This window comes from Enterocloster sp. 210928-DFI.2.20 (assembly GCF_020554465.1).
In the GTDB taxonomy this organism is placed as follows: Bacteria; Bacillota; Clostridia; order Lachnospirales; family Lachnospiraceae; genus Enterocloster; species Enterocloster bolteae.
Genome location: NZ_JAJCHK010000027.1, coordinates 1 through 57,671, shown reverse-complemented (window position 1 = coordinate 57,671; position 57,671 = coordinate 1). Strand labels below are relative to the sequence as shown.

The window sequence follows — 57,671 nt, the reverse complement described above, 5'->3', positions numbered from 1 at the left end:
ATGCCGGCGACCGGTCCAGAAAGACCACGCTGGTGGACTTTGGATTCCGCCTCCCATCAGCTCTGGATAACAGGCCTCTGGCGTTTCCTGAGTTTGAGTCTAAAATCAATCAGATGATGTTTGTTTCTGCGACTCCCTCTGCCTACGAGGCAGAACATGAGCTTATGAGGGTGGAACAAATCATACGTCCCACCGGACTTCTGGATCCGGAGATATCGGTGCGGCCTGTGGAGGGCCAGATTGATGACCTGGTTTCTGAAGTGAACAAGGAGGTGGCGGCCCATCACAAAGTACTTATCACCACTCTGACCAAACGGATGGCAGAGGACCTCACCGACTACATGAGAGAGGTAGGTATCCGGGTTAAGTATCTTCATTCGGATATTGATACGTTGGAGCGGGCTGAAATCATCCGGGATATGCGAATGGATGTGTTCGATGTCCTGGTGGGCATCAACCTGCTGCGGGAAGGACTGGATATTCCTGAAATTACACTGGTGGCTATCCTGGACGCGGATAAAGAGGGATTCCTGCGTTCGGAGACATCCCTGATTCAGACCATTGGCCGTGCAGCCCGCAACAGCGAAGGTCATGTCATTATGTATGCGGACAAGGTGACGGACTCCATGGCTGTGGCAATCGAGGAGACCAACCGAAGACGCCAGATACAGCAGAAGTACAACGAGGACCATGGAATCACACCCACCACCATCAAAAAGGCTGTCAGGGATTTGATTGCCATATCCAAGGCAGTGAATGCAGATGACAAGCACTTTAAGAAGGATCCGGAGTCCATGGACGAGAAGGAATTAAAGAAGCTGTCAAAGGAACTGGAAAAGAAGATGCACCAGGCTGCTGCGGAGCTGAATTTCGAGGAAGCGGCAAGGCTGCGTGACAGAATGATAGAAATTAAGAAAATGCTGCAAGACATGTAATTTTCTGTAACTCATGGAACATTGTACCTAAAAATGTAATATTCTCTTAAGGATTATTAAATTGTACAATAGATGTCACTACTTTATAATAAAGATAGGCAATAAATAACAATTGATTGCAAATATAGACGAGGAGGATAAGTTTTATGAGGAGAAAAAGAGGGCTATGTCTGCTGCTGGCAGCATCTATGGCATTGGGCAGTAGTTTTACTGCATTGGCAGCGGATAAAAAGATTGACACGGTGAAGCTGAGTTTTTCCTATTCAAAGGCGCCGGAGAGCGGGGACGAAATAGGAGACATTACGGTTAAGGCCGGCAGCAGCGGATTTGAAGTGGACTCTGCCGAGTATACCAATATAGAGGACCAGGATACCTGGACGGTTGGAGATATACCGGAGGTAAAGGTGGAACTGTCAGCCAAGGACGGATACAAGTTCTCCTATACATCCAAAAGCCACTTCTCTCTTTCCGGATGTAATGCGGATTTCAAAAAAGCAAAGATTTATGACGATGGCCAGTACATTGAAGTGTATGCTGAGTTAAAACGTATCGGCGGCAAGCTTCAGGGTGCGTCGGAGCTGGAATGGAATGATACCACGGCTGAGTGGGAGGAGATTGAAGGCGCTAAGAGCTATGATGTAAAGCTGCTCCGCGACGACAAGACAGTCACTACGGTCAGCACTACAGGAACCTCATATAATTTTGCAGGTTATTTTAACCGGGAGGGAGACTATACCTTCCGTGTAAGGGCTATTTCCCGTTACAATAATAAGACAGGTGAATGGTCCGAGGATTCCAACTCCCTGTATATTGATGAGGATGAGCTTGGCCGCTATGGCGGAAGCGGACATTGGGAGCAGGATGGTACTGGTGTATGGTATGCGTATGATACCGGCGGATATCCGGCCTCCTGTTGGAAACAGATTAACGGCGCATGGTATTATTTCAATAACAAGGGGTATATTGTTACCGGCTGGCAGAAGCTGGATGGGACCTGGTACTATCTGAACCCTTCCAACGGTATCATGATGACCGGCTGGCAGGCTATCAACGGCAAATGGTATTATATGAACGGCAGCGGTGAGATGCAGACCGGCTGGCAGGCCATTAATGGCAGATGGTATTATCTGGACGGCAGCGGCGCCATGCAGACCGGCTGGCAGAGGCTGGGCGGACAGTGGTATTACTTAGACCCCAGCGGCGCCATGCAGACCGGCTGGCAGGCTATTAATGGCAAGTATTACTATCTGGGCACCAATGGAGCCATGTATTATAATACATGGACGCCGGACGGAAAATATGTGGATGGTTCAGGAGCCTGGGTGCAGTAAATCATAATACGAATATACAGAACGGAAACATAAAGAAATATAGAGAAAAAGCAGGAAAAGATGCAGCGGAGAGATTCGCTGTATCTTTTTTTGAATTGAGTTTGTCATAACAAACTCTTTTTATTGACATTTTTTCGCATTAAGCATACAATGAATATGGTTTAAATGTAACTACAAAAGGAGACAGGCATCAATGCAGAAAAAGCTGAATGAGTGTGAGATCGGCGGCCGGTATGTTGTATCGGGCGTGCAGGTGGATGAGAGCATTACCAGACGTCTTGAGGCCCTGGGGGTCAATGAGGGGACGCCTGTGAATATATTGAATAAGAAAGGCAGCGGAAGCGTTATCATCAAGGTGCGCGGGACGCGTCTGGCCTTGGGAAAGCGCTTGTCCGAAGGTATTACGGTCAGGGAGGAACAGGCATCATGAACGGACGCGCAAGAGCAGATGGGACGGATACGTACGGCAGTGTGATTCTGGGAGACAGCGGGGCGAAGAAGATGGATTTCCAAGATCAGCATGAGGATGACAGGACGCCGATCACAGTTGGATTTGTGGGCAATCCCAACTGCGGCAAGACCACGTTGTTTAACGCCTTTACCGGCGCTAAACTTAAGGTGGCTAACTGGCCCGGTGTTACAGTGGAGCGGGTGGAAGGCGAAACCAGCTATAAAGGGCGTCCCATCAAGGTTATCGACCTGCCGGGCATCTACAGCCTTACCTCCTATACCATAGAGGAAAAGGTCACCCGCAAATGTATTGAGGACGGCGGTGTGGATGTCATCATCAATGTGGTGGATGCGTCTTCCCTGGAGAGAAACCTGTATCTTACCATGCAGCTCATTGAGCTTAAGAAGCCGGTAATCCTGGCACTGAATATGATGGATATTGTGGAAGAGCGGGGCATGGAAATTGATATGCACCGTCTCCCGGAGCTGCTGGGTGAGATACCGGTTGTCCCTGTATCAGCCAGGAAACGGACAGGACTGGATGTGCTGATGCACGCAGTGGTCCACCACTATGAGGAGGGACCTCAGGGGGTGGTTATACGCTACAGCCAGGAGGTGGAGGAGAAAATCAGGCTGATTGAGGAAGCGCTGTATAAAAAGTACGGCGAGATGGATAATATGCGCTGGCATGCCATTAAGTTCCTGGAGTTTGACCAGGTGGTGATTGACGATCATCCTCTGGACGATATTGCCGTGATTCTTCCACGCAATTATGAAAAACAGATTATCAACGAGAAGTATGATTATATAGAAGAGGTCATAAAGGAGTGCCTTTTTAATAAGGATGAAAAGGCTGCTACCACGGATAAGGTGGACCGGCTTATGACCCATCCTGTATGGGGAATTCCTGTGTTCTTGGGGATCATGGCTCTGGTATTTTTCCTGACGTTTACAGTGGGTGATTTTTTAAAGGAGTATTTCCAGATGGGTCTGGATATGTTTTCCGGCGCAGTCCTGTCACTTCTTACCAGTGTCCACGCGGCTCAGTGGATCACCTCCCTGATCGTGGACGGCATCATTGCAGGCGTGGGAGGTATACTTACTTTCCTGCCCAATATTTTTATCCTGTTCCTTGCTCTGGCTTTCCTGGAGGACAGCGGATATATGGCAAGGGTAGCGTATGTGATGAATGAAACCATGGGTATGGTAGGGCTGTCCGGTAAGGCGTTTTTACCCATGCTTTTAGGGTTTGGCTGTACGGTTCCTGCGGTTATGGCTACCAGGGCTCTGGAGAGTGTGAAGGACAGGCGGAGGACTATTTTAATCACACCCTTTATGTCCTGTTCCGCCAGGCTGCCGATTTACGTATTATTTGCGGAAATGTTTTTTCCGGACAGGGCTCTGATAGTGGCCTACTCCCTCTATATCATCGGCCTGTGCATGGCAATCCTGGTGGCGTTTATCGTACATATCCATGGAAAGAATGACAGCGCCCAGAACGCCCTGCTGATTGAGCTGCCCGAGTATAAGACGCCTAACGGCCGCACGGTATCCATCTATGTATGGGATAAGGTGAAGGACTATCTCAGCAAGGCAGGAACCACAATTTTCATTGCCTCCATCGTGCTCTGGTTCGTGCTGAACCTTGGGCCGGAGGGATTCGTGTCTGACGTGTCCCACAGCTTTGCCGCAATCATCGGTCATGTTCTGGTGCCGGTTCTGAGGCCGGCTGGTCTGGGGCAGTGGCAGGTGGCAGTGGCCCTTATTTCCGGCCTCTCTGCAAAGGAAGTGGTTGTCTCCAGTTTCAGCGTTCTGTACGGAATCAGCAATGTAAACTCCGCTGCCGGTATGACAGCGCTTTCCACTCAGCTCGCCATGGCTGGTTTTGGAGGTGTGAACGCCTATGCCCTGATGATATTCTGTCTCCTGTATTCACCCTGTATCGCGGCAGTGGCAACCATTAAACGGGAGACAGGATCCTGGAGATGGACCATAGGAATGGTGCTGTTCCAGCTGGCCGTGGCCTGGGCAGGGGCAATGCTGGTATTTCAGCTGGGCAGTCTTATATTTGGATAAGGACCGTACAGGGGAACAGCCTGGGCTGCCCGGAATTTTAAGGTCAGCAAATGGAAGCGGGGCCGGAGGATGCCATGGTGACCTCCCCCGTTTCCCTTGAATAGAGATATACCTGATTGGACAGGCGGTCTTCCTCAGGGACCTCGGACCGGTTAATGTGAGTCACCAGCCGGCTCATCTCCTCATAGGATATATCGCCGTCGTCAGGCAGCAGCAGGACTTCGTGGATGCTGGATGGAAGGATGATTAAATTCTTTTCCACCCCGTCCGCGAAGTTTTTTAATACGTCCTCATACAGGATACAGGCAGCGCCGTTGATACCGGAACGGTTGCTGAGAACGTAAAACGGAGCAGGGGTTTCCGGCTTTGGATGGGTTTCTTGAAAATGGGGATTCAGTCCGCGGTTCATCTCCTCGATGATACAAGCCATGCTGGAGATGACAGGAGGAAACAGACGGGGAGAATTGGACAGGGCAGATGTTTTCAAATCTTCCAGGGAAATGTTCCAGATGCGCAGATGACTGTTGTGAATCATGGCGGTCATGAGGCCGGTGTCATCCTCATGTATGCAGAGATAGAATACAATGGCCAGGTCCATCCAGGGAATGTAAGGGACATCCTTCAGAATGGCTTCATTGGAGGCAGCATGTATCAGTTTGCAGGCAATATTAGAGCGTATGCCTTCATAATCGGACAGCATCTCATAATTCAGGGGAGGCGGCGTATCGTTCTGGCGGTACATGGTCAGAAGTTCTGCCACAATCTGGTCCAAAGACATTCCCTTACGGTACTGGTCATAGCAGGGATTCAGGTAGATGGCAGGAGCAATATGGGCATTCCCTCTGGTGATGCATAGTCCATCCAGAATGAGTCCGTTGTTTTTGGGAACCTTGTGCAGCTCCAGCTCATAGCTGCTTCCCAGCTCTGCCTCCATACGTTTTTTTACAGCAGCTAAAAATTGTTCGTATACCAAATGTATACCCCCTTTTTGATGATATTTATGTAAACTGAATAACAGTTCCATATCTTTACTGAACTGAATAATAAGGTTTTCTGAACTGGCTAATAAGGGAAACTTCCGATGAAATTGCCTTGGATAAATTTAAGATGGATAAAATGAATATCAAACTATAAATGAATATCAGATATTACATGAATATCAGAAAGTAAATGAATTGACACCAGCTTAATCCATAAGGCCATGATTGTCAATAGACGGGAAAGGGATTTTTTTGCTGCCGGGCTGGCAGAGACAGGCACAGGGCGGAAAAAGCCGTATTTTATCGGGATTTCCAGGGATATATTGTCATTTTATCGACTATATGGACGGGAATGGTGGGGAAATCACGGGAAAATGGCGAGAAATGAAATTGACGGATGGTCATGGTACTGATATACTCGATTATAGTTTCAGAAAGGAATGGAGACGAGTGGACGAACATCATTGGAGCGAGGACCATCTGATAGCCAGTACCGCTGTCCTGGCCGGGGAAATCATGCTGATCAGCGGAGCCGAGATTGCCAGGATAGAGGGAACCATACATTATATACTGGGGTGCTGCCATGACAGAAATGCACAGACCATGGTATTCAGCACAGGCATTTTTGTGAGTCTGGACAGCCCTGAGGGAGAGGCGCTGACCCTGGTTCGGAGAGTGGAGGCGCGCTCTACCAACCTGAACCGGATATACCGTGTGAATGAGGTGTCCAGAAGGCTGTGCGGCGGTCTTATGAGCCCTGAGGAGGCCTACCAGGAGCTGGAGGAAATAAAGGACAGCTGTCAGTATAAAAGGGAGTTAAAGGCCCTCAGTTATGCGTTTATCGCCGTATTCTTCGGCGTGGTCCTTGGCGGGAGACCTGCGGATTGCCTGGGAGCTGCGGTGATCGGCGGGATTCTGGGATTGGTGGTATACGCCATATCAGGTTTGGGATTCAATGATTTCTGCGTCAATGGTCTGGGGGCATTTACCATCGGGATAGCTGCCCTGGCCATGAACCGGTGGATTCTGACCGGGGCCAGTAATGACGTGGTTATCATCAGTGCCATCATGCCTTTGCTGCCCGGCGTTATCTTTACCACGGCGGTACGGGATACTCTGAACGGGGATTATTCCTCGGGGGCAGCCAGAATGCTGGAGGCAGTGGTAACTGCTCTCGCAGTGGCGGCCGGAGTGGGTGCGGGCATGGCACTGTTCCATCAGCTGACAGGAGGAGGCGGAATATGGTAGCTGCGATTCAGGTGGCAGGTTCGTTTATGGCAGTGCTCAGCTTTGGGCTGGTGTTGGAGATGCCGAGAAAATACCTGGGCTGGTCAGGGCTGACCGGCGGGGTGTGCTGGCTGGTATATCTGGTGGTAAAGGCAGGCACCGGCTCCATGATACTGGGAGCATTTCTTTCCAGTCTGTCCGTGGCCCTTATGGGTCATCTGTTTGCCAGGATTTTCAGGGCGCCGGTCAGTGTGTTCCTGGTGCCGGGAATTTTACCCCTGGTGCCCGGTACATCCATCTATAACAGTGTGTATTATGTTATCCGCAACAGCAGGGAGGAATCCATGTATTACCTGGTGGAAACTCTTCAGATTGCGGGTGCCATAGCCCTGGCGGTGTTTCTGATGGATTCTGTGTTTAAGCTGGTGGGAAAGAAGAAAAGGATAAAAGTGTAAAATTAGGACTTGAAGTTTTGGAAAAAATATAGTATCATAATAGGGATGCGTCTGTAGCTCAGTGGATAGAGCAGTGGCCTCCGGAGCCGCGTGCGTAGGTTCGATTCCTATCAGACGCATTTTGTATTGGTCAAAAAGGGGCAGAATGCCCTTGTGAGGATTCCGCAGATAATCTGTTTCAGTGTTGGATTATCTGCGGTATTTTTTTGGTACAGATTGCAATTTGAACCGCTTTTTGCTAGAATAGAGCGGAGATACTTGAACACTAACATACTCCGGGCTTCGCAGTCGGGACAGGAGGATTGAATCATGAGACAAAACAGAAGAAGGACAGGCAGCAGACGTTCTGCGGACGATAAGATAAAATATATGCGCATGGCGGCAATCCCGCTGGTTATTGTGCTGGTGCTGGTGGCAGTTATACTGGTGATGGACAGGAAACCGTCGGATAAGGAAGCATCCGCCCCAACGGACGTGTCACTTTCCTCGGATGAGGATATCAATATAAGCAGCGACAGCTCCGCAGCGCCGGATGATAGCGGGGTGGAGCCGGACAACAACCAGTACACCACGGATTTTTCCCAGTATGAGCTGAAAAAGGACGAGATACCCCAGGTAAACCAGCTGATTAGCGAGTATTTTCAGGCCAAGGTGGACCAGGATGCGCAGACCCTGTACCGGATATTCGGTAAGAGCGATGATACAGGGCTGGATGCGCGAAAGGAAGAACTGAAGAATGAGGCGGTATACATTGAGGATTATGTGGATATCGTCTGCTATACCAAGCCGGGACTTACAGAGGATTCCTATGTGGCTTATGTCACCTATGAGGTGAAGTTCAGACGCGTGGAGACATTGGCGCCGGGCCTTATGTGGTGCTATGTGGTCAAGGATGACAACGGCAATTACATTATCCGGGAGAATGTAGTGGGTGACGAGGCGGATTATGTGGCGAAGCAGAACCAGTCTGAGGATGTGAAGCTGCTGTCCAACCAGGTCAATGAGAGGCTGAGACAGGCCATTGATAGCGATACGGTTCTTGCGGGAATTTACAAGGATTTAAGGAACGGAGCAGTGGTCCATTCCTCCGAGGAAGAGACCGAGACAGGAGACAGCACGGTTATCCTGGAGGAGGAAGGCGGCGAGACCCAGGAAAACGGAGGTCCTCAGCCGTCCCAGGACCCGTCTGCTGACGCGGGCCAGAATTCCCAGGGAGAAGGGATACAGAATGTCCCGGCCGGACAGGAAGGTACAAATGCCCGGGAAAGCGAAGGAACACCGGCAGCCGCCCAGGAAAACCAGGGGACTGATTCCGGCACAGCAGGCGGTTCCGGTACAGAAGAAAGTGCTGGTACGGCAGGCGGTTCCAGTGTGAAGATAGAATAGGCTTGGAGGATAAGATTGACCATGGATGTAAAGGACTTTGACTATGAACTGCCGGAAGAACTGATTGCCCAGGACCCGCTGGAGGACCGCTCCGCGTCGAGGCTGATGGTTTTGGATCGGGAAACAGGGGAGATACAGCACAGAATTTTTAAAGATATCACGGAATACTTACGGCCAGGGGACTGCCTGGTGATTAACGATACAAAGGTCATACCGGCCCGGCTTTTCGGAGTGAAGAAGGACACCGGGGCGAAAATAGAGATACTGCTGCTGAAACGAAGAGAGAATGATATATGGGAGACCCTGGTGCGCCCGGGAAAGAAGGCAAAGCCGGGAACTGTCATTGAATTCGGTGAGGGCCTGCTGACAGGAACCGTGGTGGATACTGTGGATGACGGGAACCGCCTGATTCAGTTCCATTACAAGGGGATTTTTGAGGAGATCCTGGACCAGCTGGGGCAGATGCCCCTGCCTCCTTATATTACACACCAGCTGAAGGACAAGAACCGTTACCAGACCGTATATGCCAGGCATGAAGGGTCTGCGGCGGCGCCTACGGCGGGCCTGCATTTTACCCAGGAGCTTTTGGCTGAGATTGAGGGAATGGGAGTGAAGATTGCCCACGTGACCCTCCATGTGGGACTCGGCACATTCCGCCCTGTAAAGGTGGAGAATGTCCAGGACCACCATATGCATTCCGAGTTTTATATAGTGGAGGAGTCTGAGGCAAAGAAGGTGAATGACACCAGAGCGGCCGGAGGACGGGTTATCTGTGTGGGCACCACCAGCTGCAGGACCGTTGAATCAGCTTCCACAGAGGATGGTGTGCTTAAGGCCGGAACCGGCTGGACAGAGATATTCATTTATCCGGGCTACCGCTTTAAGGTATTGGACGCCCTGATTACGAATTTCCATCTGCCCCAGTCCACACTGGTGATGCTGGTCAGTGCGCTGGCAGGACGGGAGCACATACTGGATGCCTACCGGGAAGCTGTGAAGGAAGGCTACCGTTTCTTTTCCTTTGGGGACGCTATGTTTATTGCAGCCCATCCGGCTGCTGAGAAGCGGTAGGGATTGAGGAAATATCAGAAGAAAGCGGGAAAAGATGGAAGAACGTTTAAATAAATGGCTGAGCCAGATGGGAGTCTGCTCCAGGCGGGAGGCGGACCGTCTCATTGAAGCCGGCAAGGTGCTGGTGGACAACCGCCCTGCCTCCATGGGGCAGAAAGTAACGCCGGGCCAGAAGGTGGTATGCAATGGAAAAATGGTCCGGGTGGACCGGAGCCAACGGCCCAGACCGGTGCTTTTGGCAGTGAATAAGCCAAAAGGCATTGTATGTACCACCACTGATAAGGACAGAGCTGAGAATATTGTGGACTTTTTGGGGTATCCGGAGCGGATTTACCCTGTGGGAAGGCTGGATAAGGATTCAGAGGGACTGCTTCTCATGACCAACCAGGGGGATCTGGTGAATAAAATCATGAGAAGCGGAAATGCTCATGAGAAAGAGTATATTGTCACCATAGATAAGCCGGTGACGGAACGTTTTCTGGAACAGATGGCGGGAGGGATCCGGCTTCCTGAGCTGGACCAGGTGACCAGGCCCTGCAAGGTGAAGAAGGTGGAGCGGAATACATTTTCCATCATCCTCACCCAGGGCCTGAACCGGCAGATACGGCGGATGTGTGAAGCATGCGGCTGCCAGGTCAAACGTCTGGTGCGGGTGCGCATCATGAACATACGTCTGGGCAATTTGAGAACGGGCGCTTACCGCCAGATAACCAAGGAGGAGTATGAGGAGCTGACAGGGCTTCTTAAGGACTCCTCCAGTCTGTCCCTTAAGGAGAGAAAGAATCAATAATCAGGAGAACAGAATGGAAGACAGGATTCAGAGAATGAAGGAACTGGTTTCCATCCTGCGGGAAGCAGGAAAGGCTTATTATCAGGAAAGCCGGGAAATCATGAGCAATTTTGAATATGACAAGCTGTATGACGAGCTGGTATCCCTGGAAAAGGAGACCGGGGTCACCTTGTCAGGAAGTCCATCGCAGCAGGTGGGGTATGAGATATTAAGCGAGCTGCCTAAGGAGACCCACGGTTCCCCCATGCTTTCTTTGGACAAGACAAAGAGTGTGGAGGATTTGCAGGAATGGCTGGGAGACCAGAAGGGACTGCTGTCCTGGAAGATGGATGGTCTTACCATTGTGCTCACCTATGAGGAGGGAACTCTTGCAAAGGCGGTTACCAGGGGAAACGGGGAGATTGGCGAGGTCATTACGCCCAACGCCAGGGTGTTTGCCAATATCCCGTTAAATATTTCCTACCAGGGACAGCTGATTCTCAGGGGAGAGGCTGTCATTACCTATTCGGACTTTGAGCGGATTAACAGCGGAATTGAGGATGTGGATGCCAAATATAAGAATCCCAGAAACCTGTGCAGCGGTTCTGTCCGTCAGCTTAACAGCCAGATTACAGCGGAGAGGAATGTGCATTTTGAGGCATTTGCCCTGGTGAAGGCCGATGGGGTGGACTTCCATAACTCCAGGAAGGCCCAGTTTGAGTGGCTGAAAGGCCAGGGATTTGAGGTGGTCCACTATGAAGAGGTGGACGCAGCAAGCCTGCCTGCGTCCGTGGAAGGGTTTGCAAAGGCAGTGGAAGGAAACGACATTCCCTCTGACGGCCTGGTGCTGACCTATGATGATATTGCTTACGGAGAATCCCTTGGACGTACAGCCAAATTCCCGCGCAATTCCATTGCGTTTAAATGGAAGGATGAAATCAGGGAGACCACCCTTTCCTATATTGAGTGGAGCGCTTCCAGGACAGGACTAATCAATCCCGTGGCTGTGTTTGAGCCTGTGGAGTTAGAAGGAACCACGGTCAGCAGGGCCAGTGTCCACAATCTGAGCATCATGGAAGGGCTGGAGCTGGGAGTGGGAGATACCATAACCGTGTATAAGGCCAACATGATTATCCCTCAGATTGAGGAAAACCTGACACGCAGCGGGGTAAAGGATATACCGGAGGAATGTCCCGTATGTGGAGGCAGGACGGAAATCCGCAAGGTAAATGATGTAAAGAGCCTGTACTGCACCAATCCTGACTGCCAGGCCAAAAAGATAAAGAGCTTTACCCTCTTTGTCAGCCGCGATGCACTTAACATTGACGGTTTGTCTGAGGCCACCCTGGAAAAATTCATCCAGGCAGGTTTTATTCACGAATATGCGGATATATTCCATTTGGAAGAACACAGGGATGCAATCGTGGAGATGGAAGGTCTGGGACAGAAGTCTTACGATAACCTCATTGCATCCATAAAGACCGCGTCCAACACCACCCTTCCCAGGATGGTGTACGGCCTGGGAATCGCGGGAATCGGACTGGCTAACGCAAAGATGCTGTGCCGCGAGTTCAAGTATGATTTTGATAAAATGCGCCATGCCGGAGAGGAAGAACTGGTGGCAGTGGATGGTATCGGCGGTGTTCTGGCCCAGGCCTGGATGGACTACTTTGCTTTAGGGAGAAACAACCAGATGGTGGACCGTCTGCTGGCGGAGCTGAACATTGAAAAGGAACAGCCGGAGACAGCCGGGGAGGCAGTCTTTGAGGGAATGAACTTTGTGATAACCGGGTCCGTGGAGCATTTTGCAAACCGAAAGGAACTTCAGGAGCTGATTGAAAGCAAGGGCGGCAAGGTCACTGGCTCCGTTACAGCAAAGACAGCGTATCTGATTAATAACGATGCAGCGTCCAATTCGTCCAAGAATAAAAAGGCAAAGGAATTAGGGGTTCCCATAATCTCGGAGGAGGAGTTCCTGCGAATGTTGTAGCACAGTATCTGCCGGCTTTGGCAGACGCTGTGCGGTTTCCGTGTGGAATTCAGCCAACATTTGAAAGGAGAGAGCGAACATGCCTATAAAAGTACAGAGAGATCTGCCAGCAAAAGCGATTCTGGAGGAAGAAAACATATTCATTATGGATGAGGACAGGGCCATGAGCCAGGATATCCGTCCGTTGGAAATCCTGATTCTGAATCTGATGCCTCTCAAGGAAGAAACAGAGACCCAGCTTATGCGGGCATTGTCCAATACACCCCTCCAGGTGGACTGTACCTTCCTGATGCTGTCCACCCATGTGTCAAAAAACACGTCAGCCAGCCATCTCAACAAATTTTATGTTACATTCGATGATATAAAGAAGAAAAAGTTTGACGGGATGATTATAACCGGGGCTCCGGTGGAGAACCTGGAGTACGAGGAAGTGAATTACTGGCCGGAGCTGTCCATGATGATGGAGTGGAGCAAGACACATGTGACCTCCACCATACATATATGCTGGGGGGCCCAGGCGGGGCTTTATTACCACTACGGTATCCCCAAATACCCTATGGAGAAGAAACTGTCAGGTATTTATAACCACAGGGTCCTGGACCGGAAGGTTCCGCTGGTGAGAAGCCTCAATGACTTTTTCCTGGCTCCCCACTCCAGATATACGCAGGTGAGAAAGGCGGATATCTTAAAGCATCCTGAGCTGGCCATTCTGGCGGAATCCGATGAGGCAGGGGTGTTCCTGGTTATGAGCCGGGACGGAAGGCAGATATTTGTCCAGGGCCATCCCGAATATGACAGGATGACGTTAAATAATGAGTACCACAGGGACTTGAATAAGGGATTGAATCCGGAGGTCCCATATAATTATTACGAGGACAACGATCCGTTTTCAGCGCCGCCGCTGACGTGGCGGAATACATCCAATACGCTGTATACCAACTGGCTGAACTATTATGTGTACCAGGTGACGCCTTACCTGTTAGATGCAGAGGAGTAGGCGATTATGGGAAGGGTGTAAGATAGAAAACTAAATATTCGGACATCTGAATAAGTCCATGAATATGCAGCTGCATTGCATATTCACGGGCTTATTTTAGTGTGTCAAAAATCAACTGAGCGCCACAGCAAAGCATCTCAGATAATTATTTTAAAAACAAATATAAAAGGAGAATCCCTACAATGACGATTAAAACTACATTGGCATATGACTTTTTTTCATCATATTTTACAGAAACATAACCGTCATTTTTACGTTTGTTGGATACAGATGGTTGTGTATGATTCTTTTTACTCTTTGCTTTCTTTTTGGTCGGACTCATTGATTCCAGTTCTTTTTTGATTTCTTTTCGTAGGAGGAAATCATCGTCGATTATATGGCTGCATTTGACACAGAATATTTCTTTGTCATTCGGAAGATCGCTTCCGCAGTATGGGCATTGTTTCATAATTTATCCGGGTATGTGTTCAATCTATATCCCGCGCCCCCCCTTTTTATATATTTTTATACAAAACTATCTGCCGGCAAATGTAATGTCCATTGCAATAGTAAGAGCTTCATATAGTTGTAAAAGCGAATCAGCTTATAGGCTGATTATACAACGTTTGATGTTATTTCACAACATATAGGTTTGAACTTTCACTACTACTGGAAAGGCAGACGGATAACCGGATGTCAGACGAGGGACCGGAACGCTTTTCGCCGGGCGGGGGAGGGGACTATAAAATGTTCAATGGGTTGGAGCTTGCCGCGAAAGACCGTTCCTGTCCATTCTGGTACATTACAGGGACATTGCAGGATGCATGTTTTAAAAGGATAGTTTCGCCTGACAAGTATTTTAAGGGCATGGTGTATATAAAGTGTTAAAAAACTGTATATTTATTGCTAAATTTTCACACAATCTTAACGCTGAAGTGGGGATTTGGGATTGATTTTAGAGAATTTAGGGAGTATACTGTTACTAAAGTAAAACTTTTTGGTAAGTTTTCACAAAAAAGCATAAGTAAGTTTCCTGGTTAAGTAACTTGATAAGGTTTTTAGGGTATAATTTTATGAACGCCTGAAAGCCTGTCTTTGAAGATAAAGTGTAGAAAGGTGTGCACAGCCTGCTCTAAGATACACAGATTATTTTTGACTATACCGTAATAGATGCGGACAATTTGCACCATCAGGTATGCAGACGCAGTAAGACGTGCCATGGGAGCGTTCCTGTCCGGCAAAGGAATACTCCAATCCATTCAGTTCAAAGATACACAGCGCCATCAATCATATGACGTCTCAGCAAAAGGAGGATGAGAAACTAAAAAGATGGCATAAGCTTTCGGTTGGCAAGCGGTTCAGCCTATATAAAACGAATGGCTGCAAATAATAGGTTGACGGGCTGTTGGGGACTAAAACCCTACACTTTATATTTAGGAGGAGACATTATATGCTGCAGATAGTTAACACAATTAATTCATATCTTTCTGATTACATACTTGTATTTCTTTTGGTGGCTGTAGGCCTTTGGTATACAGTCAAAACAAAGTGTGTTCAGAGGTACCTTTGGAAAGGTTTAAAACAGCTGTTTGGCGGTTTTTCACTGCGAGGCGGTTCACAGGGAGGCGGAATGAGTTCATTCCAGGCGGTTGCAACAGCAATCGCGGCACAGGTTGGCACAGGGAATATTGTGGGTTCAGCCGGAGCGATTCTTGTGGGCGGGCCAGGAGCTATTTTCTGGATGTGGATAATTGCATTTCTAGGCATGGCTACCATTTATGCAGAAGCAACACTGGCGCAGAAGACACGTGTTACAGATGCAGAGGGCAATATTCAGGGCGGACCGGTGTATTATATCCAGACAGCCTTTAAAGGCAAATTTGGAACATTCCTGGCAGGCTTTTTCTCAATCGCAATTATTCTTGCTCTTGGATTCTTCGGATGCATGGTACAGTCCAACTCAATTGGCTCCACAATTCAGATGGCATTCGGGATTCCGTCCTGGATTGTAGGTATCTTCCTTGTTATTATTTGTGGATTTATCTTCATGGGAGGTGTAGATCGTCTTGCTTCCGTTACTGAAAAATTAGTTCCTGTTATGGCAGCATTTTTTCTGATCGGCGGCTTGGGAGTACTCGCAATGAGGCTTCAGTATATTCCGGAAACCTTTGGTCTGATTTTCAAATATGCATTCCAGCCCCAGGCAATTATCGGAGGCGGATTTGGTATAGCTATTAAGACGGCTGTGAGCCAGGGAGCAAAAAGAGGCCTGTTCTCCAATGAAGCTGGTATGGGTTCCACGCCTCATGCACATGCGCTTGCATTAGTGAAAAATCCCCATGAGCAGGGCTGTGTTGCAATGGTCGGCGTATTCATTGACACCTTTATCGTTCTTACACTGAATGCATTGGTTATTATTTCAACACTTTATGCGGGAAACGGCCCTCTGGCAAACGGCTATGTAGGAGAAGCAGCAAATACATTAAAGAATACAAACCTTGCACAAGTAGCTTTTGGTGTTGTATACGGCGACAAGGCCGGCGCTGTTTTTGTAGCCATTTGTTTATTCTTCTTTGCATTCTCCACAATTCTTGGCTGGAATTTATTTGCTAAAATTAATGTAACTTATTTATTTGGGAAGAAAGCACAAAGACCATTTATGCTGGTTGCTTTAGTATTTATCTTCCTTGGAACAATTGGGGAAAGTGATTTGGTATGGGCATGTTCTGATATGTTTAACCAGTTGATGGTTATTCCCAATGCCATTGCCCTGTTTGCTTTAACCGGGGTGGTTACAAAGATACTTGGGGATCGGGACAAATAAGTTTATATTCATATTATACAAATAGCTGATTGAAAATGGGCGCTGTGCCAATGCTTAGGGCGGGATTCGTTAGAATCCTGCCCTGTTCATGTTCCGGCAGAGATAAAAGTTAGGTTGTGCCAGTGCTCTTGACAAGATTCTCCGGAAAGGATAGACTGCATATAAAATGAATGCGGTGAACGGCATGCCGGGATATGCAATACGGATAGCGTAGTATGGATAGCGTAGTATGGATAGCGTAGTATGGATAGCGCAGTATGCATAGTGCAGTATGGAAAGTGCAATATGGATAGAACAGTATAGATAGCGCAATACGGATAGCGCAACAGGGTCAGGAGACAGAAAAAAACGAAAGCATAGGTGGTATACATGGAAAAACTTGATAATCAGGCACTCACGCGTTTTGAGAGATTGTGGAAAATCGAAGGTGATAAACTGCTCAGGGCTAATATCATCCCTTCTGCAGTTAAAGATGGAGAAATCTATCCCGTAGATTACTGTATATCTACCATTGCCCGGCTGATTCAGCAGCCACATGGTGCTGAAGTAGTCTGTGGTATCAGAAATGCATTATCAGAACTCTTTGAAGCGGCTGACACTCAATTTATTTATCCGGATGAGTCGCTTCATGTATCTTTGCTTGGATGTACGCAAAGAAAAAATACAAATGTATTTGAACATGCTCAGATTAATAAGATCAAACATATCTGTATAAAGGAAATAGAAAAGAAAGAGCCGGCGGAAATTATTCTGAGAGGCATCGGAATTGTGGGAAACCAAATTTTTATTCAGGGATTTCCTCAGAATAGGAACTGGGAAGAGCTCAGAGCATCACTGGGTGAAGAATTGGTAAATTCCGGTGAATTCCCTATATCATATGAAGATAAATCCCCTGTTCATATGAATATAATACGGATTGTTGACGCAGCTCCCCATGTTTTGGCATCTCTTCACAGGGCTGTTTCACGGCTGCGGGATGTGGAATTGGGAACGGTAAAATTACAGACCATAGAATTTGTGATTACGGATTTTTGTGTTACAAAGAAGAATGTTGTATGGCTCCATAAGATAGAATGCCGCAATTCGTCTGGGAACAGCTGCCGCGTATGATTCACCGGAAAATGCGCAAGATTTCTTAAGACAACCCCATTTGTTTTGATTATACTATTGTGGAATACACGGCGCTTGGGGAACCGGGACACGGTCCAAAGGTGCCGTCGGCAAGGAGGCAATTGTGTAATGAGCAGTATGGATGAGGTAATCCTGGCAATTAATTTTATTGAAGCCAATCTGACGAAAAAAATGGATTTGGACATGATTTCCGGCGCAGTCCATTATTCCAAATATCATCTTCACCGCGTGTTTTCCGATACAGTGGGTCTAACCATTCATGATTACATTCAGCGCAGGCAGCTGACAGAGGCGGCCAAGCTGCTTGTTTTTTCCGGCAAACCCATTGTGCAGATTGCATTTTTATCCGGCTACCAGAGCCAGCAGGCATTTACCAATGCTTTTACAGCCATGTATAAGATGCCTCCCAATATGTACAGGGAAAATGAACGGTTTTATCCCTTACAGCTCAAATTCAATTTTGAAGGGAGTTATGAAATGCTTGACAGAAAAGAAAAGGCTTTATGGGAGATTTCGTTTGCGTCGGATGAGGATATTCCCAGCTGGATGGAACTGGTGAGGCTTGTGATTGACGGCTTTCCCCATCTGAATGAGGAGGAGTATATCCGGGTCTTAAGACAGAAAATCAGCACAGGGCAGGCGCTTATCATGAAGGACAGAGGCTCTGCCATCGGCATCATGCTGTTTTCCTATGAAAACGGCAGCATTGATTTCATGGGAAGCCATCCGCTTTACAGGAAAAATGGGGTTCCGAAGGCCATGCTGGACAAGGTTATGAAGGAGCTGCTTAAGGGTAAGGAGATCAGCATTACAACCTACCGGGAAGGCGATAAGGCAGATACCGGATACCGGAAGGAGATAAAGGGGCTGGGCTTTGCAGAGGCAGAGCTGCTGGTAGAATACGGCTACCCCACCCAGCGTTTTATCTTACAGCAGGAGGAACGGGAGCATGAGTGATTATCCAGCCATTCCGTTTCCCGATGAATTAGTCCATCTGGAACAGGTAAGTGCCAGGCTCTCAAAAGCCCTGCAAAGGGCAGAGGCATCTGTCAGTAGGGCGGACAGGGAATATACGGATACCAAGAAATACATGGCGGACCACAGGGGAGAAATAGACCCCCATGAGATGTTCCAGAATGAACTTCTGCTAAAGCAGACAGACAGGACAGGCGCCTTTGCTGTGGAGATGCGGGATCGGATTGTGAAATTAAAGGATTCCCCCTATTTTGCCAGAATTGATTTTAAGGAGGAAGAGGAGGAGGAAGGACAGCCGTACTATATCGGGAGATTTGCCTTTCAATATGAAAATGAACCGTTGATTTTTGACTGGCGCGCCCCCATATCCAGCATGTTTTATGACTGCGAGGTTGGAGAGGCCGGATTTTTGGCGCCGGCCGGGTGGACAGCGGGAGAGCTTACCAGAAAACGCCAGTTTAAAATCAGGAACGGGATCATGGAATACGCGCTTGAAAGCTCTGCCAATGTACAGGATGATGTTTTGCAGAGAGAGCTGAGCCATACTTCCGATGAAAAAATGAAATCCATTATTTCCACCATTCAGAAAGAGCAGAACCAGATTATCAGAAATGAGAAAGAGGGAACAATGATTATCCAGGGGGTGGCCGGATCCGGCAAGACCTCCATTGCCCTTCACCGTATTGCATTTTTGCTGTACCGTTTTAAGGACAGGCTGAGCGCCAGGAACGTTACGATTCTCTCGCCCAACAAGGTATTCGGAGATTATATCTCCGGTGTGATTCCTGAGCTGGGAGAAGAACCCATTTATGAGATGAGCTTTGGGGAACTTGCTGATATCCAGCTGGAGGGAGTCATTGGTTTTGAACCGGACAGGGATCCTTTTGAGATGCAGGACAGGGCTTGGGGGGAGAGGGTGCGGTTTAAGTCCACACTGGACTTTGTTTATATGATGGACCAGTACATAGAGCAGATGCCGGAGTTTATTTTTGTTCCAACCGATTATGTGTACGAAGGGTTTAGGGTAACTGGTGAATGGATCAGGGATCGGTTCTTAGCTTATGGGACCTGTCCGGTAAAGAAGCGGCTGGCAATGGTTGCAGATGATATCCATGACCGCTTTGAGACGGATAACATAATGGAACAGGAGGTGCCCCGGCCCCGGGTGATACTGAAACAGCTGAATTCCATGCTTGCCATGAAGGATACGCTGGTTGTCTATAAGGATTTCTATAAGCGGATGGGAATTGCGGAACAATTTGTCATGGCTGCCAGGAGGACATTGGAGTGGGCGGATGTGTACCCGTTTTTATATCTTCATGCCGCCTTCCAGGGATTAAAGGAAAGCCATATCACCAGGCACCTTGTGATTGACGAGATGCAGGATTACACGCCTATCCAGTACGCCGCCTTAAACCGTATGTTTCCATGCCAGAAAACCATTTTGGGGGATTACGGACAGTATATTAATCCTAACCATCTGCACTGCCTGGAGGATTTGCGGACAATCTATGACAAGGCCCGGTTTGTGGAATTGAATAAGAGTTACCGTTCTACCTACGAAATTATGTGTTTTGCAAAGAAAATCAACCATGTATCTGCCCTGGAACCGATGGAGCGCCATGGGGAACCTCCGGAATTGGTTCCGTGCCTGGACGCAGCAGATGAAATAAGGAAGATAAGAGAAGTAATCCGCCGTTTCAGGGCAGGAGGGAATGTGTCACTGGGGATTATCTTAAAGACAGATGCGGCGGCAAGGGATATGTATGAGGTGCTGGCAGGATACGATGGGGCAAAAGGAAATGGATCGGAAGGCTGCGAAAAGGAAGGGAGTAAAAGGGAAGGAAGTAAAAGGGAGGGAAGTGAAAGAGAGGAAAGTGAAAGAGAGGGAAATGAAGGGAAAAGGGGCAAAATAGGAGAAAGCGGAGCAAAAGAAAGGGATATAAACTTGATTACCCGGGACAGTGCCAGCTTCCAGAACGGGATATCCATTACATCGGTCCGCATGTCGAAAGGCCTGGAGTTTGATGAGGTTTTGATTCCCCAGGCTGACTCAAGAACGTATGCCTCTGATTTTGACCGCAGTCTGTTATATATTGCCTGTACACGGGCCATGCACAGGCTTACGCTTACGTATAGCGGGAGAGAAACACGATTTATTTCCGGGCATTTGTTTTCTTGATAACAAATTTCTGGACAATTTTTCAGAATAAAAATAAGCTCTGCTCATGTTTTTTTGAAAGTTATAAAAAATAGTAGATTTATAACTGAAAATAATATATACTATTTTAAAACATATGATATTAAAGGAGAGCTTATGTGTAGAAAAATGTTGTATTTACTAGTACTAACCCTTGTACTCTTGACGGGGTGTACCTCAAAAATTAATTTCGATAAAAATGGAGTTAGTGAAGAAACCTATAATTCGACCTTGGCCCTTATGGAAAGATTTAATTCCAACCAATTCGGTGAGAAGATAGCCGAAATTCTTAAGGACTTTAAAAACGATGATTCTGATGCAGATGAAGGAATAGATGCTATAGAAAAAGAAATTAAAGATAGTTATTATGATTTGTACAATAAGTGTACTTTGGATAACGATAAACAGATGGTTGCTTTCGGATATAACTATTCATTCTTGTGTACGCTTAAATTTCGTTCAGATGCAATGGGGGTAAAAAATAATTATAAAGAGTCCTTGGATGAATATTATCAAAAGTTCTTAAAAGAGCCAACAGTAGAGACGTTTGATGATTTTTCCTTATATATAACAAAAAATAACATTTTTGATTATGCATTTACTATAAATAAACACAGTTTAGAAGAAATCGCTACTTTTGTTGAGTCAGAATGCATACTTTTTAACGGACGAATAGCTATAGCAAATGCATATTTAGGCCAGGGGGATATGTCTGAATTTTACAATGCATATTGTGAAGCCATGGATTCATTAAGCGCAGTTGTTGAGGATTTAAATGAGACACCTGAATTTATTGAGAAATTCACCTCTTCAGATTTAGATAAGATTGCTAAACAGGTGAAAGAGAGTACTGCTTGTTGCAAAATGTTAGTGGACAGTTATAAAAAGAATCCTAAGTCAAATGAGGTTGGTACGTATGCTATGCAAATGGTAGATTATCTAACCACATTAACAAATTTTGCAGATGAAGTATCAAAGAATGCCAATTCAATATAATCATTGAACAACTCAGATTTTATATGATAACCATAATTTATTATGACTAAGGAGCCTTGTCGGCAAAAATTGGCGTACTGTGGCGCAGACCATGTATCGTCTCTGAAACCGGGCAAAATGGTGCTGCCGGGTGGAACGGGCAGAGAAAGGCGGGAGCTCATGGAGCCATTTACGTATTGCAAATTGGAGATATTCATACCGGAAACCCATTTAAAGGCGCTGCAGAAGGCATTGCAGGAAGTGGACGCAGGGCATATAGGAAAATATGACAGCTGTATGTCATACAGTCCGGTGACAGGCTGCTGGAGGCCGCTGGAAGGCAGCAGCCCGTTTATCGGTAAATGCGGCATTATCAGCATGGAGCCGGAACTGAAGGCAGAGGTGACCTGCAGGACGGAGCGGTTAGAGGAAACCCTGGCCGCCATAAAGAAGGTCCATCCCTATGAGGAGCCGGTTATCAATGTGATTCCTCTGTACATGACCGGAATGGATATAGTGTCCTGATACCGGTCCTATTCCGGCAGCCCATGCTGTCCTATCAATTGAATATTGTCAGTGAAACAGGCGGAACGTGGATTTGTAATAATCTATGATTCCGTCTTTTTTCATGCCGGACAGCTCCCTGGATAGGGCGCTGCGATCCATGTTCAGATACTCAGCCATGGCGTTTCTGTCCAGAGGAATGGTAAAGGGAAGGCCGTTTTCCAAACCGGAAAAATTCTTCAGATAGGTCAGAATCTTATCACGGGCAGTTGGGCGGAGCAGGCAGTCCAGCCGCTCATGAAGCACCAGCCCTTTTTCTGCCACAATCCACATGAAGTTTTTGAGAAGCTGTCTGTGGCAGGGGCAGTTTCTGGTACAATTGTTTATAAGCCGGTTATAGGAGATGAACAGGACCGAGCTGCCCTGTTCCACGGTTACGGATACCGGACTCTTGCGGCCGGGACTGGCGGCCAGTATGACACCGATTTCACTTCCCTCTTTTAAAAGTGTGACTGTAAGGGTATGGCCCTGGGAATCTGTTTTGTATGATTTTCCTCTTCCTGCCAGGAGAATCCCGAATTTTTTGACCGGGCAGCCCTCCTCAACCACAACCGTCTCCCCGGCATAATTTACCGACTGCGCCTTAAGACAGGCCAGGAGGCGGCATACATCTTTTTGCGACAGGCCGGAGAACAGTTTGGCCTGAATGATATCCTGAATGTTTTCGTTCATTGTGATTTGGTTGCCTGCGCAACTTACCTCCTGACTGTATTGTATTATAATTGACGTGTACATGCAATTAAAAAACACAGATAAAGGAGGAGTCAGGGATGAACACTGGTTTTACCCTATTTTTTTACGGCCTTTCCGCAATCCTGTTGTCCTTATCTTTCCGAAAGGACAGAGAAAAGACAAATCGTGCGGTCAGAAAGGCTCTATTCATGATGCTGGGGGTGTTGCCCTATTTTCTGATCATTTTGCTGGTCACAGGAACCGCTTTTTTTATTCTGCCGCCCAAGACGGTTCAAACTCTTATGGGGACAGAGTCGGGAATAAGGGGAATGCTCCTGGCCGCAGTCACCGGGGCGGCAGCTCTTGTACCGGTTCTGGCTGTATTCCCGGTGGTTTCGGAGCTTCTTAATAATGGGGCCGGGACAGCGCAGATGGCGGTCTTTATTTCCACATTGACAACGGTAGGAATTGTCACCATTCCCCTGGAAGTGAAATATATGGGAGTCAAAGCAGCAGTATTGAGAAATCTGTTATTTTTTCTGTTGGCATTTGCCACATCCTCTCTGCTGGAGGTGTTATTATGAAGCATAAGGTGATAAAAGCAGAGATGATGGGACCCTGGAAGGCAGTAGCGGCGGCGTATCTGGCGGTATTTATTTTTATTCCGGAAAGGTCCGGGGAGATAGGAGCCTGCGCCTGCACGGGTCTGGGGCAGTTTATATGGAATCTGGTTCCTGTATTCCTCTGTGTGGGTCTGATGGATGTATGGATTGAAAGCGACAAAATGATAAAAATGATGGGAGACAGATCCGGTCTCTCCGGGATGGGGATATCGCTTTTGCTGGGAATGCTGACAGCAGTGCCTGTATATGCGCTGCTTCCCATCGCCGGCCTGCTGTTAAAAAAGGGAGGGCGCATTTCCAATGTACTGATTTTCCTGTGCTCCAGTGTGAGTATCCGAATTCCGCTGCTGCTTTTTGAGATATCATCACTGGGTATCCGGTTTGCGGCCTGCCGGTTTGTTCTCAATCTGGCAGTGGTATTCGTGATTTCCTTTCTGGTTGAAAGGCTTCTGTCCGAGCGTGACTGGCAGGATATCCGGAGGAGAAATCAGATAAATCAGGTGTGAGCTGCAAGGAGTGAGATGGCATGAAAATGACATTATGGGTCAGAACGCAAACGGGGATGCAAAGGGAAATAAGGATTAAAAGGGAAACATGGACGATAAAGCGGGTTTATGGTAGAATAGGATATCAGACTTTTTGAAGAAGGCAGGTACGGACGGGATGAAATTAAGGGTATTGGTTGATAACAACACGTACATAGACAGGTATTATCTGGGGGAACCCGCGGTCAGCTATTATATTGAATGTGACGGTATCAGGCTGCTGTTTGATGCCGGGTATTCGGATGTATTCCTTAAAAATGCAGAGGCTCTTGGAATTGACCTTGGCCTGGTTACGCATATGGTGTTCTCCCATGGCCATAATGACCACACAAGGGGACTTAAATTCATGAAGGAGCGTCTGGAGCTGTCGGGGATGGAGGTCATTGCCCATCCGTCCTGCTTTGATGAAAAGATGTTTGGTGAGGAATCCATCGGTGCGCCCTATTCTGCTGCGGACATGGCTGGTATTTGCAGATACAGGCCGTGTGGCGGGCCGTGTAACATCTCGGAGCGGCTGGTATTTCTGGGAGAGATACCGGATGCAGTGGACTTTGAAACGAGAAAAGCCATTGGCAGGACTAGGATAAGAGGTAAATGGCAGGATGACTATGTAAGGGATGATTCCGCCCTGGTTTACCGGGGGGAGGAAGGCATTTTTATTATAACAGGATGTTCCCACAGCGGTATATGCAATATAGTACAATACGCCCAAGCGGTATGCGGACAGCAGCGGGTTCTCGGCATCATAGGGGGATTCCATCTCTTTGAGGCAGATGAACGGCTGGTGCGCACAATTGACTATCTGAAATGCTGCGGTGCGGAACAAATTTATCCCTGCCACTGTGTATCACTGAGGGCAAAAGCCAGAATGATGGAGGCCTTGAACGTGAAGGAAGTGGGGGTGGGTATGGAGCTTTGCCTGGACGGACAGGCTGCACATTAAATTCTGAGTGTTGCGGCGGAGAAAGGTTTTTTGTATGAGACAGACAGAAAAGAACAGAAAGAATCCAAGGAACGGCAATTCAAAAGCAAGGGACCCCAGATATGACTGTCTGCGGGCTGTCTCGGTCATGGCAATCATCATGGTGCATGCCATGCCCGTGGAAACAGTCAGCGCCCGCCAATGGTGGTTTAACAGCATTATGACGCCCTTCCTGCTGTCGTTTGTGGGAATTTACTTTATGCTCAGCGGTATGTTTTTGCTGGAACATGGAACAGAGCGCATCGGGGAGTTTTACAGAAAGCGTTTTATTACGGTGGGAATTCCGTTTCTGGTCTATGGCCTTATTTACTATTGTTATAATGTCCATGCGGACGGAGTGGTTCTGCCTGTCTGGAAGCATGCCGGCCGGTATCTGGCACAGGTGCTGACGGCCGGGCTTCCCAGGGCAGGCCATATGTGGTTTATGTATGCCATTGTGTCTTTTTATATCTGTGCGCCCTTTCTGTCCAGGATGGTAAAAAATATGACGGACCGGGAAATGAAGGTGTTCCTGCTTCTGATGCTGGGCATCCATGTGGTGGAGGTGGCCGGAGAAATTCTTGGACTGGACGTGAAGCCATGGGCCCAGTTTGTGCTGTATACAGGGTGGGTCTACTATTTTCTTTTGGGATACGGACTTAAGCGCTTATGCAGGAAGGAACAGTTTCCCATATTTGCGGTCCTGGCAGTTTTTGGCCTGGCCATGGATGTGGCTGCGGATATCGGCCTTTCATGGTGGGTTCCCCAAACTCCCCATAAGTCGCCGGCCATGGTGTTTATTTGCGCCGGAATATTTCTTCTGTTTGAATATTATGGCGGGAAGGTGCCTGTATGGGCGGGAAAGCTGGGAATATTTGTCAGCAGGTACAGCTTTTCCATCTATCTGATTCATTTCCTTATTCTGAGCTACTATGTAAATCCGGTACTTCTAAAGGATATGGCGGCCCGCCATTATATATTGGGAACCATGGTTTCTACCGTTGTGACCTTCTGTTTATCTCTGGCATGTTCCATGGTGACGGACCACCTGGCAGTCAGGCCGTTAGAACGGCTGGCTGAGAGGATAAGATTTGAAAAGGATAAGATTTAGTCCGCGGAGGTAACTTAAAAACGGCGGCTGAATGTACATAAGAACCAGGAGGAAATATGAGCATCAGTATTGATTTTACTGCAAAAGTGCTGCACAGGAAAACCTTTATGGACCGTGTGAAGGAATTGGCTGAGGCAGAGGATTATAACATTCATATATGGGATGAGGGGCTCAGGGTGGAGCTTTGACCCATGGGGGATTTGTATATAAGCTGGGAACAGGATCCGGAAAATCCAGAACAGTGGAATGTAAGAGAAAAGGGAGACGAAATAGCATGGAGATAAAGGTGATAGAGGGAGCATTTTCAGTCTGCAGGCTTAAGGAGCTGGGACAGGCCGTGATAGAGGACGATCTGTATTTTCTGGGCAGGACAGATGAGGAGATATCCCTGGTGTGCAGGACTGAAAGCGTGCCCCAGGACACTGCTGCAAGGGAAGATGGATGGAGGGCCTTTCGGATTCAGGGAGAACTGGATTTTTCTCTGATTGGCATACTGGCCGGAATATCAGCTGTATTAGCTGAAAATAGGATTGGGATTTTCGTGGTATCCACGTATAATACAGATTATGTTTTGACAAAAGCAGATGATTTTGAACGGGCCCTGGGACTTTTGGAAAGCCGTGGGTATGGTATTGCTAAATAGATGCACTGGCAGGATGGGACAGGTCCGGCCGGAGATGGATTTACCGCCACAGGCCTGTTATGGCTATTACCGAAGAACAGGTGCGTTAATACGACGGCAGCCTGGAAAAGATGGAGCGCCTCCGGCAAAGCTGCCGCATAGTTGGCCAAGGCCGGGAAAATGGATGTGGCATTAGGGAATGTCCGAAATAAAGGAAGGATATATGACATACTGATGTCATGTTTTGTATGGTAACATGACAGAAGATCCGCAGCAGAATACTATCAGCGGAGCTTGGAAAGGAATGGGTGCCATGGCATACAGTTTAAAGGAAGTAACGATACGTACGGATAACTCAGAGGAGGGAATGGAGCATATCGGGGAGCTTTGGCGCCATATTATGGACGGCCGTCTGCCCATTCTCTTTGACAGCGGGCATCAGTTCCGGGCAGGAATATCCCCTGTATCCAGGTACAGCGGTTATGACGGTGATGAGACAGGCAGCTACGACCTGACTGTCATGGCTGTCACAAGTGACTTTTTTACTCAAATGGATGAAAAGGTGAAAATGGGGCAGTACCGGAAATATGATGCGTGGGATGAAAACGGCGACTTGGGCGCCTGTACCCGGAAGGCGTGGGAGACAGTGTGGAGCCAGCAGAAGGCAGGAATCATACACAGGTGCTTTACAGAGGATTATGAGAGCACGGTTCCGGCTGAGTATACAAAGGACGGAAAGGCACATTGTTATCTGTACATTGCAGTCAGATAAGAAGAGGCTGAGGAAATGGAGTTATATTAAGGGGTATTAAGGGCTTGCTGCCAGCAATGGCGGCCGGCCTTTTTACTTTTCCTTCCTGCCTGCAACCTCCGTACAGGTGGGGGTGAAATTGCACAATGGAAAATGCTAAAATAAGGGGAAATTTGTCGAAATAGGTTGACTATGTAAAAGGGCCTATTTATAATAAAAAAATATGGTTTTTTACAAAAATTTTATAATCATGGAAAGTTAAGGAATGGATATGGACAGTTGGGCAGAGATGGAAGAGCAGATCCTGAAAGAACTGAATCTTCACAGGATGAAGGATGATGCTGAGGTTTTCAGCAGATTGGAGCGTTACTCCGGTTCAGAGGCCGGGGAAGCAGCCGTGGATTATCTGGTTCAGGAGCTGGAAGCAGCGGGGATTGAACATGAACGGCATTATTATGAGCTTATGAGAAGCCTGCCTGTACAGGCTTCTGTTACTGTAAAGAAATCAGGAGAGCCTGATTTCACCGTGGAGGCAATAGCTGCTGTATACAGCGGTGAAGCCCATGGGCTTACAGGAGAACTGGTCTGGGATGAGATGTGTACCAAGGGCCAATTGAACGGCATGGAACAGGAGGAACGGTTCCGGACATTTAAGGGAAAGATTGTCCTGACCTATGATATCAGTTTTCCTTTCTATTATGAAGCGGCGAGGGCAGGAGCACTGGGCATTGTGGCCATATGGCCCAAGGACATTCATCACCACGACACCATGGGCGGTGTATGGGGAATGCCGGGAAGCAGGGACAGGGATTTGTACCCTTATCTGCCCTATGTGCAGATATTGGGGCAGGACGGTCTGAAGCTGATTGAGATGGTTAAGGCGGGCACTGCAGCCGTGGGAACAGAAGCAGCCAAAGGTATGGCTGTGACAGCTCAGATGGATGTGGCCATGGACAACCGCATCGTAAGGTCCAGTATGCCGGTGGCCACCATTCCGGGCAAAAGTGAGAGCTTTGTGCTCCTGAGCGGCCACTACGATTCCTGGTATGAGGGGATGACGGACAACGGGGCAGCTAACGTGCTGATGCTGGAGACAGCCAGGGCGCTGGAAAAGTTTAAGGACAGGCTGAACCGCACCGTGGTGATTGCCTGGTGGTCCGGTCATTCGGACGGGCGTTACTCCGGCTCCACCTGGTTCTGCGACCATCACTATGAGTATCTGAGAAAGCACTGCGTGGCCCACATCAACATGGATATCTGCGGATGCAAGGGAAGCAATGCAGTCCGTTTCGATATGAGCGGTATGGAGGGAGAGGCGTTTAACGATGAATTCCTTGCATCCTATAACAGCCGCAAACCCCTTGCGTACAGGGCTCTGGACCGTTCCAGCGACCAGACCTTCTGGGGAACCATGACCCCTGTATCCATTGCTCCCCAGTTTTATATGGATGACGGACAGACGCCCCAGCCCCCAAAGAGCAGCAATATCTTAAGGCCAGCGGCCATGCCGGCGGCCTTTGGGGTGGGCGGTCCCTTTTACTGGTGGCATACCAGGGAGGATACCCTGGATAAGATTGGGGACGATGTGCTGGCCCGGGACTGTGAGATAGCGGCAAGGCTGGTGCTGCGCTACGCCATGGAAAAGCCCCTTCCTATTGATATGAATGGTTTCATGGGGGAGATGCAGTCCTATTTTGAGGCCTTTGCAGAGGAACTGGACCCGGACTTCGATGTGGCTCCGGTACTGGCGTCCATTGCCCTGACCCGAAAATCCGTTGAGAAGCTCTCCGATGCCATCCGGGCATATCCAAAGCAGGATGCGGACAGCATACTCATCCGGACAGCGGGAGAACTGGTGCGCTTGAAATATACGTATTCCAGCCCTTACGGACATGACTATGCAGTGGAGCACCAGCCCTATGCAGTGTTTTCCTCCCTGTTAGGAGTGCACAGGGACAATACGCCTGAGGACCGGTATCTGATGTCGCAGACGGATTTCATCCGCCAGAGAAACAGGGTGACAGGCCAGCTCCATGAGGTATGTGAGGCCATTGAATTACAGCTGTACCGCTGGCAGGTACAATAGCAGATACAATAATCACTGAGAAAGGACACGTATCATGTTACGTTATATTATCAAACGTATTATATTTGCCATTCCGGTGTTAATCGGAGCAACCTTCCTGGTGTTTACCATCATGGACCTTGCACCGGGCGACCCGGCACGTATTATCCTGGGCAGCAATGCCACAGAAGCAGCCCTGGCCTCCCTGAGGGATTCCATGGGGCTTAATGACCCGTTTCTGGTGCGCTACGGGCGGTTCATACTTGGGCTTCTCCACGGGGATTTAGGCACATCCTACCGCAACGGACAGGCAGTGTTCTCCCTGATTATGGGACGTCTGGGCAACACCGTGGTGCTGGCTACCTCGGGAATCGTATTTTCCGTTATCATCGGCATTCCGGTGGGAATTATATCTGCAATCAAGCAGTATTCCGTCCTGGACAATATTACCATGTTTATCACCCTGTTTTTGATGGCAGTGCCCACCTTCTGGTTTGCGCTGATCCTTGTCATCATTTTTTCACTGAACCTGGGCTGGCTGCCGTCTTCCGGCATGCAGCACGGATTCCCGGACAATCTTATCAGCCTGATTCTGCCTACCCTGACCCTGGGATGCGGATATGCGGCTCTGATTGCCCGCACCACCCGTTCCTCGGTTCTGGAGGTGGTGCGTCAGGATTACATTGACATGGCCAGGGCAAAGGGGCTTACGGAAAACGCGGTTATCTGGAAGCATATGTTAAAAAATGCCCTGATTCCCATTGTAACTGTGGTGGGACTGAACTTCGGAACCCTGTTAGGCGGCTCTGTGCTGACGGAATCTATTTTTTCCTGGCCCGGCGTAGGACGTTTTGTGGTGGATTCCATTTCCTACAAGGATACGCCTGCGGTGCTGGGAAGCGTGGTGACACTGGCAATCCTGTTTACAATTGTGAACCTGATTGTTGATCTTCTGTATGCGTTTTTGGATCCGAGGATTAAATCTGAATATCAATCATCATGGAAGAGGGCAAAGAAAAAATGAGCACATTAAAGAAAACAGAGAACAATTTGGGACAGGATGAAAAGGTCCGTTCCCTGTGGAAGCAGTCGGTGATTCAGTTCAAGCACAACCGGCTGGCCGTGGTGGGCCTGGTCATCATTGTCTTATTCATCGTTACGATTCTTACGACGCTGGCTGTTGACCAGATTACAAACTATTCTTTTTATAACGAGTATATCCTAAAGCAGGACCTTTCGCTGCGTCTGGCAAAGCCCAGCCTGGCCCATCCCTTTGGATGCGACGAGTTTGGCAGGGATCTTCTTCTGCGCATTCTGTGGGGAACCAAGCTTTCATTTGCCATCGGCGTGGTGGCCATTGCACTGTCCGTGATCATGGGAGCCCCCTTCGGCATGATAGCCGCGTTTTACGGGGGCAAGACCGACAACGCCATCATGCGCGTCATGGATGTGCTGCTGGCAGTGCCCTACATGCTGTTGGCCATGGCCATTGTGGCGGCCCTGGGAACCAGCACCTTTAACCTGCTTCTGGCTCTGGCCGTGTCCGGTATTGCAAAATACGCCAGAATCGCCAGGGCAGCAGTGCTTACGGTAAAGGACAGTGAATTTGTGGAGGCGGCCCGGGCCGTGGGCGCGTCGGACGGCACCATTTTGTTCCAGTACATACTGCCCAATGCCCTTGCCCCGATTCTGGTGCAGGTATCCCTGGGAATCGGTGATTCCATTCTGGCAGTTGCGGGCCTGTCCTATCTGGGACTGGGCGTACAGCCGCCCCAGCCTGAGTGGGGGGCAATCCTCACCACTGCAAGGACTTATATGAGGGATGCATGGCATATATCCGTGTTTCCGGGACTGTTCTTAATCCTGGCTGTCATAGCCTTTAACCTGTTTGGGGACGGCCTGCGGGATGCCCTTGATCCAAAGCTGAAACGATAAGGGGGAGCAAAACGTTGAGTCATATATTAGAAATCAAAGATTTACAGGTACAATACCACACAGAGGACGGGACCGTGTACGCCCTTAACCACGTTGACCTGGAGCTGGACGATGGTGAGACCCTGGGTCTGGTAGGCGAGACAGGGGCGGGAAAAACCACGCTGGCCAAGAGCATCATGCGCCTGATTCCCGATCCCCCCGGCAAGATCGAGGGCGGGGTCATTGAATTTGAGGGCAGGGACCTTTTAAAGGCCAGCGGCGCTGAGATACGCGCGGTCAGGGGCAACCAGATATCCATGATTTTCCAGGATCCCATGTCATCCCTGAATCCTGTGGTCAGGGTAGGTGAGCAGATAGCGGAGGTAATCCGTGTCCACGAAAAATGCACCAAGAAGGAAGCCGAAGAAAAGGCCATGGAGATGTTAGAGACAGTGGGCATCCCGGCTGAGAGGGCAGGGGATTTCCCACACCAGTTTTCAGGCGGCATGAAGCAGAGGGTGGTCATAGCCATAGCCCTGGCCTGCAACCCAAAGGTGCTCATTGCGGACGAGCCCACAACGGCGCTGGACGTGACCATCCAGGCCCAGGTGCTGGAGATGATGAGGTGCCTTAAGGATAAATACCATACGGCCACGCTGCTGATCACCCACGATTTAGGGGTGGTTGCCCAGATGTGTGAGAAGGTGGCCATTATATACGCGGGGGAGGTAGTGGAGAGCGGTGCTGTCCTGGATATCTATAAGCATACCCTGCATCCCTACACCGAGGGACTGCTGGGAGCCATTCCCCAGGTACACCTGCATGTACACAGGCTCAGTCCCATTGACGGCCTGATGCCGGATCCCATGGCGCAGAGGACGGGATGTCCCTTTGCAGACCGGTGCAAATATGCATTTGAGCGGTGCCGCGTAGAGCATCCGCGGTTCATAGATGCCGGGAACGGCCACAGAGTGCGCTGTTTCAAGGTAGAGAATGAGTTGAGGAAGGGGGCTGGGGAGTGATGGAACACAAGGGACTGTTAGAAGTAAGAAATCTTAAGAAGTATTTTGATACAAACCGAGGACCCCTTCAGGCTGTGGACAACATCTCCTTTTCCATTGAAAAGGGCAGAACACTGGGCGTGGTAGGGGAGTCTGGCTGCGGCAAGTCCACCCTGGGCCGCACCATACTGAGGCTTCAGGAGCCCACATCCGGGGAAATATGGTTTAATGGGGAGGATATTGTCAAGTACGACAAGAAGCAGGTAAAGGCACTGCGGTCCAAGATGCAGATTATTTTCCAGGACCCCTATTCTTCCCTGAATCCGCGTATGACGGTGAGCCAGGCCATAGAGGCGCCCCTGGTGCTTCAGGGCATTTATAAGAAAAATGACAGGGAAGGCCTTCAGAAAAAGGTCAGGGAGATGATGGATCTGGTAGGTCTGGCATACCGTTTTGCCAATTCCTATCCCCATGAGCTGGACGGCGGGCGCAGGCAGAGAATCGGTATTGCCAGAGCCCTGGCTCTGAATCCGGAATTTGTTGTCTGCGACGAGCCGGTATCGGCCCTGGATGTGTCCATCCAGGCCCAGGTACTGAATCTGATGCAGGATCTTCAGGAGCAGATGGGGCTTACATATCTGTTCATCACACATGACCTTTCGGTGGTAAAGCATCTTTCCGACGACATTGTGGTTATGTATCTGGGACAGCTGGTGGAGAGGGCCAAGCCGGATGAACTGTTTGAACATCCGCTGCATCCCTATACCCAGGCGCTTCTGTCAGCCATTCCCATCCCGGATCCGACCATTAAGATGGAGCGGGAGATATTAAACGGGGAGCTTAGCTCGCCCATCAATATGGGGGATGGATGCAGGTTTGCAAAGCGGTGTCCAAAGGCAACCCCGGAATGCACCCGTCCCATCCGTGAGGTTGAGGCTTCGCCGGGACATTTTGTATCGTGTCATCTTCTCTGCAAAGAAAACCAGGCAGGGAGTTGAATATAATGAATAATTTCAGGAGGATATATGTATGAAAAAAGCAATTGCCATGTGTCTCATTGCCTGTATGGTGATGACAGGCTGCGGCGGCAGTAAGGGCGGCGCAGGAGAACCACAGGAAACAGTGGCCGGCAGTGACGGACAGAACGTGAAGATCAAGGATGAAATCATATTCTGCCAGGGCAATGACCTGACCACACTGGATGCCACCATCGGACAGCAGGAGAGGGCATATTCCATCTCCAACAACATCTTTGACCCGCTGTTTACCTATGATTCCGATATGAAGATGCAGCCATGCCTGGCCACGGAATATGAGTGGGCGGACGACACCACCCTGAAGCTTACCCTCAGGGAGGGCGTGAAATTCCATGACGGAACCGATATGAACGCGGAGGACGTAAAGTTTACCCTGGACCTTATCGACCAGAGAGGGGCGCTGTTTGTAGGAAACTATGACGGATGTACCATTGATGACGATTATCATGTGACGGTTAAGCTGAAAGCTCCTAACCCTGCTTTCTTAAGCATACTGACCCTGCCCCAGGCTTCCGTGGTACCGGCGGAGTATGACGAGGCGGCCTTCGGCGCCAATCCAATCGGCACAGGCCCTTACAAATTAAAAGAAGCTGTGGAGGGCGATTATTATACCCTGGAGCGGTTTGATGATTACTGGGGCGGTCCGGCCAAGACAAAGCTTCTGACCATGAAAATCGTACCGGAGGCATCCCAGCGCACCATGATGTTAGAGACAGGCGAGGTGGATGTGGCTTATGAGGTTCCGAACAATGATATCTCCCGTATCCAGGAGAACAAGGACCTTCAGATTCTCACCAGCCCATCCATGAAAATCATACTTATGGAGCTGAACTGCAGTTCGGACGGCCCTGTGGGCAACCCGGATGTACGCAAGGCAGTGGAGTGCGCCATCAACAAGCAGACCATCGTGGATTCCCTGCTCTACGGATTTGGAACGGTATCCGACAACATTATCCCTCAGTCCGCCCAGGATTACAGGGAATACGAGACCAACGGATATGACCCGGAAAAGGCTAAATCCCTTCTGGCCCAGGCTGGTTACAGCGACGGCATCCAGCTGACACTGTGGACAAACTCCAACCAGACCAACACAGAGATTGCCCAGGTGCTTCAGAGCCAGCTGGCTGAGGTGGGAATCAACCTTAACATTGTGACCCAGGATGACAACACCTCATTCTCACTGATTGAGGCGGGCGAGGACTTTGACCTGATGCTGGATTTCTGGCAGACTAATACAGGACACGCGGACTATGTATTCAACGGAATGCTGCTGTCCACTTCGGTCAACAACTTCTCCCGGTACTATAATCCGGAATTTGACGAGACATATGTAAAGTATGCATCCACCGGCGAGGGCGAGGAAAGGGAAGCTCTTTTGAAGCAGCTTTACGATGATATGGTTACGGACACCCCAATTATCGGCCTTTACAGCGAGACAAAGGTGATTGCAGCCACATCAAAGCTCCAGGGACTGATGCTGAGCCAGATTGGCGCGCATGAGTACCAGAATGCGGTGGTGACAGAAGACTAGGAACACACTCTGGTACCGGGCTTACCGGTAGTTTTGCGGCGTAGCACCGGGAGGGCCTGGAGGCCATCACATGACCGGGAGGAACTTTTATTCCTCCCGGTTTTGCATTACCAGGGAGCGTACAGGGAGGGGATCCGGGAGGAGCTGATATAGCTGTCCCATGGCTTTCAGGTGGAGACGGGAATGGCAGGACGCCGGGATTGTCCCTAAAATAAAAGGATGTTATAATAAATGAAATGGCCGTCAGGCCGGTCGGGGGGTGTCAGTTTGATGAAGAAGATGAAGGTAAATCTGCGGATTAAGATAATATACACATGTATTATCGCTGTATTTGTCAGTGTTTTCCTTATCATGCAGTATTCCTTCAACCGCAGCAGGAATCTGCTCATCACCCAGGAGGCGGGCATCATATCCCAATATATGAACCGCAACGAGCTGGCGCTTACAGAGGTGACGGATTCCATCCGTAAGCTGTCGGCCGCATCCAGCACCAACAAGCAGGTGGCGTCCTATCTGAACCAGTCATGTGATGGAAATATATATTCTTCGGAGAATGTGAGCCGTATCCGGGCAGTGGAGGAGACGCTGACCTTTTACCGGAATATATTTTTTGATTACCGTCTCCACTATATCATCCTGGGAGCGGACAGCACGGTTTACAGCGTGGCGGACGGGATTGACAACAGCAGCTATTTTGGGGAGAAGTTTGCCCAAAGCGTCAGGCAGCAGCCGTGGTACCAGGAGTTTCTGGAGGGAAAGGAGGTATCCGGGTGGATTGCCCCCTGTATTTACAATGACAAGGGGGTGTTTAAGGAGAGGATTGAGTCTGGGAAGGATGAGGATTTCATCTTATTCATCCGGCGGATTAAGGATTATAATTCCCTTAAATTCCTTGGGGTGTCCTTTGTATCCTTTCCCACGGAAAACCTGGCACAGGTGCTGATACCCTATGACGGGGCGGTGCTGGCTCTCTTTGATAAGGGAAACCATCTGATTTACGCCACGGAGCAAAGCGATATACTGGATGATATATCTGCCGGACGGCTTTCAGAGGATTTACAGGAGGACCAGGATTATTTTCATTATACAAAGGACGGCCGGGAGTATCTGGTGAACCATGTGACCATGGCCGGTACAGGATGGCGTATGGTGAACCTGGTACCCCTGTCCCATATCACCCAGGCAGTGGACAAGCTTCACAGCACTGTAACCTCCCTGACGGTCCTTATGGCCCTGGGAGCCTGCATGGTCTGCCTTGCCATGTATTTCTATGTCAACGCGCCTCTTAACCGTCTGATCCATAAGGTGAGCGAAGTCAATATCGGAGGGACTAAAATCGCTGACATGGAGGATGCAAAGGGCAGACAGATGCCTGTATTCGGAATTGTGGAGGCAGAGCTGGAGATCAGCAGGATGGTGGATTATATAGAAAAGCTCTCTGCCCAGACCATCAAGCAGAAGGAAATAGAGCAGAATCTCCGCTATGAGATGCTCCGGGCCCAGATAAATCCCCATTTTCTCTTTAACACGTTAAATGTAATCAAATGGTCTTCCATGATATCCGGGGCAGGCAATATTGCGGACATGATTACCTCCCTTGGAATCCTTCTGGAGAGCACCATGAACCGGAGGGAGGAGGAAGTGCCCCTAAAGGAAGAAATACGTGTGGTGAAGGCGTGGGTGGAAATCAAGAACTGGGGACTTAAGAACCGGATTGAACTGGTTACAGATATCCAACAGGAGCTGGAGGAATTCAAGGTGATTAAATTTTTCCTTCAGCCGTTAGTGGAAAATGCGGTGCTGCACGGTATGGGGGAGGCAACTCACGGCACCATTTGGGTCACGGCTGAACCGTATGGGGAGCGGGTATGCGTTACGGTGCAGGATAACGGAGTGGGAATGGAACAGGGAAAACTGGATGAGATACTGAAGGAAATGGATGAAAACAGTAAAAAACGCCATGTAACCGGCATCGGGCTGACCAGCATTCATGAGCTGATGAAAGCCAGGTACGGGCCGGATTACGGGCTCTATATTGAATCCAGGATAGGATACGGAACCAAGGTTTTTGCGGTATTTCCATATAGGAGAGGTAGTGAGACATGCTGAAGGTAATGATTGTGGATGATGAAATCATAGTGAGGGTGGGTTTTCAGTCCTGTATTAACTGGGAGGCCTACGGATGCCAGGTGGTGTCCACCTGCGAATCCGGAGGGGACGCAGTGGAGTATATGAACCGGGATGTGCCTGATATCGTGTTCACGGACATCATGATGCCCGGCATGGACGGAATCCAGCTGGTGAAGTATATAAGTGAGAACCACCCGGATACAAAGGTGGTGGTATTGAGCTGTGTGGATGAGATCGATTATGTGAAGAAGGCCATTAAGCTGGGGGCAGAGGATTATATACTTAAGCTGTCCTTTACCCAGGATACACTGGTGGAGCTCATTACAAGATTAAAGTCCATGATTGAGGAGGAGCGGAAGAAGGCGGGCAGAGGCAGTCTGGATATGAGGGTGCAGTCCTTTAACCGGGAGGAGGACTTAAGGACACTGCTGCTGGGAAATCAGGGACCTGGGGACAATGAAATGCTCCTGGACCGGCTGGGATATACCTACAATCCCTTTGAGACCTACCAGGCAGGCTGTTTTCTGGTGGACGACGAAAGAATGAACCGGCCCGGCAGCGGTACGGACTCCCATATCAGAAAGTATGGACTTTTGAACATTGTCCGTGAGTATCTTGAAAATCTGCCTAAATCAGATCTGGCCTTTACCGGCGAACATGAAATTGTGGTTCTGTTCAGGAGAGAAGGGGGGGAGAGCCCGGCCTGCTTTTTCCCGGACACCCTGGATTTGCTCAACCATGCCTTAAAGACCCATCTGAACCTGACCCTTTCCATGGGGATGGGACAGGAGTGCTTAAGCAGGATGGATATTCCGGCAGGATTTGCACAGGCCAGGAGGATGGCGGCACTGCGCTTTTTTGACGGTCCGGCCGCCTTTCACTGTGGCAGGGAGGCAGCAGCAGGGCGCCCCTTCATCGCAAAACGGAGCGTCCAGCGCAATATGCAGGAGGCCATATTCAGGCAGGATGCCGGGGAGGCGTTCCGGCTGATTGACAGCTGGTTTGAGGAGATGGCAGGGCTCCGGTCCTACGACCAGATTCAGGCCATACGCCGGGGCGTGGTGGAGACCTGGGTGTTTATATCAGGATATTCCATTCCTGAGGGAGCGGATATGCCTGAATATGATGAAATATACTCCACAGGCGATTTTTGGGGAGCCGAGACGCTGGCAGATTTAAAAGGATGTTTTAAGGCCGCGGTGCAGTCAGTGGTGGATTATCTGATGGCCAATAAGAACGCCAATCCGGAGATTACCAGATTCCTCCAGTATCTGGAGGACCATGTGGATGAAAATATAAGCCTGGAGGAAGCGGCCGGATGGTGTGCCCTGGGAAAGAGCCAGTTCTGCATCCTGTTTAAGAAGGCTGCCGGCGACACCTTTGTAAATTATTTTAACGGGCTTAAGATGAAAAAGGCGTTTACTCTTTTGGGCAGTTCCAATATCCAGGTACAGGAGGCAGCCAGCCGTATAGGCATACATGATATCTCCTATTTCAGCCGTCTTTTTAAAAAATATTACAATATGAGTCCAAGCGACGTTAGAAAATTGTGAAAATCATACAATAGTTAAAAAGAATCATACAATAATTCAAATAAAAAATAGGGATTATTTTGGGCGGACGATAATACCAATAATCCCTATTTTTTTAAATTCCAAATCAGGGGCGGAACATTTATACTATGCTTACAGTAAATGAAAACGTGTATAGAAGGAGGGTATTTATGAAACGTAAGTTATGTCTGGCTTTAAGCGCGGTAATGCTGGCGGGGTCGCTTTCTGGCTGTTCCGGGGGGACCAGCGGACTGCCGGGAGATACGTCCAAGGCTTCGGAGGCTCCGGCCGGTAAGGAAGCAGAGGGAACAAAAGGGGAATCGGCCGCAGGGGAGGCCGGTGAAAAGCCCTATGCCGGGACAACAATCCGTGTCCTGAGCATGACCGGACAGATATCAGATGCAATTGAAGCGTATCTGGATGATTTTGAGGAGGAAACCGGCATCAAGGTGAATCTGGAACTGTACGGGGAAGCCCAGCTTCGTGAGAAGATAACCACGGAATTTCTGGCAGGCTCCTCCACCATTGACGCATTCCTCATGAGCCCGCTGCAGGATATGGCGGCTTACAGCAATAACGGATGGATTGAACCTCTGGATGAATATCTGAAGGATCCGGATTTTGACTGGGATGATTTTTCGTCGGCGCCTATGGAGCAGATTAAAATTAAGTCTGACGGCGCTATCGGAGCACTGCCGCTGTATTCCTCTGTGCAGCTGATGTTCTACCGGAAGGATGTATTTGAGGAAAAGGGAGTGAAGGTCCCCACGAATTACGATGAGCTGCTGGATGTATGCGGCAAAATCAACGACCCGGCTAATAACTTTTACGCGATTGCCTGCCGCGGCGAGAAGATAGCCCTTACCTCCCAGTTCTCACCGTTCCTTTACGGATTTGGCGGCGCTTATTTTAAGGACGGAACATGCGCCTTTAACACACCGGAAAATCTGGAAGCAGCCAGGTTCTATGGGAAGCTGTTAGGTGATTATGCTCCGGAAGGCATACTGACAGCAGGATATTCACAGATGACCCAGCTGTTTAATGCGGGGCAGGTAGGCATGTGTGTGGATGCAATTGCCCTGTACCAGACCCTGATTGATCCCAATGAGTCTTCCTTCTACGACAAGGTGGGAGTTGCTCCTATTCCGGAAGGTCCGGCAGGACGCCAGTCCTATAAGCAGGTTGTGTGGGGCGCATCCATTTATTCAGGCTCAAAGAACAAGGAAGCTGCATGGGAATTCCTCAAATATGCGGCAGGCAAAGATATTGCCGCCGACATCACTCCAAAGGGAATGCCTACTTTCAGGGCCTCTGTATGGGAAGATGAGCGTGTGACAGCTGCCATGCCGGAAGATTACATCCAGGCTTACAATGAAGAGATTCAGGCTGATACCACCAACCAGTACGGACTTCCCCGTATGACCGCGGTATCCGAGGCCAGGGACGCCATGGGCGAGGCTATCGTGTACTCCATCGAGACTAAGGGAGAGGGAGCAGATCTGGAAAGCAAGATGAATGCAGCTGCAGAAAAGGTGGACCAGCTCCTTAAGGATGCGGGAGAGTATGGCGCGGATTATCCCTACGAGGATTAGAGTATGTCTGAAAGCAACGGAAGGAGCCTGTAACAAGGCTCCTTTCTAACAACAGAGAGGGATGTATATATGAACAATTTTGTCAACAAACATATTAAATGGGTCTTTTCCCTTCCTGCCCTTATATTTATGATGGCCATGATCGCGGTTCCCATTGCAATGACCTTCCTGTTCAGCCTGAACGACTGGAACCTGCTGATGGGAAACGGAATGCGCTTTAACTGGGGAAAGAATTATCTGGATGTGCTGGCCAGCAGGGAATTTTGGCAGTCCTTAGGAATCACATTTTACTATACGGCAATCGCCACGGTGGCGGAAATGCTTTTGGGCCTTGCCATCGCCCTTGTGCTGAATAAGGATTTTTGGGGCAAGAACGGGGTAAAGGCAGTGGTGCTGCTGCCATACATGATGGCGCCTGTGGCAGTGGGACTTATGTGGATGCTGTTTTACGAACCATCCTCCGGCCTGCTCAATTACATCTTCACAACCGTGGGACTTCCCAGGTCTGCCTTTGTGTCGGCCAAACAGACTGTTATCCCTGCTATTGCGGCAGTGGAGACGTGGCAGATGACGCCCATGGTAGTGATCGTATGTCTGGCAGGACTGTCCTCTCTGCCCACAGACCCCATGGAGGCCGCTAGGGTGGACGGGGCAACACCTATCCAGACATTTTTCCAGGTAACCCTGCCTCTGCTCACCCAGACCCTGTTCTCCATCGGTCTGCTGCGGTTCATAGACGTATTCAAGTCCTTTGACCTGATTTACGCCATGACAAAGGGAGGACCGGCCAATGCCTCCAGGACACTGAACCTGTTTGCCTATGAAACGGCATTTTCCTATTACAAATTCGGCCTTTCCTCTACAATGCTTATGATATTGTTTGTGATTGTGCTGCTGCTCAGCGTTTTGGTCATGAAGATACAGAGAAAGTTGGTGGCGTATTATGGCGGTTAAAAAATACAGGGCAAAGAAAATTATATCAAAGTTATTATTCGGAATCCTGGTGCTGGTCATTGTCATACCGATTTTGTTTCCGCTGTATTTCGTGTTGATTTCATCCTTTAAGAATATGGCCCAGGTATATATCATGCCTCCCAAGCTCTTTGGATTTAAACCGATACTGGATAACTACATTTACATATTTAAGACACAGCACTATGGAACCTATATGATGAACTCCACCATTGTGGCAGTGGCGTCAACGGCCCTGTCCCTGCTTTTGGGAGTGCCGGCAGCCTATGCCATAGCCAGATATAAAATGGGGAAGGCCAATACGGCAATCCTGACGGCACGCCTTCTGCCCAACATATCCATTCTGCTGCCATACTATTTCATATTTTCCAAGCTGCGCATGATAGATACCTACGGTGTGCTGATTCTCAGCCACATGGTGCTGTCACTTCCGCTGATTGTGTGGATTATGGTGGGGTTTTTCAGCGATTTGCCTCTGGAACTGGAGGAGGCGGCCATTGTGGACGGCTGTACCAGACAGAAATGCTTTAAAGATGTTCTGCTGCCCATCAGCGCGCCGGGGCTGGTGACCTGCTCCACCCTTTCATTCCTGGGCTCCTGGAATAACTTCCAGTTTGCCCTTATACTCAGCGGTGAAAAGACAAGGACACTTCCTGTCTCATTGCAGTATTTCGTGTCCGGCGCGGATATTCGCTGGGGACGTATGCTGGCTGCCACCATTGTGGTTATTGTTCCAACCATCATTCTGACCATGATACTCCAGAAGTACATTGTGCAGGGTATGACGGCCGGAGCAGTGAAGGGATAGATTAAGGCCAACGGTCAGGTTATGTGAGAATACAGGACGGAGGAGGAAAAGGTGGAGATACCGGTACTGGTCCATGGGAAGGGAATCTATGATTCCGATGACATGAAGATGAAATACACGGGAATGATTCTGGAAGGAAGCCGGATTAAGGAGATGGGTTCCTTTGAGGAACTGGGTCCGGCATATCCCGGGGCCAGGGTCATGGATTTTTCGGACTGCTATATCCTGCCGGGTCTGGTCAATACCCACGTACATCTGGAGTTTACGCCCTGCCGGGACACCTATGGCATCTACCGGAGGGAGGACAGGAAAACCCGTCTGGCCAGGGCCGTGGAGCACGCCGGGACCCTTCTGCGCTCAGGCGTCACAACGGTCCGGGACGCAGGAAGCTCCATGGAGCTGATAGGAGCTCTGCGGGGCGGGGATGCAGGCGCAAAACCGGGGACAGAGCTGCCGAGGATTCAGGTAGCAGGGATGCCCCTTACCCCGGACGGAGGCCATCTGGCCTTTCTGGGAAAAACGTCCAACGGTATGGAGGGATTGATACAGGCTGTAAAAGAACGGAAGTCAGCGGGCTGTGACTGCGTCAAGCTGATTGTCAGCGGAGGCCAGCTTACCCCGGGCTCGGTACCGGAGCATGACTCCTACAGCAGGGAAGAAATACGTGCAGCGGTGGAGGCAGCCCATGAGCTGGGACTTCCCACGGCAGCCCACTGCCTGACAACCAGTTCCTACGTAAACGCCATGGAGGCCGGGGTGGACAGCGTGGAACACTGCGCCTGTTTCAGGAGAAACCCCTGCCTGGGACTTTTGGAACGGTGTTATGAGCCGGATGTGATGGAAGCCTTCCGCGGGGACCATCGGTATTTTATGATTGGGATATCTAATAATTACCACCAACTGGACCAGGTCAGGGAAGGTGTGAGAAAACCGGATGAGAGAGAAGCATTCCTCCTGGAACAGGAAAAGCGGGAATGTGAAATATTCGGCCGCCTGGCGGATTTGGGGATGCGTCCCCTGGTGGGAACGGACGCAGGATGCGGATATACCTTTTTTGACGAAACCTGGCTGGAGATGGAGCTGTTATGCAGCAGGTGCGCCCTTACGCCGGAAAAGGTGATTCACGCCGCCACCCTGGAGGGCGCCGGGGCATTGGGCTGGGGGGATTTCTTGGGGCGGCTGGCCCCCGGGTATGAGGCGGATTTCATAGCTGCAGAACAGAATCCTCTCAGGGATATAAAGGCGCTGCGTCATATAAAACATGTTGTGTGCAGGGGAAAAATCATAGAGTAGGGAGAATGGATATGGAACACATGTATGAATTAAAGAACACAGATACAATCATATCACCCAGCCTCATATATTATGAGGAGATCATCAGGGAAAATATAAAGAAGGCAATACGGACAGCAGGAAGCCCCGAACGGCTGTGGCCCCATGTAAAAAGCCACAAATCCAAGGATATGGTGCGGATGCAGATGGAGTACGGCATTACAAAGTTTAAAACAGCCACAGTGGCAGAGGCGGAGATGGCCGCAGAGGCAGGGGCAGAAAAGGTAATTCTGGCCTATCCGCTGATTGGTCCCAACATGGAACGTTTCGTGAAGCTGGCAAAGGCGTATCCGGATACGGTATTCTACGGTGTGGAGGATGACCTGGCCCAGTTTGAGGCTCTGTCCGGGGTGTGCGTGGAACACAATGCTGTGCTGCCCATGCTGGTGGATGTAAATATGGGAATGAACCGTACCGGAGTGCCCATTGAACGGCTGGAGGAGCTCTACCGTTCTGCATCCTCTCTTCCGGGGCTTCGTCTGTGCGGAATGCACTGCTACGACGGAAACCACAATAATAAGGACGCAGCTGTAAGACAGGCCCAAGTGGATGACACGGATAAAAAGGTGTCGGACATCATGGAACGTCTGAACGGGGATGGAATCTGCTGCGAGCTGGCAGTGGCAGGCGGTACCCCTTCCTTTCCGTGCCATGCGGGCGCTACACGGTGGTATCTGTCCCCGGGCACTGCGTTTATAACAGATGCAGGGTATTACATGAACCTGCCGGATTTGGATTTTATTCCAGGAGCTGCCGTGATGACCAGGGTCATCAGCCATCCCGCCAAGGGCGTGTTTACCACGGACCTGGGCTATAAGGCTATTGCTTCGGACCCCGCGGGACAGCGGGGCTATATCGTAGGTCTGGAGGATGCAGTGCCCATTATACACAGCGAGGAACACTGGGCATTCCGGCTGGAGGATGAAAGCAGGATACCGGCCATAGGAACCTGCCTCTATGTGATTCCAACCCATATATGTCCCACCACTGCATTGTATCCGGAAATTCTGGTGGCAAAGGACGGGCAGGTGGCGGACAGATGGCAGGTGACTGCGAGAAACCGCAGGATTACATACTGATTGTACCGGAACAAGGAGGTATTTTGTGGACTGTATTGAACTGTTGAGAGAGCTGATAGGGTTTGACACCGTTAATCCTCCCGGAAATGAAAAGCCGGCAGCCCGGTATCTGGCCGGAATCCTGGAGCCTATGGGGTTTAAGTGCGAGGTGCAGGATTTAGGCGGCAGCCGGGCAAATCTGATTGCTGTGCTGGACGGGGGAGACGGGCCGGAGCTTATGCTGAACGGACATCTGGATGTGGTGCCGGCCGTGGGAGAGTGGGACAGCAGTCCCTTTTCCATGGAAGAAAAGGATGGAAAGCTTTACGGCAGGGGAACCTGCGACATGAAAGGCGGGATAGCTGCCATGTGCGAAGCCGCCATGCGCTGCGCCGCCAGGAAAGAGCCCATGAAGGGGAAACTGAAGCTTTTATTTGTGGCGGATGAGGAGTGCTCCAATCTGGGTACACTGAGTTATCTAAAGACCCATGAGAGAAGCGATTATGCCATCATAGGAGAACCCACCCGGCTGGAGGTGGCGGTTGCCCACCGTGGAGTATCCAGGGATTATATTGATGTAAAGGGAGCCCCCAGGCATGCAGCCCTCCCGGCCGGGGAGGAGGACGCTGTGATGAAGGCATGCAGGGCAGTCCGGGCGGTAAAGGATATGAATGAAACGCTGCGCCATATCACACACCCGGTCCTCCCGCCTCCCAGCATTGCGGTTACCATGATGGAGGGATATGAGAAGGACAATGTGGTGCCGGGAAATGTACGCCTTCTCCTGGACTTTAGGATTCACCCGGGTATGGACCATGAACAGGTGGGGCAGTTTTTGGACAAAGGCTTTGAACAGGCCGGCATTGACGGCTTCCAGAGGACGCTGCATTTTTATATGCCCGGCGGGGAGATTCCACAGGATGACCGGTTTGTGAAGCTGTGCCTTGAGGAACGGGAACGCCAGTTTGGAATCAAATCAGATCCACAGCCCTTTGACGCATCCTGTGAACAGTGTTTCCTGGCAAGGGAGGGAATCCAGACCGTTATCTGCGGTCCCGGAGATATTGCCCAGGCCCATACAGTGGGGGAATTTACCTGGGAAAAACAGGTGCGGGATGCCGTGAGCCTGTATGAGAGAATCATAGACAGGGTTTTGTATAAAGCAAATTACATATAAATAAGGAGAGATGAAGATGAGAGACGTATACGAGGTTTTAAAAGAAAAAGGAATCACTTTGCCGCAGCCGCCTGCCAAGGGAGGCGTTTATACACCGGTACAGGAGCTGGGGGAGAAATTTCTCTATTGCTCAGGCTGCGGTCCGGATCTGGGAAACGGCAATACGGTAGTGGGCAAACTGGGAAAGGACCTGACAGTGGAGGATGGCCAGAAAGCGGCATACAACTGCGTGCTGAACCTGCTGGCAAACTTAAATGAAAAGACCGGGGATTTGAACCGAATCAAGAGATTCGTGAAGGTTCTGGCTTTTGTGAACAGTGCGGATGACTTTGGGATGCAGCCCCAGGTGGTTAACGGGGGCTCCAATCTGATTGCCGGGCTGTTCGGTGAGGAAGCAGGACTTCCGGCGCGTTCTGCCATTGGAACCAATGCCCTTCCGGGGGGAATCGCTTGTGAGATTGAGGTTCTGGTGGAGCTTAAATAGAAGCGGGAACATATAAACAGGAATCAAGAGAGTGGACGGGACGGACGTAAATATAGGTTCGTACCCGTCCGTTTTTCTGTCTGTTTTTAAATTATTCTTGGTTCTGTCCATTTCTTTGATTCCTTATGTCTTGTAAAAGCCTGCCCCCTGCTATATAATGGATAGCATAAAAAGTCAGGACATCCCAAAAAGGGGAGCTGACAACAGGATACGGAGGAAAATGCAATGAAAATGGTAATCATCGAGCCGCTGGGAGTGGAAGAAGGAAAGCTTTTAGCTATGGCAAAGGAGTCCCTTGGGGACAGGGTGGAGATTGTGTATTACAACACAAAGACAACGGACACCGCAGAGCTGATAGAGAGGGGAAAGGATGCTGAAATCATTGTGGTATCCAATCTGCCTCTGAATGCCCAGGTCATAGAAGGATGCAGAAACTTAAAGCTTCTGGCTGTGGCATTTACAGGCGTGGACCACATCGCCATGGATGTGTGCAGAAAGAACGGTGTCATGGTATGCAACTGCGCCGGATATTCCACCTGCGCTGTGGCGGATCTGGTGTTCGGCATGTTAATCAGCCTGTACAGAAACGTGATTCCCTGCGACAAGGTCTGCCGGGAGGAGGGCACCAAGGACGGACTGGTAGGATTTGAACTGGAAGGCAAGACGTTTGGCGTGGTGGGAACCGGGGCCATCGGCCTTCGTGTGGCAGCCATAGCCCAGGCATTTGGATGCAGGGTATTGGCTTACAGCAGGACAGCCAAGGATGTGCCAGGCGTGCGCTATGTGGATCTGGAGACACTGCTGGCAGAAAGCGACGTGGTTTCCCTCCACACCCCTCTTACTGAAGAGACCAGGGGACTGATGAATGAGAAGCGCATCGGATTGATGAAGAAGAACGCAGTGCTCATCAACACGGCCAGAGGGCCTGTGGTGGACAGCGATGCGCTGGCCGGGGCCCTGAAGGAGGGCAGGATTGCAGGCGCCTGCATTGATGTGTTTGAAAACGAGCCTCCGGTCAGAAAGGACCACCCGCTGTTTTCGGCGCCCAACACCATTGTGACGCCACATGTGGCATTTGCCACCAAGGAAGCCCTGGTGAAACGGGCTGTTATTGTGTTTGACAATGTGGTAAACTATCTGGATGGAACTCCCCGAAATGTGATTGGGTGATATTTGTATGAAAAAAGTCAGGAAACATATTATATTTTCCGGCAGGGTACAGGGGGTGGGCTTCAGGTACACCTCCTGTTACCTGGCCCGCCCCCTGGGCCTTACCGGGTGGGTGAAGAATCTGTGGAACGGCGATGTGGAGATGGAGGTCCAGGGAGACCCGCTGGCGATTGGGCGATTCTTAAGGAATCTGGAGCAGGGAAGGTTCATACACATTGAACATATGGAAGCAGAAGACATTCCGGTGATTGAAGAGGGCAGTTTCAGGGAAATATATTAACAGCAGTGGAGGTTTTATGTTTGGGATAATTGTGGCAGGAAAACGGGTATATGATAAATTTGCTGAGGATGAGATGACGGTCTACGCGGCCCAGGTCTCATTTTTTATCATACTCTCCGTGGTGCCCTTTATCATGCTGCTGCTGACAGCGGTCCAGATGATTCCCAGCATCAGCAACGCCAGGTTCATGGAACTGATTGTGGGCCTGGTGCCGGTGGATTACAAGTCCCTGGCCTTCCGGGTGGTCAATGACCTGTCCTTAAAATCCCCGGCAACCATGATTTCCGTCACAGCCGTCACAGCCCTGTGGTCCGCGGGCCGCGGCATGTTCAGCGTGGCCAGGGGCTTAAACCGTGTGAACGGCCACGGGGAAAAGCGCTGGTATGTGATTAACAGGCTGATTTGTTCAGGATACACCATTGTGTTTATCCTGGTGTGCATTCTGTCCCTGGGCCTGCTGGTGTTCGGCAATATGATTCAGGCGTTTATGGTGAGCCGGTTTCCCATCATAGCAGACGTGACCACCCACATCATCAATTTCAGGGCTCTGTGGGCGTTAATGATACTGATTATATTTTTCCTGGGAATCTATACCTTTGTGCCGGATAAGAGTCTGAAGCTCAGGGACCAGCTTCCGGGAGCCGTGTTCTCCACCGTTGGATGGATGGCCTTCTCCTTTGCCTTTTCCCTGTATTTCAGCCATATAGGGGGGAAGAATTACTCCTATATGTACGGAAGCCTTACCGCCATTGTGCTGTTGCTTCTGTGGCTTTATTTCTGCATGTGCATCCTGTTCTTCGGCGCGGAAATCAACTATTTCTGGAAGGAACTGTTTCCCGGGGAAACGAAGGAATAACCGGATTATGCCTGCTCTTGGATAAGGGGCGGGCTGTTTTTGTTTTTTTGGTGGAACAGTGAGGTGGTTCTGTCAGGAAAGGGGAGGCTGGCCTGTAAAGTAATCCAGAAACTCCTTCATCACAGCCGACAGGGGTCCGTTTTTCCGGCAGACCAGCGTAATCCGGCTGGTGAAGTCACGGGTATCCAGAGGCTTCATGAGAATGTCCGGCCGGACGCACCTGGCGATAGAGGCCGGCACCACCGCGACGCCGCTGCCTGTCTCCGCCCATGTAAGGCTGGTCCGGGCATCGTCGTTTATGCACAGATAATCCGGGCTGTCCGGTGCAAACAGGCGGTTTAACACCCCTTCCCATCTGCGGTACACAACCAGGGGACAGGAGCACAGTTCCTTAAGGGAAATAGTATCCGCCCCGGGACGGGGAAAGAAGCAGCGTTCCCCCACAGCCATCATGATTTCCCCGGACAGATAAAAGCAGTCATAGGGTTCCTCGGGAAAAGGGCTGCGCACAATGGCAGCCTCGATGATTCCGGTATTCAGCTTGTCCAGGAGCTGATATGTATTACCCTCGTAGATGCGGAATTTCACCCTGGGATGCTCCTGGCGAAAGGCGGCAATCTTTCCTATGATGGGTTCGGTTTCCACGGAAGAAATCATACCCAGGCGCAGGGAGCCCAGAAGTCCCTGCCCCATCTGTTCCAGTTCCTCCAGCACAGCCCCTGTCATGTCCAGGATGCCCTGGGCCCGTTCGTAGAGGACCTTGCCCGCATCTGTCAGCAGGATGCTTCGTGAGCCGCGCTGGAACAGGGTCAGCCCCAGTTCCTCCTCCAAAAGCTTCATCTGGGTGCTGAGGGGAGGCTGGGAAATGTGGAGCGCCTTGGCTGCCGCCGATATGCTCCCCTCATTGACAATGGCAGTAAAATATTCCATCTGTTTCAGATTCAAGATCGGAATCCTCCTATTCGTTAAACGTATATCATATATATAAAAACAATATTTTATATATGGTTGATTCTATGTTATAATACCAGGCAGTGTGAAAAAATACAATGGATTCCGGCAGAGGAGTGAAAGACAATTATGAAACGATTGTTCAGCTATATGAAGGATTACAAGCTAGAAAGCATACTGGGACCGCTGTTTAAGATGCTGGAGGCCAGCTTTGAGCTGTTTGTGCCCCTGGTGGTGGCCCGTATGGTGGACGTGGGCATACGGGGCAGGGACAGCGGATATATTCTTAAAATGGGAGGCGTTCTGGTGCTGCTGGCCCTGATTGGCCTGGCATGCTCCCTGACAGCCCAGTATTTTGCCGCCAAGGCAGCCACGGGGGCAGCCACCTCCCTGCGCAATGATTTGTTTTCCCATATAGGAAGATTGTCCTACACAGAGATAGACACAGTGGGCACGTCCACACTGATAACAAGGATGACCAGCGACATCAACCAGGTGCAGAGCGGCATCAACATGACGCTGCGCCTTCTGCTCCGCTCACCCTTTGTAGTATTTGGGGCCATGGTTATGGCCTTTACCGTGGATGTGCGCTCGGCCTTTGTTTTCGTGGTCACCATACCGGTGCTCTGCGTGGTGGTGTTCGGCATCATGGCAGTCAGCATGCCGCTCTATAAATCCGTGCAGAGACAGCTGGACAAGGTGCTGTTAACCACCAGGGAAAACCTGATGGGAGTCCGTGTCATCCGCGCCTTTAACAGACAGAAAAGTGAGACGGAGAAATTTGACCGGGAAAACGGAAACCTGGTCAGGATGCAGGTGTTTGTGGGAAAGATATCCGCCCTGTTAAACCCTGTGACCTATGTCATTATAAACATAGCCGTGGTGGCCGTCATATGGGTGGGAGCGGAACAGGCGGACAGCGGTATCATTACCCAGGGAAAGGTGATTGCCCTGGTAAATTACATGTCCCAGATTCTGGTAGAGCTCATAAAGATGGCAAACCTGATTATCATTATATCCAAGGCAGTTGCCTGCATGAACCGGGTGGACAGCATATTTAAGGTGGAGAGCAGCATTGAGGACAAGGGGAGGCACGGCTCCCGGAAACCCGGTTCTCAGAATTCCGGTTCTCAGAATTCCGGTTCTCAGAATCCCGGCCCGCAGAATTCCGGCCCGCAGAATCCCGCATTACGGATTCCCAAGGTAGAGTTTAAAGATATGGAATTCGTGTATGCGGGGGCAAAGGAGCCGGCCTTAAAGGATATTTCCTTTTGTGCCATGGCAGGACAGACCATAGGCGTCATAGGCGGAACCGGATCCGGTAAATCCACCCTGGTGAACCTGATTCCCCGATTTTACGATGCCGCCTCAGGGCAGGTCCTGGTGGACGGGACAGATGTAAAGGAATATTCTCTGGATGAGCTGCGGGACAAAACCGGAGTGGTGCCGCAGAAATCCGTACTGTTTAAGGGAACGCTGCGGGACAATATGCGCTGGGGAAAACAGGACGCGTCGGATGAGGAAATCTACCGGGCTCTGGATACGGCCCAGGCCCGGGAGTTTGTGGATTCCAAGGGAGAGGGACTGGATCTATACATTGACCAGGGAGGCCATAACCTCTCAGGAGGACAGCGCCAGAGGCTGACCATAGCCAGGGCCCTGGTGAGGAGGCCGGAAATCCTGATTATGGACGACAGCGCTTCGGCCCTGGACTTTGCCACGGATGCCAGGCTGAGAAAGGCTATCCGGGAGAACACCGGGGATATGACCGTATTCATTGTATCACAGCGGGCCACTACCATTAAGAGCGCTGACACCATCCTGGTGCTGGACGAGGGTCGTCTGGCAGGCATGGGCACCCATAAGGAGCTTCTTAAGGACTGCCAGGTATACAGGGAGATTTGTCTGTCACAGCTTTCAAAGGAGGAGGTGGAACGGGATGAGCAGTAAGAAGAATGCATTGGACAAGAACAGGAGCAGGGAGACCCTGAAACGGATCCTTAAATATATCAGCCAATACAAGTGGAGCGTCATCCTGTCTCTGTTTCTGGCCCTTATCACAGTGGCCCTTACTCTGTATGTGCCGATTCTGACAGGCCGTGCCGTGGACCGCATTGTCTCGGCCGGACATGTGGATTTTGCAGGGTTAAAGGGAATCCTCATAACAATATTGGGAGCAGTGGCTGTTACGTCCGTATCCCAATGGCTTATGAACCATATCAACAACATCATTACCTACCGGGTTGTGAAGGATATCCGGACCAGGGCCTTCAACCAGCTGGAGGTGATGCCCCTAAGCTATATAGATGTGCACCCATCCGGAGATATCATAAGCCGGATTATCGCGGACATAGACCAGTTTTCAGAAGGCCTTCTCATGGGATTTACCCAGCTGTTTACAGGCGTTCTGACCATAGCGGGAACGCTGCTGTTCATGCTTTCCATCCAGCCCGTCATCACGGCTGTGGTGGTGGTGCTGACGCCCATATCCCTGTTTGTGGCCAGCTTTATCGCTAAAAAGACGTTTGTCATGTTCCGGAAGCAGTCAGAGACCAGGGGAGAGCTGACCTCCCTGACCGATGAGATGCTGGGCAATATGAAGGTGGTCCAGGCCTTCGGACACCAGGAAGAGGCACAGAAGCAGTTTGAGGAGATTAATGAACGTCTGGCCGGATACAGCCTGAGGGCGACCTTTTTCTCATCCATTACCAATCCGGCCACCCGCTTTGTTAACAGCCTGGTCTATGCTGCCGTGGGCATCACGGGAGCCTATGGGGCTATCCGGGGGCTCATCACCGTGGGACAGCTGACCAGTTTCCTCAGCTACGCCAACCAGTACACAAAGCCCTTTAATGAGATATCAGGGGTGGTGACAGAGCTGCAGAATGCCCTGGCGTCCGCTGCCCGGGTGTTTGAGCTGATTGATGAGAAAACCATGATAGAGGACAGGGAGGACGCAACGGTACTGCGCGGCGCAAAGGGCAGTGTGGATCTGGAGCAGGTCTGCTTCTCCTACACGCCTGAGAAAAAGCTGATTGAGGATTTTAACCTGTCGGTACAGCCCGGACAGAGGGTTGCCATCGTGGGACCTACCGGCTGCGGCAAGACTACCATCATCAACCTGCTGATGCGTTTTTACGACGTGGATTCCGGAGCTATCAAGGTGGAGGGAACCGACATCCGCGATGTGACCAGGGAGAGCCTGCGGACCAGCTACGGTATGGTGCTGCAGGACACATGGCTTAAATCAGGCACCATCCGGGACAATATAGCCTACGGCCATCCAAATGCCACTGAGGAAGAGATTATCCAGGCAGCCAAACAGGCCCATGCCCATGGATTTATCATGCGTATGCCGGATGGATACGCCACTGTTATCAGTGAGGACGGAGGGAACCTGTCCCAGGGACAGAAACAGCTTCTCTGTATTGCCAGGGTTATGCTGTGCCTTCCTCCCATGCTCATACTGGACGAGGCCACATCCTCCATTGACACCAGGACAGAGATTAAGGTGCAGAAGGCCTTTGCGCAGATGATGGAGGGCAGAACCAGCTTTATAGTGGCCCACCGATTGTCCACCATCCGGGAGGCAGACGTGATTCTGGTCATGCGGGACGGTAAAATTGTGGAAAAGGGTAAGCATGAGGAGCTTCTGGGGATGCATGGTTTTTACGCGGATATTTACAATGCGCAGTTTGCCAGAGGATAGGACGCAGGTAATTATGTAAGAGAAGGGGGCGGGCATATGGGAGACGGACAGATGATGTCTGAATTGTATCAGGAGAATATGAAGCGGCAGAACAAAAACAGGAGGAGGAAGGATGTGGCGGCCTTCCTCTGCATCCTGTTGGGAAGCCTGATTGTAGCTGTCAACATGAATACCTTTGTGGAGCAGGGAGAGCTGGTGCCGGGAGGCTTTACCGGACTGGCCAAGCTGATCCAGAGAATCGGACTCAGTTTTTATGATGTCCAGATATCATTTACATTACTGAATGTACTTTTTAATGCAGTTCCGGCCGTGTTCGCATACCGGCTGGTGGGTAAGAAATTTACAATCCTGTCCTGTATCTGCCTGCTGACCGTGTCAATCCTGGTGGATGAGCTGCCTGTGGTTCCCATCACCGGGGATATCCTGCTGATATCAGTCTTCGGAGGCATCATAAACGGCCTGGGGATGAGCCTGGTTCTCAACAGCAGGGCCTGCGGCGGCGGAACGGACTTTATCGCCATGTCTCTGTCGGCAAAATACAAGGTATCCACCTTCAACTACATGCTTTTGTTCAGTGCGGTCATCATACTGATATCGGGAACTATTTTCGGAATGGATAAGGCGCTGTACTCCATTATTTTCCAGTTCTGCAATACCCAGGTTATCAATACCTTTTATAAGAAATATAAGAAAAAGACGCTTCTTATTGTGACAGATAACCCGGCGGCCGTGTCCGCGGACCTGCTGGAGCTGACCAACCACAGCAGCACGATTTTAAAGGGCTTCGGCTCCTACTCAGCCAATAAAAAATACCTGATTTATACCGTGCTCTCGGACAGTGATGTGAGAAAAATGAAGAAGCGGATACGGGAACAGTACCCGGATACATTTGTAAACGTTATCAATTCCAGCGATGTGGTGGGGAATTTTTACATACAGCCCCTGGAGTGATCCGCCCTTTTGGGCGGGTCTGCATCTTAATGGAATCTTTAGCTGACATTTCCCCAATCTTTATGTATAATAGTCTTTGAAACAAATCAATCTATGTAATATGAAGGAGGAATCATTTACCATGGAATCTGACCCTGAAGCGGCCAATATTTTATTCCAAATCACAATCTTAGTTATTCTGACATTAATCAATGCATTCTTTGCAGGCTCCGAGATGGCAGTGGTATCTGTTAACAAGAACAAGATACACCGCCTGTCCGAGCAGGGAAACAAAAACGCAGCGCTCATAGAGCGCCTGATGAAGGACTCAACGGTGTTCCTGTCCACCATCCAGGTGGCCATCACTCTGGCAGGCTTTTTCTCCAGTGCATCGGCGGCTACCGGTATCGCCCAGGTGCTGGCGGTACGGATGGCGCAGTGGAACCTGCCCTACAGCCAGACCCTGGCAGGCGTTGTGGTGACCATCATCCTGGCTTATTTTAACCTGGTGTTTGGTGAGCTGGTACCCAAGCGGATTGCCCTGCAGAAAGCGGAGGCCTTCAGCCTGTTCTGCGTACGTCCCATTTATTATATATCACGTATCATGAATCCCTTTATAAAACTGCTCTCTCTGTCCACCAGCGGCTTTCTGAAGCTGATCGGCATGCACAATGAAAACCTGGAGACAGATGTGTCCGAGGAAGAAATCAAGTCCATGCTGGAAACCGGAAGCGAGGCAGGTGTGTTTAATGACATTGAGAAGGAGATGATAACGTCCATATTTTCCTTTGACGACAAGAAGGCCAAGGAAGTGATGGTGCCCAGACAGGATATGGTGGCGCTGGATATCAATGAGCCGCTGGAAGAATTTCTGGATGAGATTCTGGAATCCATGCACTCCAAGATTCCTGTATACGAAGGGGAGATTGACAACATCATAGGCGTTCTGTCCACAAAGGCACTGACCATTGAGGCCAGAAGGACTTCCTTTGACAAGCTGGATGTCCGCACCCTTTTAAAGCCGGCCTATTTTGTGCCGGAGAACCGCAGGACCGACGCCCTGTTCCGGGAGATGCAGGCAAATAAAATCAAACTGGCCATTCTGATCGACGAATACGGCGGCGTGTCCGGTATGGTGACTCTGGAGGATCTTATCGAGGAAATCGTAGGTGATATTCATGAGGAATACGAGGAGGAGGAGCCGGAGCTTACAGAGCTGGAGCCCCATAAGGTCTACCGGGTGTCGGGCGGCATTACCCTGTTTGATTTGAAGGAGGAGATGCACCTGCATATGGACAGCTCCTGTGATACCCTGTCCGGATACTTAATGGAACAGCTGGGGTATATACCGTCCCGGGAACAGCTGCCCCTGACAGTGGTTACACCGGAAGCTGATTATGAGATATTGGAAGTGGAAGACAGAGTGATAGAATGGGTGAAGCTGACCCTTAAGGAGACAAAGAAAGAACAGGAAGAATGACGTACAGGGCATGGTACAAAGGAGGGAAAGTAAATGAGTTTTCTGTTGGAAGGCATTACGGCGGTAACCTGGCAGCAGGCAGTCATGTATGTGGTGGGAATTATCCTGATTTGGCTGGCGGTTAAGAAGGAATATGAACCATCCCTTCTTCTGCCCCTGGGTTTTGGCGCCATACTGGTCAACCTGCCGTATTCCGGTGTGGTGGACCAGATGGTACAGGGAAAGGTACCTGCGGCCGGAATCATAGAATGGCTGTTCAAAACCGGAATTGAGGCTTCGGAGGCCATGCCAATCCTGCTTTTTATCGGAATTGGCGCTATGATTGATTTTGGACCATTGCTGAGCCAGCCGGTACTGTTCCTGTTCGGGGCAGCGGCCCAGTTTGGAATCTTTGCAGCTATCCTCATTGCGTGTCTTATGGGCTTTGATCTGAGGGATGCCGCCTCCATCGGCATCATTGGAGCTGCGGACGGACCTACCTCCATCCTGGTATCCCAGGTTCTGGGGTCCAGGTACATCGGCCCCATTGCGGTGGCCGCCTATTCCTATATGGCCCTGGTTCCCATTATCCAGCCCTTTGCCATACGTCTGGTGACCACCAGGAAGGAGCGCTGTATTCATATGGAGTACAATCCCAAGAGTGTGAATAAACAGCTGCGAATCGCGTTTCCCATTGCCGTGACCATCATAGTGGGCCTGATATCACCGCAGTCCGTGGCCCTGGTGGGCTTCCTTATGTTCGGAAACCTGCTTCGGGAATGCGGCGTCCTGGGAAGCCTGAGCCAGACGGCCCAGAACGAGTTTGCCAATATAATCACACTGCTCCTGGGCATCACCATCTCGTTCAGCATGAGAGCAGAGCAGTTCGTGAACCCGGCTACATTGATGATTATGGTTCTGGGACTGGTGGCCTTTGTATTCGACACCATCGGCGGCGTGCTTTTTGCCAAGCTGATTAATGTATTCCTCAAGATGGCGGGTAAGAAACCGGTGAACCCCATGATTGGGGGCTGCGGCATATCCGCATTCCCCATGTCTTCCAGGGTGGTGCAGAGGATGGCTGCCAGGGAGGAGCCGGGTAATATCATACTGATGCAGGCTGCCGGCACCAATGTATCGGGCCAGGTGGCATCGGTTATTGCCGGAGGACTGGTTATCAGCATCGTGTCCCAGTATCTGTAGGGCGGAAGAATCGAAGTTTCAGACAGGCTCTGGAGTCAGCAGCAAAGGAGGAAGCGTATGAATATGGAACACGTAGGGATTGCCCTGGAAATTATGGGAAAAGGTATGGGCGGAATCTTTGCGGCTATTATCATCATCATGGCTGCGGTAATGATATTGGGCCGTATTACGAAGGACCGTAAGGACCATAAGGACGGTAAAGAATAGGAGTCCATGAGATGAGAATAAACAGGAAGGGGAGCACGGCTGGTGTAAAGCGTGCTCCCCTTTCTGTTTGTTTTTTTGGTAGTGGAAGAACTCCCTGGTCCCCAATTAGGGGAATCCGGGGCCCTGTGACGGACAGACGGATGCCTGTGAAGGTCCTGCGCTGGATGAATCCGGTCCGGAAGGTGAGAAAGAGATGGGTTCCGAAGAGAGGGCCGATCATGGGAAGGCCCCAGAGGCAGTTGTTGATGCCTTCTACAATGCTGCTTACCAATTCCATAACCATACCTCGTTTCTCCGACGCCGCAGTTTTTTGTGAGGGATACGGCTCTGGTGTTAATATCAATTAATCTGCCGCAAAAAGAACTGCAAAAAGAAAAAAGCAAGAAAATACGGCTTTATGTGTTGAAATAGGTACAAAACACAAAAAAATACGGTTTTTATTGATAAAAATAAAAAATATATTGAAAAATCATAAACAGGCTGTACGCATTTACGGCGGTGGAAAAAAAGAAGTATAATAATTACATTACAGATGTGTGCAGACAGGTTCGGAATATGCAGTACGAAAATTCAGAGTGGAAACATGCCTGCATACATATATGATCTCTCGGAATCTTGAGTGATCATGCCAGCAAAACTCTGGCATTGAACT

The 57,671-nt window shown here is 49.9% G+C and carries 51 protein-coding genes, 1 tRNA gene and 1 pseudogene (1 of these 53 running past the window's edge); 49 read left to right on the top strand and 4 right to left on the bottom strand.

Annotated features, from left to right (window positions below):
- The 4 genes from uvrB to feoB all read left to right on the top strand — a co-directional run.
- On the top strand, window positions 1-935 hold the end of the coding sequence (gene uvrB / locus LI015_RS20565) for an excinuclease ABC subunit UvrB (RefSeq protein ID WP_002566970.1). It extends 1,048 nt beyond the left edge of the window; only the last 935 of its 1,983 coding nucleotides appear in the window; its start codon lies beyond the left edge, outside the window; it ends in the stop codon at window positions 933-935.
- 146 nt (window positions 936-1,081) lie between these two features.
- The gene (locus tag LI015_RS20560) at window positions 1,082-2,266 is read left to right on the top strand and encodes an N-acetylmuramoyl-L-alanine amidase family protein (RefSeq protein WP_002573606.1); all 1,185 of its coding nucleotides are present in this window, start codon (window positions 1,082-1,084) and stop codon (window positions 2,264-2,266) included.
- A 193-nt stretch (window positions 2,267-2,459) separates the two neighbouring features.
- On the top strand, window positions 2,460-2,696 hold the full coding sequence (locus tag LI015_RS20555; RefSeq protein ID WP_002566972.1) for a FeoA family protein: 237 nt from the start codon (window positions 2,460-2,462) through the stop codon (window positions 2,694-2,696).
- Window positions 2,693-4,792: a ferrous iron transport protein B gene (gene feoB, locus LI015_RS20550; RefSeq protein WP_002566973.1), complete on the top strand. Its 2,100-nt coding sequence runs from the start codon at window positions 2,693-2,695 to the stop codon at window positions 4,790-4,792. The genes LI015_RS20555 and feoB overlap by 4 nt, the downstream gene beginning before the upstream one ends.
- 43 nt (window positions 4,793-4,835) lie before the next feature.
- On the opposite strand, the gene LI015_RS20545 is transcribed toward feoB, so the two are convergent.
- On the bottom strand, window positions 4,836-5,765 hold the full coding sequence (locus LI015_RS20545) for a DUF5688 family protein (RefSeq protein ID WP_002566974.1): 930 nt from the start codon (window positions 5,763-5,765) through the stop codon (window positions 4,836-4,838).
- Between the two features lie 457 nt (window positions 5,766-6,222).
- Between LI015_RS20545 and LI015_RS20540 the strand changes: the two genes are divergently transcribed.
- The 14 genes from LI015_RS20540 to LI015_RS20475 all read left to right on the top strand — a co-directional run bounded on the left by LI015_RS20540 (window position 6,223) and on the right by LI015_RS20475 (window position 22,276).
- The gene (locus LI015_RS20540; RefSeq protein WP_227126276.1) at window positions 6,223-7,020 is read left to right on the top strand and encodes a threonine/serine exporter family protein; all 798 of its coding nucleotides are present in this window, start codon (window positions 6,223-6,225) and stop codon (window positions 7,018-7,020) included.
- Window positions 7,014-7,454, top strand: a complete 441-nt coding sequence (locus LI015_RS20535; protein ID WP_002573604.1) for a threonine/serine exporter family protein — start codon at window positions 7,014-7,016, stop codon at window positions 7,452-7,454. Before LI015_RS20540 ends, LI015_RS20535 begins: the two co-directional genes overlap by 7 nt.
- A 47-nt stretch (window positions 7,455-7,501) precedes the next feature.
- Window positions 7,502-7,573 (top strand) — tRNA-Arg (locus LI015_RS20530).
- A gap of 190 nt (window positions 7,574-7,763) precedes the next feature.
- Window positions 7,764-8,840: a hypothetical protein gene (locus tag LI015_RS20525; protein ID WP_227126266.1), complete on the top strand. Its 1,077-nt coding sequence runs from the start codon at window positions 7,764-7,766 to the stop codon at window positions 8,838-8,840.
- 21 nt (window positions 8,841-8,861) lie between these two features.
- Complete coding sequence (gene queA / locus LI015_RS20520; RefSeq protein WP_002573602.1) at window positions 8,862-9,911, top strand: tRNA preQ1(34) S-adenosylmethionine ribosyltransferase-isomerase QueA; 1,050 nt, start codon at window positions 8,862-8,864, stop codon at window positions 9,909-9,911.
- Between the two features lie 34 nt (window positions 9,912-9,945).
- On the top strand, window positions 9,946-10,701 hold the full coding sequence (locus LI015_RS20515) for a pseudouridine synthase (RefSeq protein WP_002567006.1): 756 nt from the start codon (window positions 9,946-9,948) through the stop codon (window positions 10,699-10,701).
- A 13-nt stretch (window positions 10,702-10,714) separates the two neighbouring features.
- Complete coding sequence (ligA, locus tag LI015_RS20510; RefSeq protein ID WP_002573600.1) at window positions 10,715-12,670, top strand: NAD-dependent DNA ligase LigA; 1,956 nt, start codon at window positions 10,715-10,717, stop codon at window positions 12,668-12,670.
- 79 nt (window positions 12,671-12,749) lie between these two features.
- Window positions 12,750-13,667, top strand: a complete 918-nt coding sequence (metA, locus tag LI015_RS20505; RefSeq protein WP_002567008.1) for a homoserine O-acetyltransferase MetA — start codon at window positions 12,750-12,752, stop codon at window positions 13,665-13,667.
- 1,429 nt (window positions 13,668-15,096) lie between these two features.
- Window positions 15,097-16,470: an alanine/glycine:cation symporter family protein gene (locus LI015_RS20500; protein ID WP_002567010.1), complete on the top strand. Its 1,374-nt coding sequence runs from the start codon at window positions 15,097-15,099 to the stop codon at window positions 16,468-16,470.
- A 369-nt stretch (window positions 16,471-16,839) separates the two neighbouring features.
- The gene (locus LI015_RS20495) at window positions 16,840-17,580 is read left to right on the top strand and encodes a hypothetical protein (protein WP_227126264.1); all 741 of its coding nucleotides are present in this window, start codon (window positions 16,840-16,842) and stop codon (window positions 17,578-17,580) included.
- A gap of 129 nt (window positions 17,581-17,709) precedes the next feature.
- The gene (locus tag LI015_RS20490; protein WP_002567012.1) at window positions 17,710-18,558 is read left to right on the top strand and encodes a helix-turn-helix domain-containing protein; all 849 of its coding nucleotides are present in this window, start codon (window positions 17,710-17,712) and stop codon (window positions 18,556-18,558) included.
- A complete protein-coding gene (locus LI015_RS20485) occupies window positions 18,551-20,758 on the top strand; it encodes a HelD family protein (protein WP_227126262.1) in 2,208 nt (735 codons plus the stop codon). Before LI015_RS20490 ends, LI015_RS20485 begins: the two co-directional genes overlap by 8 nt.
- Window positions 20,759-20,893: 135 nt before the next feature.
- Window positions 20,894-21,772, top strand: a complete 879-nt coding sequence (locus LI015_RS20480; protein WP_227126260.1) for a hypothetical protein — start codon at window positions 20,894-20,896, stop codon at window positions 21,770-21,772.
- A gap of 159 nt (window positions 21,773-21,931) precedes the next feature.
- The gene (locus LI015_RS20475; RefSeq protein ID WP_002573596.1) at window positions 21,932-22,276 is read left to right on the top strand and encodes a hypothetical protein; all 345 of its coding nucleotides are present in this window, start codon (window positions 21,932-21,934) and stop codon (window positions 22,274-22,276) included.
- A 48-nt stretch (window positions 22,277-22,324) separates the two neighbouring features.
- On the opposite strand, the gene LI015_RS20470 is transcribed toward LI015_RS20475, so the two are convergent.
- Window positions 22,325-22,987, bottom strand: coding sequence for a Crp/Fnr family transcriptional regulator (locus LI015_RS20470; protein ID WP_227126258.1), 663 nt, complete (start codon window positions 22,985-22,987; stop codon window positions 22,325-22,327).
- Window positions 22,988-23,085: 98 nt separating this feature from the next.
- Here LI015_RS20470 and LI015_RS20465 point away from each other — a divergent pair, with 98 nt between their 5' ends.
- The 25 genes from LI015_RS20465 (at window position 23,086) to LI015_RS20350 (ending at window position 48,560) form a co-directional block, all read left to right on the top strand.
- Window positions 23,086-23,571 carry a hypothetical protein gene (locus LI015_RS20465; RefSeq protein ID WP_227126256.1) on the top strand — a complete coding sequence of 162 codons (486 nt, stop codon included), beginning with the start codon at window positions 23,086-23,088 and terminating at the stop codon, window positions 23,569-23,571.
- Window positions 23,568-24,116: a permease gene (locus LI015_RS20460; protein WP_227126254.1), complete on the top strand. Its 549-nt coding sequence runs from the start codon at window positions 23,568-23,570 to the stop codon at window positions 24,114-24,116. Before LI015_RS20465 ends, LI015_RS20460 begins: the two co-directional genes overlap by 4 nt.
- Window positions 24,117-24,273: 157 nt before the next feature.
- Complete coding sequence (locus LI015_RS20455) at window positions 24,274-25,098, top strand: MBL fold metallo-hydrolase (protein WP_227126274.1); 825 nt, start codon at window positions 24,274-24,276, stop codon at window positions 25,096-25,098.
- Between the two features lie 34 nt (window positions 25,099-25,132).
- Window positions 25,133-26,227, top strand: a complete 1,095-nt coding sequence (locus LI015_RS20450) for an acyltransferase (protein ID WP_227126252.1) — start codon at window positions 25,133-25,135, stop codon at window positions 26,225-26,227.
- Between the two features lie 56 nt (window positions 26,228-26,283).
- Window positions 26,284-26,415 (top strand): hypothetical protein, encoded by a 132-nt coding sequence (locus LI015_RS28275; protein WP_264468443.1) that lies wholly within the window; start codon window positions 26,284-26,286, stop codon window positions 26,413-26,415.
- An 86-nt stretch (window positions 26,416-26,501) separates the two neighbouring features.
- On the top strand, window positions 26,502-26,870 hold the full coding sequence (locus tag LI015_RS20445) for an ACT domain-containing protein (RefSeq protein ID WP_002567021.1): 369 nt from the start codon (window positions 26,502-26,504) through the stop codon (window positions 26,868-26,870).
- A gap of 292 nt (window positions 26,871-27,162) precedes the next feature.
- On the top strand, window positions 27,163-27,621 hold the full coding sequence (locus LI015_RS20440; protein ID WP_002567022.1) for a hypothetical protein: 459 nt from the start codon (window positions 27,163-27,165) through the stop codon (window positions 27,619-27,621).
- A 244-nt stretch (window positions 27,622-27,865) separates the two neighbouring features.
- The gene (locus LI015_RS20435) at window positions 27,866-29,686 is read left to right on the top strand and encodes a M28 family peptidase (protein ID WP_227126250.1); all 1,821 of its coding nucleotides are present in this window, start codon (window positions 27,866-27,868) and stop codon (window positions 29,684-29,686) included.
- Window positions 29,687-29,720: 34 nt separating this feature from the next.
- On the top strand, window positions 29,721-30,689 hold the full coding sequence (locus tag LI015_RS20430; RefSeq protein ID WP_002567024.1) for an ABC transporter permease: 969 nt from the start codon (window positions 29,721-29,723) through the stop codon (window positions 30,687-30,689).
- Complete coding sequence (locus LI015_RS20425) at window positions 30,686-31,600, top strand: ABC transporter permease (protein WP_002567025.1); 915 nt, start codon at window positions 30,686-30,688, stop codon at window positions 31,598-31,600. Before LI015_RS20430 ends, LI015_RS20425 begins: the two co-directional genes overlap by 4 nt.
- A 14-nt stretch (window positions 31,601-31,614) precedes the next feature.
- Window positions 31,615-32,601 carry an ABC transporter ATP-binding protein gene (locus tag LI015_RS20420; protein ID WP_227126248.1) on the top strand — a complete coding sequence of 329 codons (987 nt, stop codon included), beginning with the start codon at window positions 31,615-31,617 and terminating at the stop codon, window positions 32,599-32,601.
- On the top strand, window positions 32,601-33,578 hold the full coding sequence (locus LI015_RS20415; protein ID WP_002567027.1) for an ABC transporter ATP-binding protein: 978 nt from the start codon (window positions 32,601-32,603) through the stop codon (window positions 33,576-33,578). The genes LI015_RS20420 and LI015_RS20415 overlap by 1 nt, the downstream gene beginning before the upstream one ends.
- Window positions 33,579-33,609: 31 nt before the next feature.
- Window positions 33,610-35,148: an ABC transporter substrate-binding protein gene (locus LI015_RS20410; RefSeq protein WP_227126246.1), complete on the top strand. Its 1,539-nt coding sequence runs from the start codon at window positions 33,610-33,612 to the stop codon at window positions 35,146-35,148.
- A gap of 270 nt (window positions 35,149-35,418) precedes the next feature.
- A complete protein-coding gene (locus tag LI015_RS20405) occupies window positions 35,419-37,257 on the top strand; it encodes a sensor histidine kinase (RefSeq protein WP_227126272.1) in 1,839 nt (612 codons plus the stop codon).
- A complete protein-coding gene (locus LI015_RS20400; RefSeq protein WP_002567030.1) occupies window positions 37,251-38,831 on the top strand; it encodes a response regulator in 1,581 nt (526 codons plus the stop codon). Before LI015_RS20405 ends, LI015_RS20400 begins: the two co-directional genes overlap by 7 nt.
- A gap of 170 nt (window positions 38,832-39,001) precedes the next feature.
- Entirely contained in the window at window positions 39,002-40,423 is a 1,422-nt protein-coding gene (locus tag LI015_RS20395; RefSeq protein WP_002567031.1) for an ABC transporter substrate-binding protein, read from the top strand.
- A 69-nt stretch (window positions 40,424-40,492) separates the two neighbouring features.
- The gene (locus LI015_RS20390; protein WP_002567032.1) at window positions 40,493-41,377 is read left to right on the top strand and encodes a carbohydrate ABC transporter permease; all 885 of its coding nucleotides are present in this window, start codon (window positions 40,493-40,495) and stop codon (window positions 41,375-41,377) included.
- Window positions 41,367-42,203, top strand: coding sequence for a carbohydrate ABC transporter permease (locus tag LI015_RS20385; RefSeq protein ID WP_002567033.1), 837 nt, complete (start codon window positions 41,367-41,369; stop codon window positions 42,201-42,203). The genes LI015_RS20390 and LI015_RS20385 overlap by 11 nt, the downstream gene beginning before the upstream one ends.
- Window positions 42,204-42,254: 51 nt before the next feature.
- Window positions 42,255-43,496: an amidohydrolase family protein gene (locus tag LI015_RS20380; RefSeq protein ID WP_227126244.1), complete on the top strand. Its 1,242-nt coding sequence runs from the start codon at window positions 42,255-42,257 to the stop codon at window positions 43,494-43,496.
- Between the two features lie 11 nt (window positions 43,497-43,507).
- Window positions 43,508-44,614 (top strand): D-TA family PLP-dependent enzyme, encoded by a 1,107-nt coding sequence (locus LI015_RS20375; protein ID WP_118019252.1) that lies wholly within the window; start codon window positions 43,508-43,510, stop codon window positions 44,612-44,614.
- A gap of 25 nt (window positions 44,615-44,639) precedes the next feature.
- Window positions 44,640-45,770, top strand: coding sequence for a M20 family metallopeptidase (locus LI015_RS20370; RefSeq protein WP_227126242.1), 1,131 nt, complete (start codon window positions 44,640-44,642; stop codon window positions 45,768-45,770).
- Window positions 45,771-45,780: 10 nt separating this feature from the next.
- Window positions 45,781-46,254: a RidA family protein gene (locus tag LI015_RS20365; RefSeq protein WP_007035928.1), complete on the top strand. Its 474-nt coding sequence runs from the start codon at window positions 45,781-45,783 to the stop codon at window positions 46,252-46,254.
- 225 nt (window positions 46,255-46,479) lie between these two features.
- A complete protein-coding gene (locus LI015_RS20360) occupies window positions 46,480-47,424 on the top strand; it encodes a 2-hydroxyacid dehydrogenase (protein WP_002567038.1) in 945 nt (314 codons plus the stop codon).
- 7 nt (window positions 47,425-47,431) lie between these two features.
- Complete coding sequence (locus LI015_RS20355) at window positions 47,432-47,704, top strand: acylphosphatase (protein WP_002567039.1); 273 nt, start codon at window positions 47,432-47,434, stop codon at window positions 47,702-47,704.
- 16 nt (window positions 47,705-47,720) lie between these two features.
- On the top strand, window positions 47,721-48,560 hold the full coding sequence (locus LI015_RS20350; protein WP_002567040.1) for a YihY/virulence factor BrkB family protein: 840 nt from the start codon (window positions 47,721-47,723) through the stop codon (window positions 48,558-48,560).
- A 72-nt stretch (window positions 48,561-48,632) separates the two neighbouring features.
- Here LI015_RS20350 and LI015_RS20345 read toward each other — a convergent pair whose 3' ends face one another.
- Window positions 48,633-49,505: a LysR family transcriptional regulator gene (locus LI015_RS20345; RefSeq protein ID WP_227126240.1), complete on the bottom strand. Its 873-nt coding sequence runs from the start codon at window positions 49,503-49,505 to the stop codon at window positions 48,633-48,635.
- Window positions 49,506-49,640: 135 nt separating this feature from the next.
- On the opposite strand from LI015_RS20345, the gene LI015_RS20340 reads away from it, so the two are divergent.
- From LI015_RS20340 to LI015_RS20315, 6 genes are all read left to right on the top strand, one after another.
- Complete coding sequence (locus tag LI015_RS20340) at window positions 49,641-51,461, top strand: ABC transporter ATP-binding protein (RefSeq protein ID WP_227126238.1); 1,821 nt, start codon at window positions 49,641-49,643, stop codon at window positions 51,459-51,461.
- Entirely contained in the window at window positions 51,451-53,220 is a 1,770-nt protein-coding gene (locus LI015_RS20335; protein ID WP_117626552.1) for an ABC transporter ATP-binding protein, read from the top strand. The genes LI015_RS20340 and LI015_RS20335 overlap by 11 nt, the downstream gene beginning before the upstream one ends.
- A 36-nt stretch (window positions 53,221-53,256) precedes the next feature.
- The gene (locus LI015_RS20330) at window positions 53,257-54,171 is read left to right on the top strand and encodes a YitT family protein (protein ID WP_002567044.1); all 915 of its coding nucleotides are present in this window, start codon (window positions 53,257-53,259) and stop codon (window positions 54,169-54,171) included.
- A 121-nt stretch (window positions 54,172-54,292) separates the two neighbouring features.
- Window positions 54,293-55,630 (top strand): hemolysin family protein, encoded by a 1,338-nt coding sequence (locus LI015_RS20325; protein ID WP_002567045.1) that lies wholly within the window; start codon window positions 54,293-54,295, stop codon window positions 55,628-55,630.
- A 33-nt stretch (window positions 55,631-55,663) separates the two neighbouring features.
- Window positions 55,664-56,812, top strand: a complete 1,149-nt coding sequence (locus LI015_RS20320; RefSeq protein ID WP_002567046.1) for a sodium ion-translocating decarboxylase subunit beta — start codon at window positions 55,664-55,666, stop codon at window positions 56,810-56,812.
- 57 nt (window positions 56,813-56,869) lie between these two features.
- Window positions 56,870-57,019: a hypothetical protein gene (locus LI015_RS20315; RefSeq protein ID WP_002567047.1), complete on the top strand. Its 150-nt coding sequence runs from the start codon at window positions 56,870-56,872 to the stop codon at window positions 57,017-57,019.
- A gap of 124 nt (window positions 57,020-57,143) precedes the next feature.
- On the opposite strand, the pseudogene LI015_RS28855 reads toward LI015_RS20315, so the two are convergent.
- Window positions 57,144-57,296, bottom strand: a pseudogene (locus tag LI015_RS28855) (sodium:alanine symporter family protein); the annotation flags it as partial.
- Between the last annotated feature and the right edge of the window lie 375 nt (window positions 57,297-57,671).

What these genes read in the sequence shown, in the direction of transcription:
- LI015_RS20495 (WP_227126264.1), top strand. Translation starts at nt 16,840, where the DNA reads ATGGAAAAACTTGATAATCAGGCACTCACGCGTTTTGAGAGATTGTGG.
- LI015_RS20390 (WP_002567032.1), top strand. Translation starts at nt 40,493, where the DNA reads ATGAACAATTTTGTCAACAAACATATTAAATGGGTCTTTTCCCTTCCT.
- LI015_RS20535 (WP_002573604.1), top strand. Translation starts at nt 7,014, where the DNA reads ATGGTAGCTGCGATTCAGGTGGCAGGTTCGTTTATGGCAGTGCTCAGC.
- LI015_RS20340 (WP_227126238.1), top strand. Translation starts at nt 49,641, where the DNA reads ATGAAACGATTGTTCAGCTATATGAAGGATTACAAGCTAGAAAGCATA.
- LI015_RS20330 (WP_002567044.1), top strand. Translation starts at nt 53,257, where the DNA reads ATGGGAGACGGACAGATGATGTCTGAATTGTATCAGGAGAATATGAAG.
- LI015_RS20325 (WP_002567045.1), top strand. Translation starts at nt 54,293, where the DNA reads ATGGAATCTGACCCTGAAGCGGCCAATATTTTATTCCAAATCACAATC.
- LI015_RS20560 (WP_002573606.1), top strand. Translation starts at nt 1,082, where the DNA reads ATGAGGAGAAAAAGAGGGCTATGTCTGCTGCTGGCAGCATCTATGGCA.
- LI015_RS20440 (WP_002567022.1), top strand. Translation starts at nt 27,163, where the DNA reads ATGGCATACAGTTTAAAGGAAGTAACGATACGTACGGATAACTCAGAG.
- LI015_RS20360 (WP_002567038.1), top strand. Translation starts at nt 46,480, where the DNA reads ATGAAAATGGTAATCATCGAGCCGCTGGGAGTGGAAGAAGGAAAGCTT.
- LI015_RS20425 (WP_002567025.1), top strand. Translation starts at nt 30,686, where the DNA reads ATGAGCACATTAAAGAAAACAGAGAACAATTTGGGACAGGATGAAAAG.
- LI015_RS20375 (WP_118019252.1), top strand. Translation starts at nt 43,508, where the DNA reads ATGGAACACATGTATGAATTAAAGAACACAGATACAATCATATCACCC.
- LI015_RS20445 (WP_002567021.1), top strand. Translation starts at nt 26,502, where the DNA reads ATGGAGATAAAGGTGATAGAGGGAGCATTTTCAGTCTGCAGGCTTAAG.
- LI015_RS20365 (WP_007035928.1), top strand. Translation starts at nt 45,781, where the DNA reads ATGAAGATGAGAGACGTATACGAGGTTTTAAAAGAAAAAGGAATCACT.
- LI015_RS20515 (WP_002567006.1), top strand. Translation starts at nt 9,946, where the DNA reads ATGGAAGAACGTTTAAATAAATGGCTGAGCCAGATGGGAGTCTGCTCC.
- LI015_RS20350 (WP_002567040.1), top strand. Translation starts at nt 47,721, where the DNA reads ATGTTTGGGATAATTGTGGCAGGAAAACGGGTATATGATAAATTTGCT.
- LI015_RS20465 (WP_227126256.1), top strand. Translation starts at nt 23,086, where the DNA reads ATGAACACTGGTTTTACCCTATTTTTTTACGGCCTTTCCGCAATCCTG.
- feoB (WP_002566973.1), top strand. Translation starts at nt 2,693, where the DNA reads ATGAACGGACGCGCAAGAGCAGATGGGACGGATACGTACGGCAGTGTG.
- LI015_RS20320 (WP_002567046.1), top strand. Translation starts at nt 55,664, where the DNA reads ATGAGTTTTCTGTTGGAAGGCATTACGGCGGTAACCTGGCAGCAGGCA.
- LI015_RS20355 (WP_002567039.1), top strand. Translation starts at nt 47,432, where the DNA reads ATGAAAAAAGTCAGGAAACATATTATATTTTCCGGCAGGGTACAGGGG.
- LI015_RS20475 (WP_002573596.1), top strand. Translation starts at nt 21,932, where the DNA reads ATGGAGCCATTTACGTATTGCAAATTGGAGATATTCATACCGGAAACC.
- LI015_RS20500 (WP_002567010.1), top strand. Translation starts at nt 15,097, where the DNA reads ATGCTGCAGATAGTTAACACAATTAATTCATATCTTTCTGATTACATA.
- LI015_RS20405 (WP_227126272.1), top strand. Translation starts at nt 35,419, where the DNA reads ATGAAGAAGATGAAGGTAAATCTGCGGATTAAGATAATATACACATGT.
- LI015_RS20460 (WP_227126254.1), top strand. Translation starts at nt 23,568, where the DNA reads ATGAAGCATAAGGTGATAAAAGCAGAGATGATGGGACCCTGGAAGGCA.
- LI015_RS20485 (WP_227126262.1), top strand. Translation starts at nt 18,551, where the DNA reads ATGAGTGATTATCCAGCCATTCCGTTTCCCGATGAATTAGTCCATCTG.
- LI015_RS20400 (WP_002567030.1), top strand. Translation starts at nt 37,251, where the DNA reads ATGCTGAAGGTAATGATTGTGGATGATGAAATCATAGTGAGGGTGGGT.
- LI015_RS20315 (WP_002567047.1), top strand. Translation starts at nt 56,870, where the DNA reads ATGAATATGGAACACGTAGGGATTGCCCTGGAAATTATGGGAAAAGGT.
- LI015_RS20450 (WP_227126252.1), top strand. Translation starts at nt 25,133, where the DNA reads ATGAGACAGACAGAAAAGAACAGAAAGAATCCAAGGAACGGCAATTCA.
- LI015_RS20490 (WP_002567012.1), top strand. Translation starts at nt 17,710, where the DNA reads ATGAGCAGTATGGATGAGGTAATCCTGGCAATTAATTTTATTGAAGCC.
- LI015_RS28275 (WP_264468443.1), top strand. Translation starts at nt 26,284, where the DNA reads ATGAGCATCAGTATTGATTTTACTGCAAAAGTGCTGCACAGGAAAACC.
- queA (WP_002573602.1), top strand. Translation starts at nt 8,862, where the DNA reads ATGGATGTAAAGGACTTTGACTATGAACTGCCGGAAGAACTGATTGCC.
- LI015_RS20430 (WP_002567024.1), top strand. Translation starts at nt 29,721, where the DNA reads ATGTTACGTTATATTATCAAACGTATTATATTTGCCATTCCGGTGTTA.
- LI015_RS20455 (WP_227126274.1), top strand. Translation starts at nt 24,274, where the DNA reads ATGAAATTAAGGGTATTGGTTGATAACAACACGTACATAGACAGGTAT.
- LI015_RS20335 (WP_117626552.1), top strand. Translation starts at nt 51,451, where the DNA reads ATGAGCAGTAAGAAGAATGCATTGGACAAGAACAGGAGCAGGGAGACC.
- LI015_RS20410 (WP_227126246.1), top strand. Translation starts at nt 33,610, where the DNA reads ATGAAAAAAGCAATTGCCATGTGTCTCATTGCCTGTATGGTGATGACA.
- ligA (WP_002573600.1), top strand. Translation starts at nt 10,715, where the DNA reads ATGGAAGACAGGATTCAGAGAATGAAGGAACTGGTTTCCATCCTGCGG.
- LI015_RS20415 (WP_002567027.1), top strand. Translation starts at nt 32,601, where the DNA reads ATGGAACACAAGGGACTGTTAGAAGTAAGAAATCTTAAGAAGTATTTT.
- LI015_RS20435 (WP_227126250.1), top strand. Translation starts at nt 27,866, where the DNA reads ATGGATATGGACAGTTGGGCAGAGATGGAAGAGCAGATCCTGAAAGAA.
- LI015_RS20480 (WP_227126260.1), top strand. Translation starts at nt 20,894, where the DNA reads ATGTGTAGAAAAATGTTGTATTTACTAGTACTAACCCTTGTACTCTTG.
- LI015_RS20555 (WP_002566972.1), top strand. Translation starts at nt 2,460, where the DNA reads ATGCAGAAAAAGCTGAATGAGTGTGAGATCGGCGGCCGGTATGTTGTA.
- LI015_RS20395 (WP_002567031.1), top strand. Translation starts at nt 39,002, where the DNA reads ATGAAACGTAAGTTATGTCTGGCTTTAAGCGCGGTAATGCTGGCGGGG.
- LI015_RS20470 (WP_227126258.1), bottom strand. Translation starts at nt 22,987, where the DNA reads ATGAACGAAAACATTCAGGATATCATTCAGGCCAAACTGTTCTCCGGC.
- LI015_RS20525 (WP_227126266.1), top strand. Translation starts at nt 7,764, where the DNA reads ATGAGACAAAACAGAAGAAGGACAGGCAGCAGACGTTCTGCGGACGAT.
- LI015_RS20385 (WP_002567033.1), top strand. Translation starts at nt 41,367, where the DNA reads ATGGCGGTTAAAAAATACAGGGCAAAGAAAATTATATCAAAGTTATTA.
- metA (WP_002567008.1), top strand. Translation starts at nt 12,750, where the DNA reads ATGCCTATAAAAGTACAGAGAGATCTGCCAGCAAAAGCGATTCTGGAG.